Origin of the sequence: Phaeospirillum tilakii (assembly GCF_042683125.1) — a bacterium.
GTDB classification, from domain to species: domain Bacteria; phylum Pseudomonadota; class Alphaproteobacteria; order Rhodospirillales; family Magnetospirillaceae; genus Phaeospirillum; species Phaeospirillum tilakii.
Genome location: NZ_JBHUIY010000014.1, coordinates 54,459 through 95,606 on the forward strand (window position 1 = coordinate 54,459; position 41,148 = coordinate 95,606).

Annotated in this window: 36 protein-coding genes, 1 tRNA gene and 1 pseudogene (1 of these 38 cut by a window edge); 20 read left to right on the plus strand and 18 right to left on the minus strand. The window is 70.0% G+C overall.

From position 1 onward, the window contains the following. From bchZ to pufC, 6 genes are all read left to right on the plus strand, one after another. Positions 1-528: the end of a chlorophyllide a reductase subunit Z gene (gene bchZ, locus ACFSNB_RS08870; RefSeq protein ID WP_377315816.1), read on the plus strand. It extends 933 nt beyond the left edge of the window; only the last 528 of its 1,461 coding nucleotides appear in the window; its start codon lies off the left edge, out of view; the stop codon is at positions 526-528. Between the two features lie 130 nt (positions 529-658). Beyond that, entirely contained in the window at positions 659-856 is a 198-nt protein-coding gene (pufB, locus tag ACFSNB_RS08875) for a light-harvesting antenna LH1, beta subunit (protein ID WP_377315817.1), read from the plus strand. Between the two features lie 13 nt (positions 857-869). After that, positions 870-1,055, plus strand: a complete 186-nt coding sequence (gene pufA / locus ACFSNB_RS08880; RefSeq protein WP_377315818.1) for a light-harvesting antenna LH1, alpha subunit — start codon at positions 870-872, stop codon at positions 1,053-1,055. 117 nt (positions 1,056-1,172) lie between these two features. Next, positions 1,173-1,997 carry a photosynthetic reaction center subunit L gene (pufL, locus tag ACFSNB_RS08885; RefSeq protein ID WP_377315819.1) on the plus strand — a complete coding sequence of 275 codons (825 nt, stop codon included), beginning with the start codon at positions 1,173-1,175 and terminating at the stop codon, positions 1,995-1,997. Between the two features lie 15 nt (positions 1,998-2,012). Next, positions 2,013-2,987, plus strand: coding sequence for a photosynthetic reaction center subunit M (pufM, locus tag ACFSNB_RS08890; protein WP_377315820.1), 975 nt, complete (start codon positions 2,013-2,015; stop codon positions 2,985-2,987). Beyond that, a complete protein-coding gene (gene pufC, locus ACFSNB_RS08895) occupies positions 2,984-4,018 on the plus strand; it encodes a photosynthetic reaction center cytochrome PufC (RefSeq protein WP_377315821.1) in 1,035 nt (344 codons plus the stop codon). The genes pufM and pufC overlap by 4 nt, the downstream gene beginning before the upstream one ends. 367 nt (positions 4,019-4,385) lie before the next feature. On the opposite strand, the gene ilvC is transcribed toward pufC, so the two are convergent. Next, positions 4,386-5,405, minus strand: a complete 1,020-nt coding sequence (gene ilvC / locus ACFSNB_RS08900) for a ketol-acid reductoisomerase (protein WP_377315822.1) — start codon at positions 5,403-5,405, stop codon at positions 4,386-4,388. Between the two features lie 260 nt (positions 5,406-5,665). On the opposite strand from ilvC, the gene ACFSNB_RS08905 reads away from it, so the two are divergent. Beyond that, positions 5,666-7,957, plus strand: coding sequence for an ATP-dependent helicase (locus ACFSNB_RS08905; protein WP_377315823.1), 2,292 nt, complete (start codon positions 5,666-5,668; stop codon positions 7,955-7,957). A 16-nt stretch (positions 7,958-7,973) separates the two neighbouring features. Beyond that, positions 7,974-8,873 (plus strand): 50S ribosomal protein L11 methyltransferase, encoded by a 900-nt coding sequence (locus tag ACFSNB_RS08910; protein ID WP_377315824.1) that lies wholly within the window; start codon positions 7,974-7,976, stop codon positions 8,871-8,873. A gap of 118 nt (positions 8,874-8,991) precedes the next feature. On the opposite strand, the gene ACFSNB_RS08915 is transcribed toward ACFSNB_RS08910, so the two are convergent. Both ACFSNB_RS08915 and ACFSNB_RS08920 read right to left on the minus strand, forming a co-directional pair. Continuing rightward, positions 8,992-10,677, minus strand: coding sequence for a cation acetate symporter (locus ACFSNB_RS08915; RefSeq protein WP_377315825.1), 1,686 nt, complete (start codon positions 10,675-10,677; stop codon positions 8,992-8,994). Continuing rightward, positions 10,674-10,976 (minus strand): DUF485 domain-containing protein, encoded by a 303-nt coding sequence (locus ACFSNB_RS08920; protein WP_377315851.1) that lies wholly within the window; start codon positions 10,974-10,976, stop codon positions 10,674-10,676. The genes ACFSNB_RS08915 and ACFSNB_RS08920 overlap by 4 nt, the downstream gene beginning before the upstream one ends. 525 nt (positions 10,977-11,501) lie before the next feature. Here ACFSNB_RS08920 and ACFSNB_RS08925 point away from each other — a divergent pair. Next, entirely contained in the window at positions 11,502-12,944 is a 1,443-nt protein-coding gene (locus ACFSNB_RS08925; protein ID WP_377315826.1) for a DUF294 nucleotidyltransferase-like domain-containing protein, read from the plus strand. 126 nt (positions 12,945-13,070) lie between these two features. On the opposite strand, the gene ACFSNB_RS08930 is transcribed toward ACFSNB_RS08925, so the two are convergent. Continuing rightward, positions 13,071-14,729, minus strand: coding sequence for a sensor domain-containing diguanylate cyclase (locus tag ACFSNB_RS08930; RefSeq protein ID WP_377315827.1), 1,659 nt, complete (start codon positions 14,727-14,729; stop codon positions 13,071-13,073). A 708-nt stretch (positions 14,730-15,437) separates the two neighbouring features. Here ACFSNB_RS08930 and ACFSNB_RS08935 point away from each other — a divergent pair. Beyond that, a pseudogene (locus ACFSNB_RS08935) lies at positions 15,438-16,451 on the plus strand (methyl-accepting chemotaxis protein); the annotation flags it as partial. Between the two features lie 158 nt (positions 16,452-16,609). Here the strand turns inward: ACFSNB_RS08935 and ACFSNB_RS08940 are convergent. Together ACFSNB_RS08940 and ACFSNB_RS08945 are read right to left on the minus strand one after the other, a co-directional pair. Continuing rightward, a tRNA-Ala gene (locus ACFSNB_RS08940) sits at positions 16,610-16,685 on the minus strand. Positions 16,686-16,813: 128 nt separating this feature from the next. Further along, positions 16,814-17,206 (minus strand): TIGR02300 family protein, encoded by a 393-nt coding sequence (locus tag ACFSNB_RS08945; protein ID WP_377315829.1) that lies wholly within the window; start codon positions 17,204-17,206, stop codon positions 16,814-16,816. A gap of 189 nt (positions 17,207-17,395) precedes the next feature. Here ACFSNB_RS08945 and aroA point away from each other — a divergent pair, with 189 nt between their 5' ends. Beyond that, positions 17,396-18,718 carry a 3-phosphoshikimate 1-carboxyvinyltransferase gene (gene aroA / locus ACFSNB_RS08950; RefSeq protein ID WP_377315830.1) on the plus strand — a complete coding sequence of 441 codons (1,323 nt, stop codon included), beginning with the start codon at positions 17,396-17,398 and terminating at the stop codon, positions 18,716-18,718. A gap of 133 nt (positions 18,719-18,851) precedes the next feature. On the opposite strand, the gene ACFSNB_RS08955 is transcribed toward aroA, so the two are convergent. The 5 genes from ACFSNB_RS08955 to ACFSNB_RS08975 form a co-directional block, all read right to left on the minus strand. Then, complete coding sequence (locus ACFSNB_RS08955; protein WP_377315831.1) at positions 18,852-19,511, minus strand: HAD-IA family hydrolase; 660 nt, start codon at positions 19,509-19,511, stop codon at positions 18,852-18,854. Continuing rightward, positions 19,493-19,945 (minus strand): cupin domain-containing protein, encoded by a 453-nt coding sequence (locus tag ACFSNB_RS08960; protein ID WP_377315832.1) that lies wholly within the window; start codon positions 19,943-19,945, stop codon positions 19,493-19,495. The genes ACFSNB_RS08955 and ACFSNB_RS08960 overlap by 19 nt, the downstream gene beginning before the upstream one ends. Next, on the minus strand, positions 19,942-20,544 hold the full coding sequence (locus tag ACFSNB_RS08965) for a glutathione S-transferase N-terminal domain-containing protein (RefSeq protein ID WP_377315833.1): 603 nt from the start codon (positions 20,542-20,544) through the stop codon (positions 19,942-19,944). Before ACFSNB_RS08965 ends, ACFSNB_RS08960 begins: the two co-directional genes overlap by 4 nt. Positions 20,545-20,602: 58 nt before the next feature. After that, entirely contained in the window at positions 20,603-21,625 is a 1,023-nt protein-coding gene (locus ACFSNB_RS08970; protein WP_377315834.1) for a hypothetical protein, read from the minus strand. Positions 21,626-21,893: 268 nt separating this feature from the next. Further along, on the minus strand, positions 21,894-22,910 hold the full coding sequence (locus ACFSNB_RS08975; protein ID WP_377315835.1) for a zinc-binding alcohol dehydrogenase family protein: 1,017 nt from the start codon (positions 22,908-22,910) through the stop codon (positions 21,894-21,896). Between the two features lie 179 nt (positions 22,911-23,089). On the opposite strand from ACFSNB_RS08975, the gene ACFSNB_RS08980 reads away from it, so the two are divergent. The 3 genes from ACFSNB_RS08980 to ACFSNB_RS08990 all read left to right on the plus strand — a co-directional run bounded on the left by ACFSNB_RS08980 (position 23,090) and on the right by ACFSNB_RS08990 (position 27,377). Beyond that, entirely contained in the window at positions 23,090-23,599 is a 510-nt protein-coding gene (locus tag ACFSNB_RS08980) for a hypothetical protein (RefSeq protein WP_377315836.1), read from the plus strand. 126 nt (positions 23,600-23,725) lie between these two features. Next, positions 23,726-25,960, plus strand: a complete 2,235-nt coding sequence (locus tag ACFSNB_RS08985) for an NADP-dependent malic enzyme (protein ID WP_377315852.1) — start codon at positions 23,726-23,728, stop codon at positions 25,958-25,960. Positions 25,961-25,970: 10 nt separating this feature from the next. After that, the gene (locus tag ACFSNB_RS08990; RefSeq protein ID WP_377315837.1) at positions 25,971-27,377 is read left to right on the plus strand and encodes an ATP-binding protein; all 1,407 of its coding nucleotides are present in this window, start codon (positions 25,971-25,973) and stop codon (positions 27,375-27,377) included. Here ACFSNB_RS08990 and ACFSNB_RS08995 read toward each other — a convergent pair. After that, positions 27,346-27,759: a response regulator gene (locus ACFSNB_RS08995; protein WP_377315838.1), complete on the minus strand. Its 414-nt coding sequence runs from the start codon at positions 27,757-27,759 to the stop codon at positions 27,346-27,348. The genes ACFSNB_RS08990 and ACFSNB_RS08995 overlap by 32 nt on opposite strands. A 298-nt stretch (positions 27,760-28,057) precedes the next feature. On the opposite strand from ACFSNB_RS08995, the gene ACFSNB_RS09000 reads away from it, so the two are divergent. Genes ACFSNB_RS09000 through ACFSNB_RS09010 form a run of 3 tightly spaced genes read left to right on the plus strand, consistent with a single transcriptional unit; the run spans position 28,058 to position 30,238 of the window. Further along, positions 28,058-29,419 carry a diguanylate cyclase domain-containing protein gene (locus ACFSNB_RS09000; protein WP_377315839.1) on the plus strand — a complete coding sequence of 454 codons (1,362 nt, stop codon included), beginning with the start codon at positions 28,058-28,060 and terminating at the stop codon, positions 29,417-29,419. Next, positions 29,416-29,694: a FeoA family protein gene (locus tag ACFSNB_RS09005; protein ID WP_377315840.1), complete on the plus strand. Its 279-nt coding sequence runs from the start codon at positions 29,416-29,418 to the stop codon at positions 29,692-29,694. The genes ACFSNB_RS09000 and ACFSNB_RS09005 overlap by 4 nt, the downstream gene beginning before the upstream one ends. 1 nt (position 29,695) lies before the next feature. Beyond that, complete coding sequence (locus ACFSNB_RS09010; RefSeq protein ID WP_377315841.1) at positions 29,696-30,238, plus strand: GGDEF domain-containing protein; 543 nt, start codon at positions 29,696-29,698, stop codon at positions 30,236-30,238. Positions 30,239-30,407: 169 nt separating this feature from the next. Here ACFSNB_RS09010 and ACFSNB_RS09015 read toward each other — a convergent pair whose 3' ends face one another. Both ACFSNB_RS09015 and ACFSNB_RS09020 read right to left on the minus strand, forming a co-directional pair. Further along, positions 30,408-31,031: an indolepyruvate oxidoreductase subunit beta gene (locus ACFSNB_RS09015; RefSeq protein WP_377315842.1), complete on the minus strand. Its 624-nt coding sequence runs from the start codon at positions 31,029-31,031 to the stop codon at positions 30,408-30,410. A 23-nt stretch (positions 31,032-31,054) separates the two neighbouring features. Further along, entirely contained in the window at positions 31,055-32,908 is a 1,854-nt protein-coding gene (locus ACFSNB_RS09020; RefSeq protein WP_377315843.1) for a thiamine pyrophosphate-dependent enzyme, read from the minus strand. 238 nt (positions 32,909-33,146) lie between these two features. Here ACFSNB_RS09020 and ACFSNB_RS09025 point away from each other — a divergent pair, with 238 nt between their 5' ends. Continuing rightward, positions 33,147-34,502 (plus strand): glycosyltransferase family protein, encoded by a 1,356-nt coding sequence (locus tag ACFSNB_RS09025; protein ID WP_377315844.1) that lies wholly within the window; start codon positions 33,147-33,149, stop codon positions 34,500-34,502. A gap of 164 nt (positions 34,503-34,666) precedes the next feature. On the opposite strand, the gene ACFSNB_RS09030 is transcribed toward ACFSNB_RS09025, so the two are convergent. Then, on the minus strand, positions 34,667-37,336 hold the full coding sequence (locus tag ACFSNB_RS09030; protein WP_377315845.1) for a bifunctional acetate--CoA ligase family protein/GNAT family N-acetyltransferase: 2,670 nt from the start codon (positions 37,334-37,336) through the stop codon (positions 34,667-34,669). A 101-nt stretch (positions 37,337-37,437) separates the two neighbouring features. On the opposite strand from ACFSNB_RS09030, the gene ACFSNB_RS09035 reads away from it, so the two are divergent. Continuing rightward, entirely contained in the window at positions 37,438-38,268 is an 831-nt protein-coding gene (locus ACFSNB_RS09035) for a hypothetical protein (RefSeq protein WP_377315846.1), read from the plus strand. Positions 38,269-38,552: 284 nt separating this feature from the next. On the opposite strand, the gene rpsU is transcribed toward ACFSNB_RS09035, so the two are convergent. After that, entirely contained in the window at positions 38,553-38,756 is a 204-nt protein-coding gene (gene rpsU / locus ACFSNB_RS09040) for a 30S ribosomal protein S21 (RefSeq protein WP_002726599.1), read from the minus strand. Between the two features lie 113 nt (positions 38,757-38,869). Here rpsU and ACFSNB_RS09045 point away from each other — a divergent pair, with 113 nt between their 5' ends. Next, a complete protein-coding gene (locus tag ACFSNB_RS09045; protein WP_377315847.1) occupies positions 38,870-39,544 on the plus strand; it encodes a COQ9 family protein in 675 nt (224 codons plus the stop codon). Between the two features lie 88 nt (positions 39,545-39,632). On the opposite strand, the gene ACFSNB_RS09050 is transcribed toward ACFSNB_RS09045, so the two are convergent. Both ACFSNB_RS09050 and ACFSNB_RS09055 read right to left on the minus strand, forming a co-directional pair. Next, on the minus strand, positions 39,633-40,148 hold the full coding sequence (locus ACFSNB_RS09050; protein ID WP_377315848.1) for a hypothetical protein: 516 nt from the start codon (positions 40,146-40,148) through the stop codon (positions 39,633-39,635). Between the two features lie 44 nt (positions 40,149-40,192). After that, the coding region (locus ACFSNB_RS09055) for an SPOR domain-containing protein (protein ID WP_377315849.1) at positions 40,193-41,148 on the minus strand (956 nt) is incomplete at its 5' end.

The window sequence follows — 41,148 nt, forward strand, 5'->3', positions numbered from 1 at the left end:
TTTGCCATCGCCCGTCAGGCTGGAGTCAAGCCGGATAACCAAAAGGTCAGAGAGGCGCTCAAGGCGAATCCGCCGTTGGTCCTGTATGGCTCCTATAACGAGCGTATGTATGCGGCCGAATTGGGGCTGCGTTCGATGTATATTCCAGCTTCTTTTCCCGGTGCCATCGTCAGGCGCTCGACCGGGACCCCTTTTATGGGGTATGCTGGCGCAACTTATCTGGTGCAGGAATACTGCAACGCGCTGTTCGACGCGCTGTTCCATATCCTGCCCTTGGGGACTGAGCTGGATCAGGTCGAGGGGACCCTGTCGCGTCTGGCTCGGATGGAGGCATTGGCCTGGGACGACGACGCGAGTCGGACGCTCGAGGCCGCTGTGGAGAGGGAACCGTTCCTGCTGAGAATTTCCGCCGCCAAGCGACTCCGCGACAGCGTTGAGCACGAGGTGCGCACGGCAGGAAGGGATCGGGTGACTGCGGCGGATGTGTCCGCCGCGCTGACCGCGCAGGGCGCGGGACGGGCGGCCTAGGGCCGGTCACCAAGCGAGTTTGCCGGCCCGTTCGCGGACCGGCGCCCCGCCGCCTGGGGGAGGCGGTTATGGCCGGAAGGCCTGTCGTTGGGAGTTCAATATGGCTAACTCAATAAGAGGAGGCGGGACCTTGTCTGGTCTGTCCGAGTCAGAAGCGCAGGAGTTCCACGGCATTTTCGTGACGAGCTTCATCTCCTTCATCGTAGTCGCCATCGTCGCGCACTTCCTCGCTTGGAAGTGGCGCCCCTGGCTGCCGGGCGTCAAGGGCTACGCGTTGCTTGACAACGCCAGCACCGTTGCGTCGTCGGTTCTCTCCAGCCTGGTCTAAGGAGGCTACGTAAATGTGGAAGATTTGGACTCTGTACGATCCGAGAAGAACTCTGACCGCGCTGTTCACCTTCCTGACCGTCCTCGGTCTGCTGATCCACTTCCTGCTGCTCAGCACCGATCGGTTCAACTGGCTTGACGGCGCCCGGGTTGCGCATGGATCCGTGGTCCAGCAGACCCTTCCGGTGCCGGCGAAGTAAGTAGCGTGGGCTAGGGCTTGGGCATGCGTCGTCCACCCTAGCCCAAAGCTGGCAATGTTCAGGCGAGGTCGCGGGGGATTCTTATCCCCCGCGCCTCTCTAAAGGGTGGACTTCAACATGGCGATGCTCAGTTTCGAGAAGAAATACCGCGTCCGAGGGGGGACGCTGGTGGGCGGCGATCTGTTCGATTTTTGGGTGGGGCCGTTTTACGTCGGGTTTTTCGGGGTGACGACGGTTTTCTTCACCTTGCTCGGCGTCGCCCTCATCGTTTTGGCTGCGTCGCACGGCCCGACGTGGAATCCGTGGGAGATCAGCATCGCCCCTCCTGATCTCAGCTACGGTCTTGGTTTCGCGCCGCTGAACGAAGGCGGCTTCTGGCAGTTCATCACCATCTGCGCGATTGGCGCCTTCGTGTCGTGGGCGCTGCGACAGGTTGAGATTTCCCGCAAGCTGGGCATCGGGCTGCATGTCCCGTTCGCCTTCAGCTTTGCGATTCTTGCGTATGTCACCTTGGTGGTCATCCGTCCGGTGCTGCTGGGCGCCTGGGGCTTCGGTTTCCCCTACGGCATCTTCAGCCACCTCGACTGGGTGTCGAACGTCGGCTACCAGTTCCTGCACTTCCACTACAACCCCGCGCACATGATCGCGATCAGCTTCTTCTTCACCAACGCCCTGGCGCTGGCGATGCATGGCGGTCTGATCCTGTCGGCCTCCAATCCGGGCAAGGGCGAAGTGGTGAAGGCGGCGGAACACGAAGATACCTTCTTCCGTGACGTGGTCGGCTATTCGAGCGGCGCGCTGGCGATTCACCGCATCGGCCTGTTCCTCGCGATCTCGGCGGCTTTCTGGAGCGCGGTCTGCATCGTGATCTCCGGTCCGTTCTGGACCCGCGGGTGGCCCGAGTGGTGGGGCTGGTGGCTCAATCTGCCCGTCTGGCGCTAACGCAAGGTGACCGTAATGACCGAATATCAAAACATCTTCAACCGCGTGCAAATCCGCGGTGAAACCTATCCGGGCATCGCGTTGCCACCCGGCCACGACGAGCGCTTCGGCAAGGGCTTCTTCGCCTACTGGGTCGGCAAGGTCGCGAATGCGCAGATCGGGCCGATCTATCTCGGCGGTTGGGGCGTTGCGTCGGCGCTGTGCTTCGGCATCGCCGCCTTCGTCTGCTTCTTCAGCTTCATGTCGCAGGTGAGCTGGGACTGGATCCAGTTCGTCCGTCAGTTCTTCTGGCTGGCGGTCGAGCCGCCGGCGCCGAGCTACGGCCTGCATCTGCCCCCGCTGGCCGAAGGCGGTTGGTGGCTGATCACCGGTTTCTTCCTGACCGCCTCGATTCTGTGCTGGTGGGTGCGCGTCTACACCCGCGCCCGGGCTCTCGGCCTTGGCACGCACGTGGCGTGGGCGTTTGCCGCCGCGATCTTCTTCTACCTCAGCCTCGGCCTGTTCCGGCCGCTGCTGATGGGGTCCTGGGGTGAGGCGGTGCCGTTCGGCCTGTTCCCGCACCTCGACTGGACCGCGTCGATCTCGATCCGCTACGGCAACTTCTACTACAACCCGTTCCATGCTCTTTCGATTGCCTTCCTCTATGGGTCGGCGGTGCTGTTCGCCATGCATGGCGGCACCCTGCTGGCGGTCAGCCGTTACGGCGGCGATCGCGAGCTGGAGCAGATCGTCGATCGCGGTACCGCGGTCGAGCGCGCGATGCTGCTGTGGCGCTGGCAGCTCGGTTTCAATGCCACGATCGAGTCGTTCCATCGCTGGGGCTACTGGTTCGCGGTGCTGACCGTCCTGACCGCCGCTATCGGCATCCTTCTGACCGGAACCGTGGTTGACAACTGGTATCTGTGGGCCGTCAAGCACAGTTTCGCTCCGTCCTATCCGCCGGTGTTCCACGTCACGGATCCGGCCTTGACCTCGGGGGTGGCGCAATGAAACTCGGAATTTCCGCTGTCATCGGACTCGCCGCCATCGCTGGCGCTGTGTTCGTCGCCACCACCTTTACCACGCCCCCGATCGACTCCGTGCAGCGCGGCTATCGCGGCCTGGGCATGATTCAGTCCTACCAGAATCGCGCCTATACCCGCCTCGTCGCCGCCAACCAGGCGCCGGAAGTGCTGCCGGCCGCCGATCCGGAAGGCAAGAAGGCCTCGGCCGAGTACAAGAACCTCAAGGTTCTGGGTGATCTCGACAAGGCCGAGTTCGACCGCCTGATGATGGCGATGACCAGCTGGGTCTCGCCGGACGCGGGCTGCAACTACTGCCACAATCCCGAGGACATGGCTTCCGACGAACTCTACACCAAGACGGTCGCCCGTCGGATGCTCGAGATGGTCGGGACCATCAACACCAAGTTCAAGGCCCACGTCGCCGAAACCGGCGTGACCTGCTACACCTGCCATCGTGGCGCGCCGGTGCCCAGCTACATCTGGTACACCAACACCAACGTGAGCCACGCTTCCGGCTACGCCCCCATCCCGAGCGGTCAGAACCGTGCCTCGGCGGTGGTGGCCGATACCGCGCTGCCCTACGACGTGTTCACGCCGTTCCTGAAGGAAGCCAACGACCTCCGCATCATCCCGCAGCAGGCTCTGCCGCAGAAGGATGCCGGTCCGCGCAAGTCGATCATTCAGGCGGAATGGACCTATGGCCTGATGACCCACATCTCTGACGGCCTGGGCGTCAATTGCACCTACTGCCACAACAGCCGGTCCTTCACCGACTGGAGTGAAAGCACCCCGCAGCGTGTGGTGGCGTGGAACGCCATCCGTCACGTCCGCGAGCTGAACAACACGGTGTTCGATCCGCTGGCGAAGATCCTTCCGGCCGCCCGTCTGGGCGCGGCGGGTGATGCGCCCAAGATCAATTGCACCACTTGCCACCAGGGGACCTTCAAGCCGCTCCTCGGTGTGTCCCAGCTGAAGGATTATCCGGAGCTGGCCACCCCGCTGTCGGTGAAGAACTAAGCCCTTCCTCTCCGCGCCGGCAGATGAGCTCTTCATCTGCCGGACGGACCAAGGATCGGACCCCAGTCGGGGGGAAGCCTGGTTTCAGGCTTCGCGCCGAACCGTTTTAGGGGGCCGCTCTTGCCCACTCTTCCATCGGGTTTCGGGGTGATATGTGGGCTCCGCCCACCCCCGCCAAGGGCCGCAAGGCCCTTGGAACCCATTGGTTGTCGGGTGCGGAGCGGCCTTCCCGCTTGGGCGCGGGCGTTTGCCGCGCGAAGGGCAAGGAACGGGATCCAAGGGCCTTCGGCCCTTGGCGGGGGCGGGCGGAGCCCGCAAAAAAAACCCCGGCACCGCAGGTGCCGGGGTTTTTCGTCGTCGGAAGGGCCTAGTTGCGGGCCTTGTCGACCAGCTTGTTCTTGGCGATCCACGGCATCATGCCGCGCAGCTTCTCGCCGACCGCCTCGATCTGGTGCTCGCTCTGGATGCGGCGGGTGGCCTTGAAGCTCGGCTGGCCGGCCTTGCATTCCAGCATCCAGTCGCGGACGAAGCGGCCGGACTGGATGTCTTCCAGCACCCGCTTCATCTCGGCCTTGGTCGCCTCGGTGACGATGCGCGGGCCGGTGACGTAATCGCCGTATTCGGCGGTGTTGCTGATCGAGTAGCGCATGTTGGCGATGCCGCCCTCATAGATCAGGTCGACGATCAGCTTCACTTCGTGCAGGCACTCGAAATAGGCCATTTCCGGCGCGTAGCCGGCCTCGACCAGGGTCTCGAACCCGTACTGGATCAGCTTGGTCAGGCCACCACACAGCACCACCTGCTCACCGAACAGGTCGGTCTCGCATTCCTCGCGGAAGGTGGTCTCGATGATGCCCGAGCGGCCGCCGCCGATCGCCGAGGCGTAGGACAGCGCCAGTTCGAGCGCGTTGCCGGTCGGGTTCTGCGCCACCGCGACCAGGCAGGGCACGCCGCCGCCCTTGAGGTATTCGCCGCGCACGGTGTGGCCGGGGCCCTTGGGGGCGACCATGAACACGTCGAGGTCGGCGCGGGCCTCGATCAGCTTGAAGTGGATGGCGAGGCCGTGGGCGAACACCAGCGCCGCACCCGGCTTCAGGTTGGCGGCGAGTTCGGCCTTGTAGAGATCGGCCTGGAGTTCGTCGGGGGTGAGGATCATCACCACGTCGGCCCAGGCGGCGGCCTCGGCCGGGGTCATCACCTTGAGGCCCTCGGCCTCGGCCTTCTTGATGGTCGCGGAACCGGGGCGCAGCGCCACCGCCACGTCCTTGACCCCGGAATCCCGCAGATTGAGGACATGGGCGTGGCCCTGGCTGCCGTAGCCGATGACGGCAACCTTCTTGCTCTTGATCAGATTGACGTCGGCATCCCGGTCATAATAGACGCGCATTTCGGTTCCCCATGTGCTTACGCGAGCTGGAATTCACTGCCGGCGGACCATAACAGGGGCGCCGCGCCCGAGGCAAATGCCCCGGGACGGCAGGGTCCGCCCATGCGATTCGGGCACCATACCGCGCCCCTCGCCGTCCCGCCAGCCTTTCGCGGTCCCAAGTGACGGGTCCCGGGGCGGCCGGCCCCGGGCGGGGGCGGCCGGAGCCCGCGCAACTTCGCGCTTCCGGTCGGGGGCGGCTTCCGCCAATATGCGCCCACATGAGCGATCCCTTTGCCCTTGACGACGACGCGCCGCCGCCGTCGCCCGCCGCTGCCGCCGGGCCGCTGGCGGTGCCGGACGATGCCCCCTGGCTGGCTGGCCTCAATCCCGAACAGCATCAGGCGGTGACCATCCTCGACGGCCCGCTGCTGGTGCTGTCGGGCGCCGGCACCGGCAAGACCCGGGTGCTGACCGCGCGCCTCGCCCATCTGCTGGCCTCGCGCCGGGCCCAGCCGTGGCAATGTCTGGCGGTGACCTTCACCAACCGCGCCGCGCGCGAGATGCGCGAGCGGGTGGCGGCGCTGGTCGGCCCCGCCGCCAACGATCTGTGGCTCGGCACCTTCCATTCGATCTGCCTGCGCATCCTGCGCCGCCATGCCGAGGCGGTCGGGCTGACCCATGATTTCACCATCCTCGACGCCGACGACCAGCTTCGCCTGCTGAAGCGGGTGATCGAGGAGGAGGGGCTCGACGTCAAATCCTGCCCGCCCCAGGCGGTGATGGCGCAGATCCAGCGCTGGAAGGATCAGGCGCTCGCCCCCGACAAGCTGCCGGCCGGCCGGCCGGGCGACGCCGCCCAGGCGCGCTCGGCGCGGCTGTACCGGCTCTATCAGGAGCGGTTGCGGGGCCTCAACGCCTGCGATTTCGGCGATCTGCTGCTGCATGTGCTGACCCTGTTCCTCGGTGACGAGGGGGTGCTGCGCTATTGGCAGGGCCGCTTCCGCTATCTGCTGGTCGATGAATATCAGGACACCAACGTCGCCCAGTATCTGTGGCTGCGGCTGCTGGCCCAGACCCATCACAACATCTGCTGCGTCGGCGACGACGACCAGTCGATCTATTCCTGGCGCGGGGCCGAGATCGGCAACATCCTGCGCTTCGAGCAGGACTTTCCCGGCGCCAAGCTGGTGCGGCTGGAACGCAATTACCGCTCGACTCCGCCGATCCTCGCCGCCGCCGCCGGGCTGATCGCCCATAACGAGGGGCGCCTCGGCAAGACCCTGCGGCCCGGCCGCGCCCACGATCCCGCCACCGTCGAAAAGGTGCGCAGCCGGGCGGTGTGGGACGGCGAGGCCGAGGCGCGGATGGTGGTCGAGGAGATCGAGGCGCTGCACCGGCGCGGCGACCGCCTGTCCGGGATGGCGATCCTGGTCCGGGTCGGCTTCCAGACCCGCGAGTTCGAGGAGCGGCTGATCGCCACCGGGGTGCCCTATCGGGTGATCGGCGGGCCGCGCTTCTACGAGCGGGCGGAAATCCGCGACGCGCTGGCCTATCTGCGGCTGGTGGTGGCGCCGAGCGACAGCCTCGCCTTCGAGCGGATCGTCAACCTGCCCAAGCGTGGGCTGGGCAACGCCGCGCTGGGCGAGATTGCCGCCTTCGCCCGGGCCCAAGGGCTGCCGCTGCTGGAGGCGGCGCGGCGGCTGGTGGCGAGCGGGGAGATGAAGCCGCGGCCGCGCAAGGCGCTGGGCGAGTTCGTCGCCGACATCGACCGCTGGCGCGCCCTGCTCGGCAGTCTGGCGCCGGAGGATCTGGCCGACACCATCCTCGACGAATCCGGCTATGTCGCGATGTGGAAGGCCGACAAGGCCCCCGACGCCGCCGGCCGGGTCGAGAATCTGGCCGAACTGACCGCCGCGATCGCCGAGTACGAGTCGATTCCCTCCTTCCTCGAGCATGTCGCCCTGGTGATGGAGAACGACGCCAAGGCCGAGGGCGACCGGGTGGTGGTGATGACCCTGCACGGTGCCAAGGGGCTGGAATTCGACAGCGTGTTCCTGCCCGGCTGGGAGGAGGAGGTCTTCCCCCATGTCCGTGCGCTGGAGGAAGGCGGCAACAAGGGGCTGGAGGAGGAGCGCCGGCTGGCCTATGTCGGCCTGACCCGGGCGCGGCGGCGGGTGCTGATCAGCTTCGCCGCCAATCGCCGCATCTACAATCAGTGGCGCACCCAATTGCCCAGCCGGTTCCTGGCCGAGATCCCCGACGACGAGATCGAGCGCGAGGCGGCGCCCGGCCTGTTCGCCGGCGGTGGCGGCGAGCCGGCGCCGCGCGACCCGTCGTGGGAGCGGCCCGAGCGGCCCCGATGGTCCGACCGTCCCCAGCGGGCCGAGCCCGCCGCCGCGTCATGGCCGAAGCCGGTGCGGCGGGGGGCGGCCTTCGCGGTCGGGGCGCGGGTCCGGCACGACCGGTTCGGCCTTGGCACCGTGCTGGCGGTCGAGGGCCACACCGTCCACGTCGCCTTCGACGAGGCCGGGCCCCGCACCCTGATCGATTCCTACCTGACCGCCGCCTGAACTGGAGCGACCAACCATGCCCCCCGTGTTCCCCGATGTCTGGCGTCTGCGCCTGACCGTCGATCCCGACAGCCTCGGCCCGTTCGAGGCGGTGTTCGATCATTACGCCGAGGCGGTGACGATGTTCATGGAGGACCGCTCCGGCATGTCCGACGGCGACTGTCAGTGGTTCCTCGAGGGCTTTTCCCGCACGCCCCCCGACCGCGCCGCCGTGCTGGCGGCGCTGGAGGCGATCGCCACCGTCCAGGGCGTGGCGGTGCCGCCGCTGGCGATCGAGCGGGTGCCGGGGGTCGATTGGGTGCTGGCCAATCTGCGCGACTTCCCGCCGATCGAGGCCGGGCGGTTCTTCGTCCATGGCTCGCACTGGCGCGGCCAGCCGCCGGTGGCGTCGATCGGGCTGGAAATCGATGCCGGCACCGCCTTCGGTTCGGGCGAGCATGCCACCACCCGCGGCTGTCTGCTCGCGCTCGACCTGCTGGCGCGGCGGCGGCCCCGGCGGCGGGTGCTGGACGTCGGCGCCGGCTCGGGCATCCTCGGCATCGCGGCGGCGCGGCTGTGGCACTGTCCGGTGGTCGCCACCGACATCGACCCGGCGGCGGTGCGGGTGATGGCCGCCAATGCCGCCCACAATCGCGTCCGCGCCCATTTCACCGCGTTGGTCAGCGATGGCTACCGCGCTCCGGGCATTGTCCGTTGTGCGCCCTATGATCTGATCTTTTCCAACATTCTGGCCCGGCCGCTGTGCCGGTTCGCGCCCGACCTCGCCGCCAATCTGGCGCCGGGCGGGGTGGCGGTGCTGTCGGGACTGCTCGAAAGCCAGGAGCGGCGGGTGATGGCCAGCCATGAGCGGCAGGGGCTGCGGCTGATCCGCCGGTTGCTGGTCGATGGCTGGGCGACGCTGATTATCGGCCGCTGACCAAGGGAAAGCGGGGCTGCCGCCCCGCGCCCCGCCCGGAGGCTGACGCCTCCGGACCTCCGCTTTTTTTCGGTTTGATCCGGGCCGCCGTGGGGGGAGACGGCGGCCCGGGGTCGGCTTAGTGCGCCGCCGCGCCTTCGGCACCGAGGCCGGTTTCGGAGCGGATCGACTGCGCCTCGAACGCGGCGCGTTCGCGGGCCGCGCGCGGGCTGTTGTCCAGCACCGAGAACAGCCAGCTGAAGAAGAACGCCGCCGGCATCGAGAAGATCGCCGGGTAGGCGTAGGGCACGATCGGCTCGGCGAAGCCGAAGCTCTGCACCCACACCGTCTTCGACAGCACCACCAGCACCACCGAGCTGACCAGGCCGATGGTGCCGCCGATCACGGCGCCCCGGGTGGTCAGGCCGCTCCAGAACATCGACAGCAGCAGCACCGGGAAGTTGGCCGAGGCGGCGACCGAGAAGGTCAGGGCGACGATGAAGGCGACGTTCTGCTTCTCGAAGGCGATGCCGAGCAGTACCGCGATCACGCCGAGGCCCAGGCTGGCGATCCGCGACACCCGGACCTCGCGGCCCTCGGTGGTCTTGCCGTGCATGAACACGCTGGCATAGAGGTCGTGCGAGATCGCCGACGCCCCGGCCAGGGTCAGGCCCGACACCACCGCCAGGATGGTGGCGAACGCCACCGCCGAGATGAAGCCGAGGAACAGGTCGCCGCCGATCGCGTGGGCCAGATGCAGCGCGGCCATGTTGTTGCCGCCGCGCAGGGCGAGGCCGCCCTTGACCGCGTCGAGATAGTCGGGGTTGACCGAGACCAGGCAGATCGCGCCGAAGCCGATGATGAAGGTCAGGATGTAGAAGTAGCCGATGAAGCCGGTGGCGTAGAACACCGACTTGCGGGCCTCGCGCGCATCCGGAACGGTGAAGAAGCGCATCAGGATGTGCGGCAGGCCGGCGGTGCCGAACATCAGGGCGATGCCGAGCGAGATCGCATCGACCGGATTGCTGACCAGGGTGCCGGGCGCCATGATCGCCTCGTGCTTCGGATGCACTTCGACGGCGCGGCTGAACAGGCTCTCGAACGAGAAGCCGAACTGGTACATCACGCCGAGCGCGATGATGGTGGCGCCGCCCAGCAGCAGGCAGGCCTTGATGATCTGCACCCAGGTGGTGGCGACCATGCCGCCGAAGGTGACGTAGATCATCATCAGCGCGCCGACCACCACCACGGCATAGACGTAATCGAGCCCGAACAGCAGCTTGATCAGCTGCCCGGCGCCGACCATCTGGCCGATCAGGTAGAAGATCACCACGATCAGCGCGCCGGTGGCGGCGAAGCTGCGCACCGGGGTGCGGGCAAGGCGGTAGGTGGCGACGTCGGCGAAGGTGTACTTGCCGAGGTTGCGCAGGCGTTCCGCGATCAGGAACAGCACGATCGGCCAGCCGACCAGCCAGCCGACCGAGAAGATCAGGCCGTCATAGCCCGAGCCGTAGACCAGCGCGGAAATGCCGAGGAACGAGGCGGCCGACATGTAGTCGCCGGCGATCGCCAGACCGTTCTGGAAACCGGTGATGCCGCCGCCGGCGGCATAGAAGTCGGCGGCGGTCTTGGTGCGTTGCGCCGCCCAGTAGGTGATGCCCAGCGTCGCGGCGACGAACACCAGGAACATCACGATGGCATGCCAGTTGGTGGCCTGCTTGGCGGTCTGGCCGACATCGCCCGCCGCCAGCGCGACGGTGGTGGTGGCGAGCAGGGCGCCGACCGCGAGCAACGGCGCGGCGAGGGCGGAAAGGGGCGTCTTCATCGGCGCGATTCCTCGATGATCTGGCGGTTGAGTTCGTCGAACTCGCCATTGGCGCGGTAGACGTAGAACCCGGTCAGGGCGATGGCGCTGAGGATCACTCCCACGCCGATCGGCAGGCCGATGGTGGTCACGCCGCTGCCGACATGTTGGGCCAGGAATGCCTTGTCGAAGGCGATGATCACGATGAAGCCGAAATAGATCACCAGGACAAGCGAGGTGAGAATCCAGGCGAAGCGGCTTCGCTTGGTCACCAATTCGCGGAATTTCGGGTTGTTCCGGATCCTTTCCGCGACGGCTATGGTGTGTGCTGTCTGTTCTGACTTACTCACGATAGACCCTCCACTATTTTTTTCACCGCGCGCTTCCCGTAAGGGGGGCGGTGATTGTTGTTACGGCCCGGTCTTGATGCCGGTTCTGGCTGCCTCGAGGACGTAAAGGCCTTGGTCCGACGTGGTGCATGGCGGTCATGCGCTCGAAGCGTATCTGAGGTACCGCACCTCAATAACACCCGTCTTGGATGCCGTCAACCTCGGGCGAGAGGTCCTGGGTTATTATTGTAGCCATATTTGCCTTCGCAGGCCATAGCTTTCGATCGAGTTTTGCTGCTTCCAAGGAAAACACTGTAATTCGTCCCTTTTATGCTTGGATTGGCAAATCGGATTCTAGCAAAGCCGGCCGGCAGCCCGGGCCACAGGCGGTTGCCTGTCAGTATACATTTTTGCGATTTCTCGCACCCAGGAACGGTGCGTCTGTATACGAAAAGCGGTCGATTTCGAGACAGGGAAAGCCGTTGAAAAAATCCAGCCGATCACTATGGTGGACGTATGGTGGCCGATATAGCGCCTCTTTCCAGGATCGACAGCTTCCCTTATCGCCATCGCATCAACGAGGTGATGAGGAGCCCGGTGCTGACCGCGCCCCCCGATCTGCCGCTGCTCGAGGCGGTGCGGTGGATGGAGGCGTCGCGGGTGTCGTCGATCGTCGCGGTTGCCGCCGACGGCACCGCCACCGGCATCTTCACCGAGCGCGACCTGCTGCGGCTGGTGGCCAAGGACGGCGCGGCGGGGCTGGCGGTGACGCTGGGGGCGGTGATGACCCGGGCGGTGATCACGGTGCCGGGCGAGTCGTTCGTCCATGTCGCCCTGGCGCGGATGGCCCGCACCGGGCTGCGCCATCTGGTGGTGGTCGATGCCGCCCGCCGTCCGGTCGGCATCGTCACCGGCAGCGCCCTGCTGAAGGTGCGGGCGACCGAGGCGCTGGTGCTGGGGGATTCGGTCGAGACCGCCCGCGACGGCGAGGCGATGGCGGCGGTGGTGGCGCGGCTGCCACGGCTGGCCGCCGCCCTGCTGGCCGAGGGGGTGACCGCCCGCAACATCGCCGCGGTGGTGGCGCTGGTGCTGCGCGACCTCACCGCCCGCGCCACCGAGCTGGCCGAGGCGGGGATGGCCGACGATGGCTGGGGCGCGCCGCCCGCCCGCTACGCCCTGCTGGTGCTGGGCTCGGCCGGGCGGGGCGAAAGCCTGCTGGCCTTCGACCAGGACAACGCCCTGGTCCATGCCGGCGGTCCCGACGACGATCCCTGGTTCGCCGAACTCGGCCGCCGCCTCAACGCCACCCTGGCCCAGGCCGGGATCCCGCTGTGCCAGGGCAAGGTGATGGCCGGCGAGGCGGCATGGCGCCACAGCCTGGAGCAATGGCGCGCCGAACTGCACCGCTGGGTCTATTCGGTCGAGAACCAGACGGTGATGTACTGCGACATCTTCTTCGATTTCCAGCCGGTGTGGGGCGATGTCGCCCTGGCCGAGGAACTGCGCCGGCTGGCCCTCGACACCGCCGCCGGTTCGGGCTTCTTCCTGCGCTACCTTGCCCAGAACGTCGCGGCGATGGACGGCTCGATCGGCCTGTTCGGCAGCCTCGTCACCGTCAATGGCCGGCTCAACCTCAAGAAGTTCGGGCTGCTGCCGCTGGTCAGCGCGGCGCGGCTGCGGGCGATCCGCGCCGGAGTGACCGAGACCGGCACCGACGACCGCTTCGGCGCCCTGGCCGAGGCCGGCGCGATCCATCCCGACGACCTGCGCGACCTGATCGAGGTGCGCGAGATCCTGCTGCGCAGCCTGCTCGAACAGCAACTGGCCGACCTCGCCCTCGACATCCCGCCCTCGGCGCGGATCGATCCGAAATGCTTCGACAAGCCGGCCCGCGCCCGCCTGCGCTGGGCGCTGAAACGCCTCCAGACCCTCAAATTCGTCTGCGGCGTCGGCGGCTGACGCTATCGCGGGCTCTGCCCGCACCCGCCAAGGGCCGCAAGGCCCTTGGAACCCTTTCCTTGACCGTCGCGCGGCCAACACCCGCGCCCAAGCGGAAAGGCCGGTCCGCGCCCGCGTCGTTTTTGGTCAGGAGGTCAGCGGCACCTGATCCTCGTCACTGCCGTCATCGGCGTCGGTGGCGAGGCGGAAGCGGTTCTTGCCGTTCTGTTTGGCCCGGTACATCGCCTGATCGGCGCGGTGGAGCGCGGCGGCGATGTCGCCCTGTCCGGGGGGCCACAGCGCCACGCCGACGCTACAGCCCAGCCCCTCGCCGAGTTGGCCGACCATGGTGACGATGCGGGCGGCGATCACCTCGGCCACCGCCTCGATCTCTTCGGCCGGGGCGGAGATGCAGACGACGAATTCGTCGCCGCCCAGCCGGCCGCAGGCATCCCGGTCGCGCAGGATGTGGCGCAGGATCTCGGCGGTCTGGCGCAGCACCTCGTCGCCGCGGGCGTGGCCGAAGCGGTCGTTGACCGCCTTGAACCCGTCGAGGTCGAGCAGCATCACCGCCAGCGCCAGGGGCTTTCTGGCCCCGGCCGCATCGCGGCGCAGCAATTCGACCAGTTCGAGGAACAGGCCGCGTCCGGGCAGCCCGGTCAGCGAGTCGCAGCGGGCCGAGGTCAGCCGGTTCGACAGTTCCCGCTGGGTCGAGAGGGCATCGACCAGGGCGTCCTTGATTTCCTGCTCGCGCCGGCTGGCCTGGATCAGGGTCCGGCCGATCTCGACCACCTCGCGCACCGCCGCGCCATAGGCCGGCAGGCTGCCGGTGCGGGCGAAATCGCGCGAGGCGCGGACCAGCGCGGTGAACTGGCGGCCGAGCACCCCGGACAGCACCAGCGCGCAGGCCAGGGCCATCGTCAGCACCAGGGCGATGCCGATCGCCAGGGCGGCGACGGTCTGGTCGAGCGGCTCGCGCAGCGCCCGTGTCGCCACCCCGATCAGCACCACCCAGTCGGTGCGCGGCACCGCGACGATCGCGGCGGAGATTTCGGTGCCGTCGGGGGCGGCGAAGGTGATCAGGTCGCGCTCGCCCCGCCGCAGCGCCGCCGCGAGGTCGGGCGGCACCGCCGTGCCGGCGCTTTCCTGCTTCATGTGGCTGATGGCGATGGTGCGCTGGGTGGCATCGACCAGCGCCACCACCCAGTCGTGGGGCAGGTGCAGGCCGTCCAGCACCGTGGCGAACACCTCGACCGGGACGATCATCCGCAGGCAGTAGGCCACCGCGCCGTCGATCGTCACCGGTACCCCGATCGCCACCACCTGCCGCTTGCTGATGGCGCCGGTATACACCCCGGAACTGGCCGGCTGGCCGGTGGCGAACACCCGCTCGACCGAGTCCGGCGCCTCGGTCGGCGGCAGCGGCGCGCCGAACGGTTCGCGGGAACTGAACAGCTGATTGCCGGCGCGGTCGAGCAGGACGATGGTCATCACCCCCGGCGTTTCCCGCGCCACCATCTGGGCATGGCGGTACAGCGCGGGCAGGTCGCGCCGCTGCGCCGCCTCCGCGCTGGCCAGGGTGGTCAGCGAGCTGAGGCCGATATCGATCCGCAGGTCGATCGCGTTGGCGGCCGAGCGGGTGCGTTCGGTCAGTTGGACGATCAGGCTCTCGGCCCGGGCCTGGTACAGCGCATGCAGCGTGTAGGCCGTGAAGGCCAGCAGCGGGCTGGAGGAGACCACCACCACCAGCACCAGCCAGAACCGGATCCCCAACGTCACCGAGCCCAGGGCGGAAAAAAACGTCATGGCGGGGACCCTGCGCAGGCGGGGGAGCGGGTGGCCGTGCTCCCCTCCGACGGTTTTGGTGGGGTATTATTCCATAGGTCATAGAAGTTCGCAAGCTATCCCCATGGTCCAGTGATGCTGCTGTCCATATCAGAGCAAGCAAATATTCGGCCGGATCATTTAATCGAACTGTAATGTTCAGGAAGACATGTCACCAGACGGGCGGCAATCCATTGAATTGTCATCCGGGGTTCGGCACTGTTCTCGTTGGGAACGAATCGCCTCGGCGATGGGACGGGAGAACCAGGAATGTCGAACCGGGCTCAGCAGAATCTTGACCTCAACGCCCCGGCCGAGCCGGATCTCCAGGATTTGATTGCCACCCTGGCCGAGCGGTGCGCCAAACTGGGCCTCAATGCCGCCGACATCGCCGGACGGATCGATGACGTCAGCCGCCGGATCGCCGCCCAGACCGATCTGCTCGGCAATGTCAGCCACGCCGCCACCTCGATGGCCGCCTCCAATGCCGAAATCGCCGAGTCCGCGGCGGCGGCGCGCGACACGGCCCACGCGATGGCCGGGCGGATGCGGGACTCCCAGCACTCGATCCAGACGGCGGTGGCCGACGTGTTCGGATTGGTCGAGGGCACCACGCGGCTGGAGGCGCAATTGCCCGGACTGCAACACGCGCTCGACCGGGTCGGCGCCTCCACCAAGCAGATCGAGGCGGTGGCGCGCCAGACCAATCTGCTGGCGCTCAACGCCACCATCGAGGCGGCGCGGGCCGGCGAGGCCGGCAAGGGCTTCGCCGTGGTCGCGGGCGAGGTCAAGGCGTTGTCGCGCCAAACCGCCGACACGGTGAAGAGCATCCTCGGCACCGTCGCCGAACTGCGTGAACAGATCGCCCAGATCATCAGCGAGAGCGGGGCCGCCTCGGGGGCCGCCGCCGCCGCCCGGGCCGGCACCGGCACCATCGGCGCGGCGATGCAGGTGCTCGACGGCGTGTGCGACGGCGTGGCGACGATGGCCGGGACCATCAGCCTGATCGCCGACCGGGCCGGCGACAACCGGCGCCAATGCGAGGCGGTGGCGGAAGAGATCGCCCACATCGGCGACAACGAGGCCCTGTCCCGGCGCGATGCCGAATCCGTCACCGAGGGGGCCTACCGCCTGCTCGATCTCGGCGAGGACCTGATCGAACTGCTGGCCGGGGCCGGGATCGAAACCGCCGACACCCCCTATATCGATCAGGTCACCGCCACCGCTGAGGCCGTCACCCGCGAACTGGAGGCGGCGGTCGGCCGGGGCGAGATCGACCTCCCCACCCTGTTCGACGAAACCTATCGGGAAATGGAGGGCATCCAGCCGCCGCGCTACACCACCCGCTGGCTGCCGCTGATCGAACGCCTGATCCCGCCGCTGATCGAGCCGCCCTCGCAGTTCCGCCCCAACGTGCTGCTGTGCACCGTGACCGACCGCAACGGCTACATGCCGGTCACCAACCGCCGCCACACCCATCCGCCGGGGCCGGACCCGGTGTGGAATGCGCAGAACTCCCGGCAACGGATGCGCCATGTCGATCGCACCGCCGCCAAGGTCGGCCAATCGACCCGGCCGTTCCTGGTGCAGACCTTCCGCCGCAACCTCGGTGACCGCTTTCAGATCGTCAAGGACATCTCGGCCCCGGTGTTCATCCGGGGGCGGTTGTGGGGCAACGTGCGGATGCTGACCATCGCCGACTGATCCCGCAGGGACCGCCAGCGGTACAGCGCCGCTGTTGGCCAAGGATCCGCGCCCGGTTGGGCGGTCGCCCCAGCCCAACCGGAATCGGCCCGGGTCAATCGGAGGAGGGCGGTTAAAGAGAAAGGGCCCAGCCGCTGGCGGCTGAGCCCTTCTTCATTTGGTGGAGCCAAGGGGAGTCGAACCCCTGACCTCTTGAATGCCATTCAAGCGCTCTCCCAACTGAGCTATGGCCCCTTTTTATTTCGGTCCGTGGCGTTTGGGGCGCCGTCGGTGGAGGCGGAACTTATTGATTTCGGGGCGGGGGCGCAAGAGAAAAATTTCGGTCGCCGTCATTTTTTTTCCGCCGCCCCCGCCGGGCCGCCTCAGGCCTCGTCCTCGAGCTCGTCGTCGAGGTGATCCATCACCTCGGCCATGTCGTCGTCGTCCTCACCGAGATCCGACGCGTCCTCGATCAGGCCGTGCTCGTCCTCCTCGGCGGCGTCCTCGTGCTCCTCGGCTTCGGTGCCTTCCTCGTCCTCGGTGCCGGCATCGGCGACGTCGTCGGTTTCGACGTCGATCTCCTCCGGATCGACCACGGCGGGGATCGGCGCCTTGGCCTCGGTCACACCGCCGCCGGCGCGGCGGACCTTGAACGGCACGTCGGGTTCGACGTTGGCGCCGCATTTGGGGCAGACGATCGGCGTCCGCTTCATGTCATAGAAACGGCAGCCGCAGCTTTGGCAGGTGCGCTTGTGTCCCCATTCCGGCTTGGCCACCTTGGGTCCTCCTCGAAATTTGTCCGGTCAGGCTTGGGTCTGTGGGGGGCATTTGCCATGTTCCCCACCCGCTGTCAAAACCAATTCGCGCTGGCCGCCCCGACCTATCGTCCCGGCCGCGCTTGTGCTAGAGCTTGGCCGTTCCCGCCCATGCCGGTGGCGGGGGGGCTACAGACGGAAGGAGCGGGGATGACCAACACGCTGCGGTCGGAACGGGCACGGCCCCTGGCGGGGGCGGCGCGGGTGCCGGGCGACAAGTCGATCTCCCACCGCGCCCTGATGCTGGGGGCGCTGGCGGTGGGCGAAAGCGTGGTCGGCGGGCTGCTCGAAGGCGACGACGTGCTGCACACCGCTGCCTGTCTGCGCGCCCTGGGAGCCGAGGTCACCCGGCGCGACGACGGCACCTGGCATCTGTTCGGGCGCGGCGTCGGCGGGCTGGTCGAGCCGGCCGATCTGCTCGACATGGGCAATTCCGGCACCGGCGCCCGCCTGATGATGGGGCTGGTCGCCACCCATCCCTTCACCACCTTCTTCACCGGCGATGCCTCGCTGCGCTCGCGGCCGATGCGCCGCGTCACCGAGCCGCTGGCGCGGATGGGCGCCCGCTTCGTCACCCGCGAGGGCGGCCGGCTGCCGCTGGCGGTGGTCGGCACCGCCCAGCCGGTGCCGATCCGCTACGAACTGCCGGTGGCCTCGGCCCAGGTCAAGTCGGCCCTGCTGCTGGCCGGGCTCAACACCCCGGGCGAAACCACCGTGGTCGAGCCCGAGCCGACCCGCGACCATACCGAGCTGATGCTGCGCGCCTTCGGCGCCGACGTCCGGGTCGAGCCGACCGAGCAGGGCGGCCGGGTGGTCACCGTCACCGGCTTTCCCGAACTGACCGGGCGGCGGTTCGAGGTGCCGGCCGATCCCTCCTCGGCGGCGTTCCCGGCGGTGGCGGCGCTGCTGGTCGCGGGGTCGGAGATCCTGCTGAGCAATGTCGGGGTCAATCCGCTGCGGACCGGGCTCTATCAGACCCTCCGGGAGATGGGGGCCGACATCCTGTTCGAGAATGAGCGCGAGCAGGGCGGCGAAAAGGTGGCCGATCTGCGGGTGCGCGCCGGGCGGCTCAAGGGGGTCGAGGTGCCGGCCGAGCGGGCGCCGTCGATGATCGACGAATACCCGATCCTGGCGATCGCCGCCGCCTGCGCCGAGGGCACCACCCGGATGAACGGGCTGGCCGAGCTGCGGGTCAAGGAAAGCGACCGGCTGGGGGCGATGGCGCGCGGCCTCGCCGCCTGCGGCGTCCGGGTCGAGGAAGAGGCCGATGTGCTGATCGTTCATGGCACCGGGCGGCCGCCGGTCGGCGGGGCGACCATCGCCAGCAAATTCGATCACCGCATCGCGATGTCGTTCCTGGTGCTGGGGATGGTGGCCGAGCAGCCGGTCGTGGTTGACGACGCCGACTCGATCGGCACCAGCTTTCCCGGTTTCGTCGCCCTGATGAACAGCCTGGGGGCGGCGATCGCCTGACCGCGCCCCTGTTGGGCTTTCGCCCAAACCCAACCGGGGCGATGCCCCGGACCCCCTTTGTTTTCGAAAAAAAAGGGGGAGGTCTGGAGGCGTCAGCCTCCAGGCGGGGCCGGGGCGGCAGCCCCGCAGGGGGTTACCCCCGCAGGGCGCGCAGGCGGTCGAGGTCGATGCAGCCGAGGTCGGGATAGACCGCCAGCGCCCCGGTGAAATCGTCGCCGCCGGTATAGACGCTCTCGGTCACCACCACGGCGAGGCCGGCGGCGCGGGCGGCCTGGACGCCGTGGGCCGAATCCTCGATCACCAGACATCTTTCCGCCGGCAGGCCCAGCCGGGCCAGCACCAGATGATAGACCGAGGGATCGGGCTTCTTGCGCGGGGTGTCCTCGCCGCACACCACCACGTCGAACCAGGCACAGCGTTCGCCCAGCAGGGCGTCGATGTTGGCGCGGCTGGTGGTGGTGGCCAACGCCAGCTTCAGCCCCTCGTCGCGGGCCTGTTCGATCAGCGGCTCGATCCCGGGGCGGAACGACAGCGCGCCCTCGTGGACCATCCGGGTGTAATGGGCGGTCTTGGCCTTGTGCAGTTCGGCGATCAGCGCGTCGGAGGCGTCGGGAGCATAGGCGCGCAGGCGCTCGCGCCCGCCCGACACCTTGAGCAGGCTGCGATAGAGCGGGCGGTCCCAACGCCAGTCGAGCCCGGCGGCGACGAAGGCGGCGTTGAACGACTCGCGGTGGACCTCCTCGGTCTCGGCCAGGGTGCCGTCGACGTCGAAGATCAGGGCGGCGAGAGGCATGAATCGGGACTCCAGTCAGGGGGGGGCAGCTCGAAACCGGCGAAGGAAAAGGCGGGGGAGACGGTGCAGCCGACCAGGCTCCAGGCCCCGAGCGGCGCCGCCGCCTGCCACAGTCCGGGGGCGACGATGCCCTGGGGAAGATGGCCGGCCAGCGGGTCGGGGCCGAGGATCAGGCTGCGCGCGGCGTGGCCGTCCTCGGACAAATCGAGCCGCAGCGGCGCGCCGGCATGGAAGTGCCAGATCTCGGTGGCGTCGATCCGGTGCCAGTGCGAGCGTTCGCCCGCCCGCAGCAGGTAGAGGATCGCGGTGCCGCTGCCGCGTCCGCCGCCGGGCGGCGGCGGGTCGCGCCAGGTCTCGACGTAATGGCCGCCCTCGGGATGGGGCTGCATCCCCAGGCGGGCGATCAGCGCGGCGAGGCGGTCCGCCTCGTTCATGCCGGCACCGTCGCCGCCACCGACGGGCGGAGCGACACCCGGGCGAACCATGCCGCCAAAGCGGGGCGGCCGGCGCGCCAGTCGGATTCGGGGAAGCGGAAATCGAGATAGCCGAGCGCCGCCACCACCGCGATCTGGCCGAGCAGGAAGGTCTCGCCCCAGCCGGGCGCCTCGTCCTCCAGCCGGTCGAGGGCGCGGGCGATCGCCCGCTGCTGGCGCTCGACCCAGTCCGGCCACAGCTTGTCGGCCGGGCGCAGGGTGGTTTCGGCCCGCACCGCCAGGGCGGCGTCGAGGAGGCCGTCGGCCAGCGCCTCCAGCCGCTTCTGCACCCAGCGCGGCCCGCCGGCGGCGGGGATCAGCTTGGGGCCGTCATGCAGCGAATCGAGGTAGTCGCAGATCACCGGCGAATCGTATAGCGCCTCGCCGCCCTCGGTCAGCAGGGTCGGCACCTTGCCGAGCGGGTTGTCGGCGGGCAGGTCGGTGGCAGGGTCCCAGGCGTTGGTCGGGACCGGTTCGATCCGCTCGGCCAGCCCGGTCTCGCGGGCGAGGATCCAGACCTTGCGGACGTAAGGCGAGGTGGCGGAGGTGCGCAGCTTCATCGGGGCCTCGGCGGCTCGGGACGGGATCCCGACAGGGTTGGCTGAGCCGCCCCGGGTGTCAAGAGGCCGCCGCCGCTCTGGCCGCCAGCAGGTCGCGGCAGCCGGCCTCGATCGCCGCCACCACCCCGCTTTCGAACCGCAGCCCGGCGGCCGAGGCATAGACCGCCACGTCCCACCAGCCCGGCCGGTCGAACGGGCAATGCACCAGCCGCACCCGGGGGCCGGCCAGGGCCTGGAGCGCCGGATCGGGCGGTGTCGCCGCCCGGCTGACCAGCAGCAACAGGAACGGCCCCCGGCAGACGCCCTCGACCGCTGCGATCAGCCCGCGCAGCGCCGGCAGGGCCCCGGCCCCCCACGCTCCCACCCGGTCCTCGGCCAGTTCCGGCCAGACGTCGTGATCGAACAGGAACAGGGTCGGCCGGCCGTTGCCCAGCGCGGCGCGGAACCGTTCGATCCGGGTCCAGTAAATCTCGCGCAGCCGGGCGAAGCCGGCGGCCCGCATCGCCGCGCCCTTTTCGTGGCGGAACACCATGCCCAGCCGGGCATGGGCGCAGCAATCGGCGTCGTCGAGGGCGTGCAGCGCCTCGGGATCGAGCAGGCCGGCGAAATCGCTGTCGAGCAGGGTGGTGGTCGCCTCGATCGGGCAATTGACCAGATCGAACGGCATCGTTCCGCCGCCGAACCGGCGTGGCAGGCAATAGCCCCAGCGGACCGCGATCATGTGCGGATAGCAATTGTCGCCGAGCGAGACGAGGTTGATCCGCCCGGCCATTCCGCGCCGGAAATTGTCGAACCGCCGGGTCAGCATCGTCACCAGATAGCGTTCGGCCGCGCCGGTGGTGCCGGCCGCCACCCGCGCCTCCAACTCGCCGCAGGCGCGGAAGAACTCGGCCCGGCAGGGGATCGGCCGATGGGTGGTGAAATAATCGACCAGATCGTCGTCGATGGCGTGGAAATCGTGCCGGGGCGGTTCGGCGAAGGCGTCGGGCTGGAAACCGCTGGCGGCGAGGGCGTGATAGGATTCGACCAGGGCGCGGATCTCCGCACCCGACAAAGGCGGCTCGGGGCGATGCGGGGCCATGGGTTCTCCTCGGCCTGGGGAAAGAAACGGCGCGGCCCCGGCGCCATCCGCGCCGGACGACCGCGCCGGTCGCCAACGTTGGTGATAATCAGCCAGACGTTAATTTTCCCCCAAACCCCGCTCTATGCTTCCGTCATACCCGCATCCGGTTATGACCAGACCCGTCTTGTTCTTGCGCCAATCTGAAAAACGGGTTCGCAGGGCCGGTGGCCCTGCGCGGAGAGCGCCGAGAGGCGGCGCCTCTCGGCTCCTGTCGCAGTCTCCGTCGTCAGAACCCTGCCAGCACGATCTTGCCGCGCGCCCGCCCGCTTTCGAGCAGGGCGTGGGCCCGGCGCAGGTTGGCGGCGTCGATTTTGCCGAACGTCTCGGCCAGGGTGGTGCGCAGCACGCCGGCATCGACCAGCCCGGCCACCTCGGTCAGCAGGGCGCCCTGGGCGGCGAGGTCGGGGGTGGCGAACAGCGAGCGGGTGAACATGAATTCCCAATGGGTCGAGACGCTCTTGCGCTTGAACGGGCCGATGTCGAGCCGCTCGGGATCGTCGATCAGGGCGAAGCGGCCCTGCGGCGCGATCAGCTCGGCGATCTGGCCGAGATGCTGGTCGGTGTTGGTGGTGGAGAAGACGAAGGCGGGGGCGCCGAGCCCGAGGGCGGCGACCTGGGCCGCCAACGGCTGGCTGTGGTCGATGACGTGGTGGGCCCCCAGTTGCGCGACCCAGGCCCGGGTCTCCGGCCGCGAGGCGGTGGCGATCACGGTGAGGTCGGTCAGCCGGCGGGCGAGCTGGATCGCGATCGAGCCGACCCCGCCGGCCCCGCCGATCACCAGCAGGGAAGGGGCGGCGCCGGGCACCGGGCGGCCCTTGACGTCGAGCCGCTCGAACAGCGCCTCCCAGGCGGTGATCGCGGTCAGCGGCAGGGCGGCGGCCTCGGCCCAGTCGAGCGAGGCCGGCTTGAGCCCGACCAGACGCTCATCGACCAGATGGAATTCGGCGTTGGTGCCGGGCCGGGTCAGCGCCCCGGCATAGAACACCGCGTCGCCGGGGCGGAAGCGGGTCGCCTCGGGCCCGGTCGCCACCACCGTGCCGGCGGCGTCCCAGCCCAGCACCGTCCAGCCGCCCGGCTCGGGCTGGGCGCGCTTGCGCACCTTGGTATCGACCGGATTGACCGACACGGCGCGGATCTCGACCAGCAGGTCGTGGCCGGCGGGGGTGGGGCGGGGCAGGTCGATGTCGACCAGCGACCGGGGATCTTCGATCGGAAGGGAGGTCTGATAGCCGACGGCGCGCATCGCTTTGTCCTTTGCCAGGGGTTCGGGTGCCGACCAGCAAAGCCCGCGAACGGCCCCGGGCGCAACAGCCACGCGCGGGCCTGCCATCGGACTGTCAGACATCCAGGGCTAGGCAGGGTGGCCGGGTTGGGTCACAATTGGTCGGCCTGCCCCCTTGGGAGCCTTCCGGGAGACCGACCATGACTGCCGCCCCATCCATCCCCACCGCCCGCGAGGTCGTCGGCCTGTTCGCCGACCGTGCCCATTTCGAAACCGCGGTGGAGGCGCTGATCCGCGCCGGGTTCGAGCGCCCGCGCCTGTCGGTGCTGGCCTCGCACGAATCGCTCGAGGTCGCCAGCAGCGGCGGCCGGTCGTGGCGCGACGCCCTGATCGCCCTGGTCGGCGAACTGAAGTTCGAGGGGCCGCTGGTGGCGGCCGGCCTGATCGCCATCGCCGCCGGCCCGGTCGGCGCGGCGATCGCCGCCCTGGTCGCCGCCGGAGTCGGCGGTGCCGCGCTCAAGGAAGTGCTCGACGAGGTCGCCGCCTTGCCGGATTCGAAGGATTTCGCCCGCGCGCTCGCCGCCGGCAGCGTGATCCTGTGGGTCGGCATCGACAGCCCCGAGGAGGAGCAGACCGCCACCGCCCTGCTGGCCGCCGCCGGCGGCAGCAATGTTCATGTTTGCGAGCGGCCCGGACCGGTCGCGGCCTGAGTCTCGCCCGCTCTCTCCCCCCGAGACGGAGATGGTTTCCTGATGAGCACCACGTTCAATACCACCCGCGCCAGCGAGGAACCGGCCGAGGATGGCCGCTCCGTGCTGGAACGCGACACCCTGCTGATGCATGCCTCGGGGCGGCCGGGCAAGATCGAGATCGTGCCGACCAAGCCGATGGCGACCCAGCGCGACCTGTCGCTGGCCTATTCGCCCGGGGTGGCCTTTCCCTGCCTGCACATCGCCCGCGATCCCAACCTCGCCTACGACTACACCGCCAAGGGCAACCTGGTGGCGGTGATCTCCAACGGCACCGCGGTGCTCGGCCTCGGCGATCTCGGCGCCCTGGCCGGCAAGCCGGTGATGGAAGGCAAGGCGGTGCTGTTCAAGCGGTTCGCCGACGTCGATTCGATCGATCTCGAGGTCGATACCCGCGACGTCGACGAATTCATCAATTGCGTCCGCTACCTCGCCCCCAGCTTCGGCGGGATCAACCTCGAGGACATCAAGGCGCCGGAATGCTTCATCATCGAGCAGCGCCTGCGCGAGCTGATGCCGATTCCGGTGTTCCATGACGACCAGCACGGCACCGCGATCATTTCCGCCGCCGGGCTGATCAACGCCCTCGACCTGACCGGACGCGACATGCGCTCGGTCAAGGTGGTGGTCAACGGCGCCGGCGCCGCCGGCATCGCCTGCCTCGAACTGATCAAGAGCCTGGGCGTCCGCCACGAGAACGTCACCCTGTGCGACACCAAGGGGGTGATCTATCAGGGCCGCGCCGAGGGGATGAACCAGTGGAAGTCGGCCCATGCGGTCGATACCCCGGCCCGCACCCTGGCCGAGGCGCTGGAGGGGGCCGACGTGTTCTTCGGCCTGTCGGTCAAGGGGGCGATGACCCCCGAGATGGTGCTGACGATGGCGCCGAAGCCGATCATCTTCGCGATGGCCAATCCCGATCCGGAAATCACCCCGGAAGAGGTCAAGGCGGTGTGCCCCGACGCGATCGTCGCCACCGGGCGGTCGGATTATCCCAACCAGATCAACAATGTGCTGGGCTTCCCCTACATCTTCCGCGGCGCGCTCGACGTCCGCGCCTCGACCATCAACGACGCGATGAAGCTGGCGGCGGCCAAGGCGATCGCCGCCCTGGCCCGCGAGGACGTGCCCGACGAGGTCGATGCCGCCTATTCCGGCCGGCGCCTGCGCTACGGCCCCGACTACATCATCCCGGTGCCGTTCGACCCCCGCCTGATCGCGGCGATTCCGCCGGCGGTGGCCAAGGCGGCGATGGACAGCGGGGTGGCGCGGCGGCCGATCATCGACATGGCCGCCTATCGCCGCGACCTGTCGGCCCGGCTCGACCCGGTCGCCGCCGGGATGCAGGCGATCACCGAGGCGGTGCGGGCCAATCCGCGCCGGGTGGTGTTCGCCGAGGGCGAGGAAGAGAAGATGATCCGCGCCGCGGTCGCCTTCAGCAATGCCGGCCTCGGCCATCCGATCCTGATCGGGCGCGAGGACCGCATCCGGGCGACGATGCGCTCGATCGGCCTGCCGGCGGCGGAATCGCTCGAAATCGTCAATGCCCGGCTGTCGGACCGGACCAAGGATTACACCGACCGGCTCTATCGCCGCCTCCAGCGCAAGGGCGCGCTCTATCGCGACGTCCAGCGGCTGGTCAACCAGGAGCGCAACATCTTCGGCGCGCTGATGGTCGAGGCGGGCGACGCCGCGGCGATGGTCACCGGCCTGACCCGCAATTACTGGCAGGCGTTCGACGAGATCCGCCGGGTGGTCGATCCGGCCCCGGGCGAACTGATGTTCGGCATCACCGTGTTCGTCGCCAAGGGCCGGGTGGTGTTCATCGCCGACACCACCGTGCTGGAGCGGCCGACCCCGGAACAATTGGCCGACATCGCGGTGCAGGCGGCCCACAAGGCCCGCCAGATGGGGCACGAGCCCCGGGTGGCGATGATCAGCTATTCGACCTTCGGCAACCCCACCAACGGCAGCGCCGACCGGATGCGCGAGGCGGTCGATCTGCTCGACGCCCGCAAGGTCGATTTCGTCTATGACGGCGAGATGAGCCCCGACGTCGCGCTCGATCCCGAACTGCTCGGCCATTACCCGTTCAGCCGGCTCAAGGAACCGGCCAACGTGCTGGTGATGCCCGGGCTCTATTCCGCCACCATCAGCTCGAAGCTGTTGCAGAAGGTCGGCGCGGTGCCGGTGATCGGCCCGATCCTGGTCGGACTGTCCCAGCCGATCCAGGTCACCTCGATGGATGCCAGCGCCGGCGACATCGTCACCCTGGCCACCCTCGCCTGCCACGACGCCCTGAAGCGCGAAGCCAAGCGGTGACGGGGAGGCGATGACCCGGCGCGATCCGATCGCCCTCGGCCGGATGGTGCTGGTGGCGCTGCTGCTGGCCAGTCCGACCGGGGTGGTGCTGGCGGTGCTGGCGGCCCAGCAGCGGGTCGGGCTGCTGTGGGCGGCGCTGGTGTGGCTGGGGGTGGTGCTGATCCTGGCGATGCTGGTGCGCAGCCATCTGGTCCGGCTGGCCGGGCTGGCCGGCTGGATCCGCTCGCTGGCGCTGGGGGGCGAGCCGGGGCCGCCGCCCGGCCGCGACGATCCCACCCTGGGCGGGATCGTCGCCGCGGTCGGCGGCCTGCGCCGGATGTCGGCGCAGCGGGCGGCCGAGTTGACCAGCGTCGCCCGCTGGAACGAGGGGCTGCTCGACGGTCTGCCCGATCCGCTGCTGCTGCTCGATCCGGCCCGGCGGGTGGTGCGCGACAATAAGGCGGCGCGGCTGCTGTTCGGGCGCGGGCTGGTCGGGCGCGACATCAGTCTGGTGCTGCGCCATCCGGCGGTGCTGGAGGCGATCGACGCGGTGCTGGCCGGGGCCGGGGCCCAGGAATGCGAGTTCACCCAGCCGGTGCCGGTCGAGCGGGTGTTCCTGGCCCGGGTCGGCCGGCCGGAGGGACAGGCCCCGGAAGGAGCCTCGGCGATGCTGACCCTGCACGATCTGACCGATCTCAAGCGGATCGAGCGGATGCGGGCCGATTTCGTCGCCAATGCCAGCCACGAGCTGCGCACCCCGCTGGCGGCGGTGGCCGGCTTCATCGACACCCTGCGCGGCCCGGCCCGCGACGACGAGGAGGCGCGCGACCGCTTCCTCGCCATCATGGCCGAGCAGGCGCAGCGGATGAGCCGGCTGATCGCCGACCTGCTGTCGCTGTCGCGGATCGAACTGAACGAGCACACCGCGCCGAGCGAGCGGGTCGATCTCGGCCGGCTGCTGATCGGGGCCGCCGAGGCGCTGCGGCCGCTGGCCGAGGCGCGCGGGATGCGGGTCGAGCTGTCGCTCGATCCCGGCCTCGCCCCGATGCTGGGCCAGCCCGACGAACTGACCCAGCTGTTCCAGAACCTGATCGACAACGCGATCAAATATGGCCGCGCCGACAGCGCGATCACCGTCAGCGCCGCCCCGGCCGGGCCGGAGGATCTGCCGGCGGCGGCGGCGGCGCTGAAGGCCGGTCCCGTCCTGCGGGTGGCGGTGCGCGACCAGGGCGACGGGATCGCCCGCGAACACCTGCCGCGCCTGACCGAGCGGTTCTACCGGGTCGATACCGCCGGGTCGCGGCGGATGGGCGGCACCGGGCTCGGCCTCGCCATCGTCAAGCACATCGTCAACCGCCATCGCGGGGTGATGACGATCGACAGCGTGGTCGGCCAGGGCTCGACCTTTACGGTGTGGCTGCCGGCCGCCGGGCGCTGAGCACGGCGAGGATGCGGTCCTGCAACGCCGGGGCCAGCACCGGCTTCAGCAGCAGGGCGTCGATCCCGGCCGCGTTGGCCCGTTCCACCACCGTCGGGTCGGCCTGACCGGTCAGCAGGATCACCGGCAGCGCGGCGCCGCCGGGCTGGCCGCGCAGGGCCTCGACGAAGCCGAACCCGTCGAGCGGGCGCATCCGCACGTCGCAGATCACCAGATCCGGCCGCTGTTCGGCCACCTGACGCAGCGCCTCGATCCCGTCGCGGGCCTCGACCACCGTGGCGATCCCGATCTGGGTCAGCATCTTGCGGACGACGGCACGGACGAAATCCTGATCATCGACGATCAGGATCTTCAGCAGATCGAGCGAAGGCGGGGCGAGCATCAAGGCTGTCCTCCCGGCTGACGGGCGAGACGATGGTCAAGCCTAGCCCCGAACGCGCCCGCTGTCACTGCGGTGAAGACGGGAGAAAACGCCGCGACCGCCAGGAAAAAAGCTTAAGGGGGCGCCGAAAAATCCTATTCGTTTGTATTGATGTCGCAGATACAACCTAAAAGAGGTGGTGTCCGCGCCGCCGGGCAGGAAGGGATTGACAATCTCGGCATGTTGAGAATAACTCGCAACATCATCTCAAGGAGGGCGTGCCCCGGAGCCAACCGGGACCGAGGCAGGAATCATGCGGATGGAGTTGGAGAAAGCCGCCCCGGCCCGGCTGCGCCGCCGGCTGGCGGGCTGGCTGGCGGGGTGGCGGGGGCGATCCGGCGGCGCGGCGGCGGACGGCGGGGCCGAACCGGTCGCCGCCCTCAACGCGGCGGTGTTCGAGTCGGTGGCCGACGGGCTGCTCGGGCTCGACCGCGACGGGCGGGTGACCTTCCTCAACCGCGCGGCGCAGCGGCTGAGCGGCCATGGCGAGCGGCACAGCCTGGGCCGGCGCGGGGTCGAGCTGTTCCCCTTTCTCGCCACCCTGCCGGCGGCGGGCGGGGCGGGCAGCGGCCGGAGCGAGCGGGTCGAGGCGACCCTGCGCGGCCCGGCCGGCGACGCGATCCCGATCGAACTGGTGGCCGCCCCGATCGTCGAAGCCCGCCGGGTGACCGGCACGGTGGTGGTGTTCCGCGACATCCGCGAGCGCCGCCATGCCGAGGAAAGCCGCCGGCTGGCGGCGGCGGTGGTGGAATGGTCGCCGCAGGCGATCGTGGTCGCCGATCTCGCCGGCACGGTGATCATCGTCAATCCGGCCTTTTCCCGCCTGTCCGGCCTCGAAAGCGCCGACATCGTCGGCCGGCCGGTCAGCATGCTGCGTTCGGGCCATCACGACCCGGCCTTTCACGGCGCGATCCGGCAGGCGGTCGAGCGCGAGGGGCTGTGGTGCGGCGAGGTGTGGAACCGCCACAAGGACGGCACCCCCTATGCGGTGTGGCTCAGCATCACCCGGGTCAGCGCCGAGGCTGGCGGCGGCTTCCTGGTCGGGTTCTATTTCGACATCACCGAACGCAAGCGCCAGGAGGCCCGGATCCTGCGCGAGGCCAACCAGGACCCGCTGACCGGCCTGCCCAACCGGCGGATGTTCGAGGAAAGCCTCGAATCCGCCCTGGCCGCCGCCCGCCATGCCGGCCACCGCGTCGCGGTGCTGCTGATCGACCTTGACGGCTTCAAGGCGGTCAACGACCGCAACGGCCACGATGCCGGCGACGCGCTGCTGTGCGAGATCGCCCGGCGGATGACCGCCGCGCTGCGGGTCGGCGATCTGGTCGCCCGCCTCGGCGGCGACGAATTCGTCGTGCTGCTGGCCCCGCTCGACGCCGAGGGCGGCGAGGCCGGGGTGCGCCGCGTCGCCGGCCATCTGGTCGAGCAGGTGTCGCGGCCGGTGCCGTTCGCCGGCGGGCTGCTGACGGTGTCGGCCAGCATTGGAATCGCCCTCGGCGACGGCGGCCAGCCGGCGGCCGAGCTGATCAAACGGGCCGATACGGCGATGTACGCGGTCAAACGGTCGGGCAAGCGCGGCTATCGCCTCGATCCCGGCCCGGGGACGCAGGAGGCGGGATGAGCGTGGATCAGACGGTGCGGGCGATGCCGCTCGGGACGGTGCGCAGCGGGGGGACGGTGCGGGTGGTGGCGGTGCGGGGGGCTGGGCGCGAAATCGATCAACTCACCGCCGCCGGGCTGATTCCCGGCCGGGTGTGCCGGCTGGCCGGGCATGGCCCGGGCGGGGCGATCCTGCTTGATCTCGACGGCCGCCACCTGGCGATCGGCGGCAATGTCGCCCCGGACATCTGGGTGCGGCTGATCGCCCGGTCGGCTTCCGCTTCGGGGAGCGCGTAGGATGGGACAGGCCCTGCCTTTGCTCGAATGCGATCCGTTTCTGGTCGCGGCGTTGTTCGCCGATCTGCGTGCCGTCGGGGCGCGGGGGCGGCGCGACGATCGCGGCTGCCTGCTGGTGCTGGATATCGACCATTTCCACCGGCTGGAGGAAACGGCGGGCGCCGACTCGGCCGAGGCGGCGCTGGTTCGGGTGGCGCAGACCCTGGCCCGGTTGCTGCCGCCCGGCAGCCGCGCCGCCCGGCTGGGCAGCGACAAGTTCGCGGTGCTGCTGGCGGCGAGCGGCCTGGGCGACGCGCTGGCCCTGGCCGAAACCCTGCGCCTGACCCTGGCGGCGCCGGGCGAGGTCGCCGACGATCCGGCGGTGCCGGTCAGCATTGGTCTGGCCGACGCGATCGGGCTGCACGACGAACCGCCGGGGGATACCCTGGAACGGGCCGGCGCCGCCTTGTTGCGGGCCAAGCGCGACGGCCGCAACCGGACCCGGGTGGCGCCGCCGCCCCGGCCTCGGGTCGGGGGGATTTCACACGCCATGGCTATGCGTTAGGCGGGCTCCCGCCCGCACCCGGCCGGGGCGATGCCCCGGACCCCCTTTGTTTTCGAAAAAGAGGGGAGGTTTGGAGGCGTCAGCCTCCAAGCGGGTGCGGCGGGCGGCAGCCCGCCTCACCTTCGCATGTTTGCGCGCGAAGCGCGCGGGCGGCAGCCCGCCTGGGACCTCAGCCGGCGGCGGCCACCGGGGCGGCGGCGCGGCGGGCGGCTTCGCGACCGGCCGCGAAGGCGCGCTGGTTGATCTCGACCATCGCCGGCTTGCGCTCGCGGAAGCGGCCGACGATCTGTTCCTCCAGCAGCGGGGCGGGGAAGGGCAGGTGGTCGGCGATCGCCCCCAGCATGATGGTGTTGACCAGCCGCAGGTTGCCCAGCTCGCGGGCGATGCTGCCGGCATCGACCTCGATCACCGGCACCCCGGCGGCGCGCATCTGCGCCAGCGGGTCGGCCGGGTATTTGTAGAGGCCGGACGACACCACCGGCGGGGCGAGGCGGATGGTGTTGACCATCGCCACCCCGCCGGGGCGGAGATGGTCGGCCCAGCGCGAGCTTTCGGCCAGTTCGAACGCCACCAGCAGGTCGGCGGTGCCGGGGGTGATCACCGGCGACCACACCTTGCGGCCGAAGCGGACGTGGCTGGTGACCACGCCGCCGCGCTGGGCCATGCCGGCGATTTCGGATTTCTTGCAGTCGAAGCCCTGGGCCATCGCGGTCTGGGCCAGGATCTCGGCGGCGGTCATCACGCCCTGGCCGCCGATGCCGCAAATCAGGATGTTGGTGATTACGTCGGTCATGGTGGGAGCACCTGTCTCCAGAATTAAGCGGTCGCGACCGGCTGGGCCGGGGCGATCGCCTTCGGCCCGCAGGATTCGACGCACATCCGGCAGCCGGTGCACATCGCCCCATCGATCGTGACGTATTTCAGTTCGGCGGTGCTGCCGTCGCTGCGGGTGCGGGCCTCGGTCCGCTTGACCGAGATCGCCGGACAGCCGACCTTGAGGCAGTTGCCGCAGCCGGTGCAGCTCTCGTCGATCACCCGGTAGGCCGGCTGACGCTCGAAGAATTCCGACAGCACGCAGGGCCGGGTGGTGATGATCACCGACGGGCCGGGCACCGCGATCTCTTCCTTGATGGTCTTGTAGACCACCGGCAGCAGGTAGGAATCGACGGTGCGGATCCGCTCGGGGGCGACGCCCAGCGCCTCGACCAGCTTGGCGAAGTCGATGCGCGGCGCCTCCTCGCCGGTCAGCCGCTTGCCGGTGCCGGGATGGTGCTGGCCGCCGGTCATCCCGGTGGTGCGGTTGTCGAGGATGATCGCGGTGACGTTGCCCCGGTTGTAGACGATGTCGAGCAGCCCCTGCATTCCCATGTGCAGGAAGGTCGAATCGCCGATCACCGCCACCACCGCCTTGTCGCGCCCGGCCTCGCCGCGCGCCTTGTCCATCCCAAGCGCGATGCCCATCGAGGCGCCCATCGAGATGGTGGTGTCGAGCGCGTTCCACGGCTGGCCGGCGCCCAGGGTGTAACAGCCGATGTCGCCCGAGATCAGCACCTGCTTGCGCAGCCGCGACAGCGAGAAATACACCCCCATGTGCGGACAGGCCGGGCACATCGTCGGCGGGCGCGGGAACGGGTTGCTGCTGGGATAGACCGCGCCGGCCGGCAGCGGTTCGCCCACCAGCCCGTGCACCGCCGGCATCAGCACGGCCGGGGTCAGCTCGCCCAGGCGCGGCAGCAGGTCCTTGCCGTGCAGCTTGGTCATCCCGGCGGCGCGCAGCTCGTTCTCGATCAGCGGCTCGGTCTCCTCGACCACCACCAGATGGCCGACGGTGGCGGCGAACTTGTTCACCAGCCCGACCGGCAGCGGATAGGTGAAGCCGAGCTTCAGCACCGGGGCGTTGGGGAAGCATTCCCGCACATGCAGATAGGCCGGGCCGGAGGTGACGAAGCCGATGCGGTGGTCCTGACCGTCCTCGATCCGGTTGAGGTCCGAGGTCTCGGCCAGGGCGCGCAGCTTGTCCTCGCGGGCGATCTGGGCCGGCAGCAATCCCTTGGCGTTGGCCGGGGCCATCACCCAGCGGCGCGGGTCGGGGGTGAAGCCGGTGGGCTGGCGCGCCACCCGGCTGCCGACCCCGATCACCGCCTTGACGTGACAGACCCGGGTGGTCAGCCGCAGCAGCACCGGGGTGTTGCAGGCCTCGGACAGGTCGAACGCCTGCTTGACCATCTCGTAGGCTTCCTGCGAATCCGCCGGCTCAAGGATCGGCAGATGGGCGAAGCGGCCCCAGTAGCGCGAATCCTGCTCGTTCTGCGACGAACTCATCCCGACATCGTCGGCGACCGCGATCACCAGCCCGCCGACCACCCCGCTGACGGTGATGGTCATCAGCGCGTCCGAGGCGACGTTGAGCCCGACATGCTTCATCGCGCAGAACGACCGCGCTCCCGACATCGAGCCGCCGATCGCGACTTCCAGCGCCACCTTCTCGTTGACCGACCATTCGGCGTAGAGATCCGGGTACAGCGCCAGGGTCTCGAGGATTTCGGTCGAGGGGGTCCCGGGATAGGCGGCGGCGATGGTGGCTCCGGCTTCCCACACCCCCCGGGCGATGGCGTCGTTGCCCGACAGGAGCAGACGGGTGTTGGGTTGGGCCTGTACGGCGGCGGACATGAGAAAAGGCTCCCTGGCGATGTCTCGTGGCCTTCCGGGCCAAGCCGGAAGGGCTCGGAGGCTAGCACCGTCGCCCGTGGGCCGGAAGCGGAATGCGCGGCGGCGGACGGCGGGCGGGGAGCGAACGCCGCATGGGTGGGCTTCGCCCACACCGGCCGCGCCCGTCCTCCCTGTTCGCCCGGCGCGGCCCATGGTAGAAAGGAAGGCGGCTTTTATCCCTTTCACGAATGGGGTGTCGATGCTTGCCCAACCCCTGTCGATCTCCTTCGACCAAGCGGTGCTGGCCGCGTTGCAGGGGGATCACCGCCGGGCGGTGTGGCTGATGCGGCATTTGCTGGCGGCGCATCCCGGGATCGACCAGGACCTGTCGCAGATCTCGGTCAAATCGCTGCAACTCGCCCTGCTCCAGGCGCTCAATGCCGGGCGGGGGGAGATTTTCCGCGAATGCCCGCTGCTCGGACGCGCGGGCGAGGCGCTGACCGACAAACAGCGCGGGGTGATCGAAGCCCTGCTGCGCTGTCACGAGGAGGCGTGGAGCCGGGGCCAGACCCCGCCGCCGCGCCGGGCCGATGTTCACGCCCCGGCGGCGGCCTGGCCGGCCGGGGCTGCTCCGGCGCGAACCGTGGTGGCCTTCCTGCTGTCGCGCCACATCATCTGCAACCCGGACTTCATCGAGTCCGATTTCTTCTTCCACATGCCCCGCTCCGCCGCCGCGGCCGGATTCTCCACCGCCGTTTTTCCGGCCGACGAGATCCTCTACGACCACACCGTCTCGCGCGACAAGCCGGCCCCGGCCCGGCCGCTGGCGGCGGCGCTCGACGATCTCGCCCGTTTTCTCGCCGAATCCCGGCCCGACATCGTCTGCATCGACGGCAATTTCAAACCCTCGGCGATGACGATCACCCCGGAGCATCTGGTCGAGCTGCGGCGGCGGTTCGGCTTCCGCCTCCTGGTGGTGATCCCGGATTGCTACGACGCCCTTTATAATTACGTGGGGGAATGGGCGCCGGCCGCCGACCTGTTCGTCACCTTCCACGACCTGACCCATCACCTGCTGGGGCGGGAGGATTGCCTCGCCGTCCCCTGCCTGCCGTTTGCCGAGGACGCCTTCCACCCCGAGGCGGAAAAGACCGCTGGGGTCAATTGCCTCGGCTCGCCCTGGCGCGACCGCCATGTGTGGCTGGCGGGGCTGCTGGCCGGGGGCGTGCCGGTCGATGCGATGTTCCACGACCGCCGGCGCTGCAACGCCCTGTCGAGCGAGGACTATCTGGCTCGGATGGGCCGGGCGAAATTCGTCTTCAGCAACGGCACCGTCGCCGAGGGCGAATCGATCCTGACCGGCCGCACCTTCGAGGCGATCCTGTCGGAATGCCTGCTGTTCTACGAGGTCGGCAGCCCGATCGACGATTTCATGGTGCCGTTCGTCCATTACGTCCCGGTCGCCAACATCGACCAGCTGATCGCCTTCAGCCGGTTCTTTCTGGAGCGGGAGGATCTGCGCCGCCGCATCGCCGCCGCCGGCCGCCGCTATTTCCTCGAACATTACGGCAGCGGGCTGTTCTGGCGCCACGTCGTCACCCGGCTCGGCGCCTGACGGGGTGGGCGGGCGCGGAGCGGCCTGTCCGCCTGGGTGCTGATGTTTGCCGCGCGAAGGGCACGGAAAGGGATCCAAGGGCCTTCGGCCCTTGGCGGGTGCGGGCAGAGCCCGCATAACATCATGGTGTGCGCGCAAAGCGCGCGGGCAGAGCCCGCGTAACGTCACGGCGCGGCGGGGGCCGGGTTGAGGTCGAGCGCCAGTTCCAGCACGTCGGGTTCACCCGACGGGCAGGGGCGGAAGCCGGCGGCGCGTGACAGCCGCAGCATCGGGATGTTCTCGGCCATGATCTGGGCGAAGATCTGGCGGGTGCCCCGGTGGCGCTGGTAGCGGATGATCTTGTCGAGCAGGGTGCGGCCCAGCCCGGTGCCCTTGAGGTCGGAGCGCACCAGGATCCCCAGTTCGGCCCGCTGGTTGTCGGGGTCGATCACCGTCCGCACCACGCCGAGGGTCTCGAACCCGCCGCCTTCCAGGTCGCGGGTGGCGACGAAGGCCATCTCGCGGTCGTAATCGATCTGGGTCATCCGGGCGAGCTGGAAATGCTGGACCTCGCGCACCAGCCCGAAGAAGCGCATCCGCAGGTCCTGCGGCGTCATCCGCGCGATCAGCTCGGCATGGGCCGGCTCGTCCTCGGGGCGGATCGGCCGCAGCCGGATCGGGCTGCCGTCGCGCAGGGTCGCATCCTCCTCCAGCTCGGCGGGGTAGGGCAGGATCGAGAAGCGGCGGCTTTCGTCGTTGCGCCAGGGGGCGACCCGCATCCGGGCGTCGAGCGCCACCACCCCGTGATGGTCGGCATAAAGCGGGTTGATGTCGCAGGCGACGATCTCGGGATTGTCGACCAGCATCCGCGACAGCCGCACCAGCAGTTCGGCCACGGCGGTGCGGTCGGCGGCGGGGCGGCCGTCGCTGGCCTTCAGCAGGCGGGCGATGCGGGTGCGGCTGATGATGCTGCGCGCCAGCGGCAGGTTGAGCGGCGGCAGGCCGACGGTGTGGTCGCGCGGCACCTCGACCACCCGGCCGCCCTCGCCGAACACCACCACCGGGCCGAACAGCCCGTCGCAGGCGATCCCGGCGAACAGCAGCCGGGCATCCGGCCGCAGCAGCGAGCGTTGCAGGGTGAAGCCGGCCTGTTCGGCGTCGGGATGGACGCAACTGACCCGGCGGCGCAGTTCCAGCGCGGCGGTGCGCACCGCCGCCGCCGTCTCCAGGCCGAGGGCGATCGCGCCGGCCTCGCCCCGGCGGGCGATGTCGGGGCGGTCGAGGGTCAGCGTCACCGGGAAGCCGAGCCGGGTCGCGGCCTGGGCCGCCTCGTCGGGGGTGGCGGCCTGGGTGGCCGGCTGGATCGGGATGCCGTAGGCGGCGAGCAAGGCGCGGGTCTGGTCGTCGCCCAGCAGCCCGCCCGGGGCGGCGAGGCCGCGTTCGATGATCGGCCGCGCCGCGATCCGCGCCTCGGCGAAGCCCTCCCATTGCGACGGCGGGGTTTCCGTCAGCATGGTCTGGTTGCGCCGGTACTGCACCATCTGGCGGAACGAGCGCACCGCCGCGCTGGGGGTGGGGTAGGTGGCGACCCCGGCGGCGGCGAAACGCTGGCGGGCGGGGGCGACCGATTCCTCGCCCATCCAGGCGGTCAGCACCGTGCCGGGATGGCCGCGCTGGGCCTCGATCACCGCCTCGGCGATCTCGACCGGGTCGGCCATCGCGTTGGGGGCGTGGATCACCAGGATCGCGTCGGCGGCGGCGCTTTCGATCAGCACCCGCACCGCGTCGCCATAGCGGCGCGGGTCGGCGTCGAGGCCGAGATCGAGCGGGTTGCCGATCCGGCTGCCGGCCGGCAGCCGCGCCGCCAGCTTGGCCCGGGTCTCCTCGGCCAGCCCGGCGAGGCGGGGATCGCCCGGCGCCCCCATCTCGGCCAGGGTCATCATCGCCACCCCGCCGCCGTTCGACACCACCGCCAGCCGTTTGCCGGCCATCACCCGGCCGCGCGCCAGGGTCTCGACCGCGCCGAACATCTCGTCGATGTCGCCGACCCGCAGCGCGCCCGAGCGGCGCACGGTGGCGTCGAAGCATTCCTCCGGCGTCGCCAGCGTCTCGGCCAGGAAGGCGCCGGGGCGGCGCAGGTCGGGATGTTCCGGCACCCGTACCAGCAGCAGCGGCTTGTTGCGGGCGGCGGCGCGGGCGGCGCCGACCAGATCGCCCCGGCGGCGGATCTGTTCGATGTAGAGCAGGATCGCCCGGGTCTGGTCGTCATTGGCGAGGTAATCGAGCACGTCGGCGAAATCGATGTCGTCGCCGGCGCCCAGGCTGATGAAATGGGAAAAGCCGATCCCGTGCGGCCGGGCCCAGTCGAGCAGCGCCCCGCACAGCGCGCCCGATTGCGACACCAGCGCCACCTTGCCGGGCAGGGCCGGCTGGCGCGAGAAACTGGCGGCGAGACCGATGCGCGGCACCAGGATCCCCAGGCTGCCGGTGCCCAGCACCCGCAGCCCATGCGGCCGGGCGGCGGCGAGCAAAGCAGGGCGCTCGACGTCGGTGGCGATCACCACCGCCGCGCGGGTGCCGAGCCGGCCGAGCTGGTCGAGCAGTTCGGGCACCGCCGCCCCCGGGGTGCACAGCACCGCGAGGTCGGGCACCAGCGGCAGCGCGTCGATGCGGGGATAGGCCAGCACTCCCGACACCGCGCGCAGGTCGGGATGGACCGGCATGATCGGCCCCTTGAAGCCGCCGGTCAGCAGGTTGCGGATCACCACCGCCCCGGCCGACAGCGGCCGTTCCGAGGCGCCGATCACCGCCACCGCCTTGGGGTCGAACAGGTGGGAGAGATTGCGGATGCTCATCGCCGCCGTATCCTTTCCTGCCGCCGGAGCTTTGCGCCGTGCCGAACCTCGTCTATGGTGGCCCGCCCGGGCTTCGCCCCAGTCTGCTTGATGGGGGATCCATGCGCAATGTCGCCGTCCTGATGCTGGCTCTCGGCCTGCTGCTGCCCGGTTCGCTCCGGGCCGAGGACCCCGCCGCCGCCGCCGCCCCGGTCGCCGAGGCGGTCGAGCCGGCTCCGGCCGCTGCCCCCGACGGGGCCGCCGCGCCCGCCGCCCCGGCGGTGCAGACCGCCGCGCCGCCGGCCGCCGAACCGGCCCCGCCCGTGCCCGTCGCGCCCGAACCCGTCCAGACCGTGCCCGTTCCGCCCGTGCCGGTTGCGCCGGAGCCGGTCGCCCCGGCGCCCGTCCCGGTGCCGCCGGCCGCGCCGGCCGGCGATCCGCTGGCGGCGGTGTGGCTCCAGGCGGCGGCGCTGCTGGTCGGGGCGATCCTCGCCGGGCTGGTCGGGCTGCTGACCCTGCTGGCGCTGCGCCGTCAGGACGACGCCCGTCGCCGCCGCGCCGTCGCCGCCACCCTCGCGGTCGAACTGGCCGCCCGCCGTGACGCCTTCGCCCAGTTGGTCGCGCCGCCCAACGCCGAGGCCGGGGTGTCGTTCGTCGCCGCCGTGCTGGCCCTGGCCGGCTTCGATGCCGGCTGGCGCGCCGCCCAGGCCGGGATCGGTCTGCTGCCGCCGGATCTGGCCGGGGCGCTGGCCCGTCATTACGGCGGGGTGGCCCATGTCGCCGGTTTCGTGCGCGGCCAGTCGGTTGCCGCCGCGCTCCGGATGTTGCAGGCCAACCGGATGGGCGGCCATCCCTGTCCCGATGCCGGCACCATGCGCGACGCCCATCGCGATCTCGCCGTTCTGGTCGGCGAAATCGATCCCCTGCTGGCCGAACTCGCCGCGCTGCGCTGAGCAGGCGGGCTCCGCCCGCGCCCGCCAGGGGCCGCAAGGCCCCTGGACCCCGCTCCCTTTGGCGTCACGGCAACACAAAAAGCGCCCGGACGGGTGGTGACCCGGGGCGTGAAAAACAAAAAAAAGCGCACACCGCCCCAACCCGGCCCCGACCGGCGAACCGGCGGAGTGCGGGGGGACGTATGCGACGAAGCTTGCGGCTGGCGCGCGATAACCGGGGGAAACGAACCCCGGCGACGTGACGGCTCCGCCTGAACGGGGCCGCGCGCGAGTCAGGCGAAGGGTTAGAACCCTTCGCGTTCGAGCCGCTTACGCTCCAGCTTGCGGGCGCGGCGCACGGCCTCGGCCTTTTCCCGGGCGCGACGCTCGGACGGCTTCTCGTAGTTCCGGCGCAGCTTCATTTCGCGGAACACCCCTTCGCGCTGCATCTTCTTCTTGAGCGCCTTCAGGGCCTGATCGACGTTGTTGTCACGAACGAGTACTTGCACGTTTCGCCACCGCTCCTCTACGCTTGGAAAGTCATCCCGATCGCACGGCATCGCTGCCGTCCGGGAAGGCGCTTGATATCACAGTGACGGTTGGTTGGGAAGGGGCTTGGGTGATGCAGAGCGATCCCCGCGGCAAACGCGACGATCTGGTGTTGGCGGCGCTGCCGCATGTCGCCTTCGACGGCTGGTCGCCGGCGGCGCTGGCCGAAGCGGCGCAGGAACTCGGTCTGGCCGCCTCGGCGGCGCTGCGGCTGTTCCCCGGCGGGCCGGTCGAGGCGCTGGCCCATTTCATCGATCTCGGCGACCGGCGGATGGAGGCCGATTTCGCCGCCGCCGGACCGCGCGGCGGCAAGACCGATGAACGGGTGTTCGCCGCGATCCGGCTGCGGCTGGAACCCTGGGCCGCCCAGCGCGAGGCGATCCGGCGCGGCGTCGCCCTGCTGGCGCTGCCGGCCAATCTGCCGCTGGCGGCCCGGCTGGGCTGGGGCACCGCCGACGCGCTGTGGCGGGCGGTCGGCGACCAGAGCCACGACCTCGCCTGGGCGACCAAGCGCGGCTCGGTCGCGGCGCTCTATTCCGCCACCCTGTTCTTCTGGCTGGATGACACGTCGGAAGGGTCGGTCGAAACCTGGGCCTTCCTGCGGCGGCGGCTGGTCGATCTGCACCGGCTGCCCCGGCTGCGTCACCGGGTCGAGCGGATGGTGCGGGACGGGCTGTCCTCCTGCCGTCCGCGCGTGCCCTGGTCGCGGCTGGAGGTCAAACCCCGCCGCAGCGGCAGCGCCCGCTGAGGCGCGAAAGGGGCCGGTGGCAGCGCCACCGGCCCCTTCCGGTTTGCTCGATGGCGGCGGCGGCCCGGCCGGGCCGCGCCCCGTCCCGTCAGCGGAACGACGAGCCGCGCAGGATCGCCGCGCCGGCTCCGGCCGGGGCGGCGCCCCACAGCTCGGCGACGAAGGCGTCGAAGGCATCGGCATAGGCGCCGTCGTCGCGCACCGGGGTCAGCACGATCACCCCGAGCCCGGCCGCGAACAGGGCCAGCCCGCCCCAGGTCGCCGCCACCGGCGGCAGCACCCCGGCGAAGAACGCCACCGCGCCGAGCGCGTACAGGCTGAGGCCGGCGACGTATTTCGACATCGCGGTGCCGCGCAGCGAGGATTCGAGCCGCAGGGTCTTGCGGGTGGTGCGGTTCAGCACCAGCGCGGCCTCGTCGCTCTCCTTGCGGGCGATGATCACGATCGACTGGCCGAGCCGCAGCCGCGGCACCGCCTTTTCGGCGCGGTAGCGCACGGCGGCGCCGCTGGCGGTCTTGATCTCGACGATGTCGGCGAACAGGCGGGTGACGGTGCCGTCCACCGCCACGAAATCCTCACGCACTTGAGCAGAATAATCGGTCATCTCGTCTCTCCCTCCGCGTCGGGCCCCCGCCCGGGGTGCCGCGCTCAATGGTCGTCGAAGTCGCTGACCACACAGGACTGTCCCCGGGTCCTGAGGGTGCGACACAGGCTTTCGGCCTCGGCGGGCGCGATAGGCCCGGCCAGCAGCCGGTAGGTGGTCCCGAGGTCGGGAATCACCGTCTTGACCGCCTTGAAGGTCAGCGCCGCCAGTTCCGGGTTGTCCCGTTTCAGCGCCGCCACCGCCATGTCGGTGGTCGATGGGCTGGCCATCGACAGCAGATGTACTCCGACCGGCCCCTTGCCGCCAGCGGGAATGGCGCCGCCCGGCGCCTCGGCCGGCTTGGCCTCGGCCGCCGCCTCGGCCGTGACCGCAGGCGGAACCGGGGCGGCCTTGGCCCGGGCCGGTTTGTCCCCGGCCGGTCTGGCGTGGGCCGGCTTGGCGTGGGCGGGCTTGGCATGAGCCGGTTTGGCGTGGGCCGGTTGGGCCGCGGGCGCGGCCGGCGGGGTCAGCCGGGTCGGCTGGCTCTGTTCGATCGCCGCGATCGCCGCCCGTTCGCGCGCCGCTTCCTCCGGGCTGATCAGGCCCAGCCCGGACAGGGTACCGGTGCGGTCGCGGTCGCGCTGCAACGCCGCCGGGTCGCGCGGCGGCGGCAAAGCGCGCTGGCGCGGCGCCGCCGGCAGCAGCCGGTCGAGCAGCAGGTCGCGTTCGCCGATGCCGCCGGGCTGCCCGGCCAGTTGGGCCAGACGGGCGGCCATCTCCGCCACCGGCGCCGGCTGGTCGAGCCCGGCGGCGGGCGGCGGCTGGTCGTAGGGCAGCAGGGCGCCGAGATTGGCGTTACGCCGGGTTTCGGCGTCGTCGGCGCCGACCGCGCCGGCCTCGGCCAGCGCGCGCAGGGCGGCGAAGCGCTGGGCCGCCGGATCGGCGGCGAGTCCGGGCGGGATGTCGAGGGTCAGGGTCGGCGCGGCGGCGGCGGCGGGCGCGGCGGCGGGCGGCCGCGGCG

What these genes read in the sequence shown, in the direction of transcription:
- pufA (WP_377315818.1), top strand. Translation starts at nt 870, where the DNA reads ATGTGGAAGATTTGGACTCTGTACGATCCGAGAAGAACTCTGACCGCG.
- pufL (WP_377315819.1), top strand. Translation starts at nt 1,173, where the DNA reads ATGGCGATGCTCAGTTTCGAGAAGAAATACCGCGTCCGAGGGGGGACG.
- pufM (WP_377315820.1), top strand. Translation starts at nt 2,013, where the DNA reads ATGACCGAATATCAAAACATCTTCAACCGCGTGCAAATCCGCGGTGAA.
- pufC (WP_377315821.1), top strand. Translation starts at nt 2,984, where the DNA reads ATGAAACTCGGAATTTCCGCTGTCATCGGACTCGCCGCCATCGCTGGC.
- ilvC (WP_377315822.1), bottom strand. Translation starts at nt 5,405, where the DNA reads ATGCGCGTCTATTATGACCGGGATGCCGACGTCAATCTGATCAAGAGC.
- ACFSNB_RS08905 (WP_377315823.1), top strand. Translation starts at nt 5,666, where the DNA reads ATGAGCGATCCCTTTGCCCTTGACGACGACGCGCCGCCGCCGTCGCCC.
- ACFSNB_RS08910 (WP_377315824.1), top strand. Translation starts at nt 7,974, where the DNA reads ATGCCCCCCGTGTTCCCCGATGTCTGGCGTCTGCGCCTGACCGTCGAT.
- ACFSNB_RS08915 (WP_377315825.1), bottom strand. Translation starts at nt 10,677, where the DNA reads ATGAAGACGCCCCTTTCCGCCCTCGCCGCGCCGTTGCTCGCGGTCGGC.
- ACFSNB_RS08925 (WP_377315826.1), top strand. Translation starts at nt 11,502, where the DNA reads ATGGTGGCCGATATAGCGCCTCTTTCCAGGATCGACAGCTTCCCTTAT.
- ACFSNB_RS08930 (WP_377315827.1), bottom strand. Translation starts at nt 14,729, where the DNA reads ATGACGTTTTTTTCCGCCCTGGGCTCGGTGACGTTGGGGATCCGGTTC.
- aroA (WP_377315830.1), top strand. Translation starts at nt 17,396, where the DNA reads ATGACCAACACGCTGCGGTCGGAACGGGCACGGCCCCTGGCGGGGGCG.
- ACFSNB_RS08955 (WP_377315831.1), bottom strand. Translation starts at nt 19,511, where the DNA reads ATGCCTCTCGCCGCCCTGATCTTCGACGTCGACGGCACCCTGGCCGAG.
- ACFSNB_RS08960 (WP_377315832.1), bottom strand. Translation starts at nt 19,945, where the DNA reads ATGAACGAGGCGGACCGCCTCGCCGCGCTGATCGCCCGCCTGGGGATG.
- ACFSNB_RS08965 (WP_377315833.1), bottom strand. Translation starts at nt 20,544, where the DNA reads ATGAAGCTGCGCACCTCCGCCACCTCGCCTTACGTCCGCAAGGTCTGG.
- ACFSNB_RS08970 (WP_377315834.1), bottom strand. Translation starts at nt 21,625, where the DNA reads ATGGCCCCGCATCGCCCCGAGCCGCCTTTGTCGGGTGCGGAGATCCGC.
- ACFSNB_RS08975 (WP_377315835.1), bottom strand. Translation starts at nt 22,910, where the DNA reads ATGCGCGCCGTCGGCTATCAGACCTCCCTTCCGATCGAAGATCCCCGG.
- ACFSNB_RS08980 (WP_377315836.1), top strand. Translation starts at nt 23,090, where the DNA reads ATGACTGCCGCCCCATCCATCCCCACCGCCCGCGAGGTCGTCGGCCTG.
- ACFSNB_RS08985 (WP_377315852.1), top strand. Translation starts at nt 23,726, where the DNA reads ATGCATGCCTCGGGGCGGCCGGGCAAGATCGAGATCGTGCCGACCAAG.
- ACFSNB_RS08990 (WP_377315837.1), top strand. Translation starts at nt 25,971, where the DNA reads ATGACCCGGCGCGATCCGATCGCCCTCGGCCGGATGGTGCTGGTGGCG.
- ACFSNB_RS08995 (WP_377315838.1), bottom strand. Translation starts at nt 27,759, where the DNA reads ATGCTCGCCCCGCCTTCGCTCGATCTGCTGAAGATCCTGATCGTCGAT.
- ACFSNB_RS09000 (WP_377315839.1), top strand. Translation starts at nt 28,058, where the DNA reads ATGGAGTTGGAGAAAGCCGCCCCGGCCCGGCTGCGCCGCCGGCTGGCG.
- ACFSNB_RS09005 (WP_377315840.1), top strand. Translation starts at nt 29,416, where the DNA reads ATGAGCGTGGATCAGACGGTGCGGGCGATGCCGCTCGGGACGGTGCGC.
- ACFSNB_RS09010 (WP_377315841.1), top strand. Translation starts at nt 29,696, where the DNA reads ATGGGACAGGCCCTGCCTTTGCTCGAATGCGATCCGTTTCTGGTCGCG.
- ACFSNB_RS09015 (WP_377315842.1), bottom strand. Translation starts at nt 31,031, where the DNA reads ATGACCGACGTAATCACCAACATCCTGATTTGCGGCATCGGCGGCCAG.
- ACFSNB_RS09020 (WP_377315843.1), bottom strand. Translation starts at nt 32,908, where the DNA reads ATGTCCGCCGCCGTACAGGCCCAACCCAACACCCGTCTGCTCCTGTCG.
- ACFSNB_RS09025 (WP_377315844.1), top strand. Translation starts at nt 33,147, where the DNA reads ATGCTTGCCCAACCCCTGTCGATCTCCTTCGACCAAGCGGTGCTGGCC.
- ACFSNB_RS09030 (WP_377315845.1), bottom strand. Translation starts at nt 37,336, where the DNA reads ATGAGCATCCGCAATCTCTCCCACCTGTTCGACCCCAAGGCGGTGGCG.
- ACFSNB_RS09035 (WP_377315846.1), top strand. Translation starts at nt 37,438, where the DNA reads ATGCGCAATGTCGCCGTCCTGATGCTGGCTCTCGGCCTGCTGCTGCCC.
- ACFSNB_RS09045 (WP_377315847.1), top strand. Translation starts at nt 38,870, where the DNA reads ATGCAGAGCGATCCCCGCGGCAAACGCGACGATCTGGTGTTGGCGGCG.
- ACFSNB_RS09050 (WP_377315848.1), bottom strand. Translation starts at nt 40,148, where the DNA reads ATGACCGATTATTCTGCTCAAGTGCGTGAGGATTTCGTGGCGGTGGAC.